Here is a 57,085-nt window from a genome sequence, read left to right as displayed (position 1 = left end):
TCTGGTCGGAGTCGGCGACGAGCGCGACCTGCTCCAGGAACTCGGCGAGCGTGCCGCCCGTGGCGCCGGCCGCCGCTGTCCCGGCGGTGTCGTCGCCCTCGCGGGCCTGCTCGAATTCGAGTGCCACCGCAGCGAGTTCCTGGAGGTTCTCGATCCGCGTCTCGTCCTGCGGGTCGGTCGACGCCTGGAGTTCGGCGAGGTAGCCCGTACGCTCCAGCACCGCTTCCAGCACCACCGCGGGGCCCGCGCCGGACTCGACGATCGTGCGCAGTTCCTCCATCAGCGCGTTGAACCGCTTGACGGCGTTGGTGGAGCGCGCGGCCATGCCGAAGGCCTCGTCCACCCGCCGCAGTGCCTGCGGGAAGGTGATCTTCTCGCGCATCGCGAGGGCGTCGATCATCGCCTCCGCCCGCTCGCCGATGCCGCGCTTGGGGACGTTCAGGATGCGGCGGAGCGGGACGTTGTCCTCGGGGTTGGCCAGCACGCGCAGGTACGCGAGGACGTCGCGGACCTCCTTGCGCTCGTAGAAGCGGACGCCGCCGACGACCTTGTAGGGGAGGCCGACGCGGATGAAGATCTCCTCGAACACACGCGACTGCGCGTTGGTCCGGTAGAAGATCGCGACGTCGCCCGCCTTGGCGTCGCCCGCGTCCGTCAGCCGGTCGATCTCGTCGGCGACGAACTGGGCCTCGTCGTGCTCGGTGTCCGCGACGTAGCCGGTGATGACGGCGCCGGTGCCGGCCTCGGTCCACAGGTTCTTCGCGCGGCGGTTCTCGTTGCGTTCGATGACGGCGTTGGCGGCGGAGAGGATCGTCTGGGTGGAGCGGTAGTTCTGCTCCAGCAGGATCGTCGTCGCGTTCGGGTAGTCCTCTTCGAACTGGAGGATGTTGCGGATGGTCGCGCCGCGGAAGGCGTAGATCGACTGGTCGGCGTCACCCACGACGCACAGCTCGGCGGGCGGCAGGTCCGGGTACCCGGTGCCCACCAGCTCGCGCACCAGCGTGTACTGGGCGTGGTTGGTGTCCTGGTACTCGTCCACCAGCACGTGGCGGAAGCGGCGCCGGTAGTGCTCGGCGACGTCCGGGAAGGCCTGGAGGAGGTGGACGGTGGTCATGATGATGTCGTCGAAGTCGAGCGCGTTCGCCTCGCGCAGCCGCCCCTGGTACATCGCGTACGCCTGGGCGAGGGTCTTCTCGAACCCGTCCACCGCCTGGTCGGCGAAGGCCTCTTCGTCGATCAGTTCGTTCTTGAGGTTCGAGATCTTGGCGTTGAACGCCTTCGGCGGGAACTTCTTCGGGTCGAGGTCCAGGTCCCGGCAGACGAGCGCCATCAGGCGCTTGGAGTCGGCCGCGTCGTAGATCGAGAACGAGGAGGTGAAGCCGAGCCGCTTCGACTCGCGGCGCAGGATGCGGACGCAGGCGCTGTGGAAGGTGGAGACCCACATGGCGTTCGCGCGGGGGCCGACGAGGCCTTCGACGCGCTCCTTCATTTCGCCGGCGGCCTTGTTGGTGAAGGTGATCGCCAGGATCTGACCGGGGTGGACCCCGCGCGCGGCCAGTAGGTGCCCGATGCGGTGGGTCAGGACCCGGGTCTTGCCGGAGCCGGCGCCGGCCACGATGAGCAGCGGCGAGTCGGCGTGCACCACGGCGGCGCGCTGCTCCGTGTTCAGCCCCTCCAGGAGCGCCGCCGGGTCGATGACCGGCTTGGGCGCCCCGTTGCGGTAGTAGGCGTCCCCGGTCATGGGCACGTCGAACCGGCCCCCGAAGAGGTCGTCCGCGCCCGGCTCGGGGGCGGGGTGGTCCTCGGGTGGCGGGGGGACCTCGTCGGAGGGGGTGAGGTCCGCCAGGAAGCTGTCGTCAAAGAGGCTGCTCATCGCTTTCCGAGTCTAGGGGGCGGGACCGACAGCCGGTCCCGCCCCGGGAAATCTCACAGGCCCCGCCCACGGACCACGGGGTGCGGCGCCTCAGCGCAGTACGAGCGCCAGCAGCCCCGGGAAGCGCCGTTCGAGGTCGTCGCGGCGCAGCGTGAGGTACTGCCGCCGGCCCTCGGGGCGCTGGCAGATCACGCCGCTCTCGCGCAGCGTCCGCAGGTGGTGGGTGACGGAGGAGCGGGGCAGGTCCGGGACGACCTCGCCGCAGAACGCCTCCCCGCGGGAGGCGAGCTTGCGGACGATCTCCAGTCGGGCGGGGTGCCCGAGTGCCGCGAGGACCTCGGCCAGGCCGAGGGCGCCGGCGTCACCGGCGCCATCGGTACGGCGATGAGCGTTGCCGGCGTCGGCGTCGCCGACGTCATCGGCGCAGGGACGGGCGTCGGCGTCAGCGGCGCCGACGTCATCGGAGTCGGCGGGGGTGGGTTCGACTGCGGCCATGGCCCCACTGTACGCAAATCCGGTACGGACATTGACCAACCGTACGAAGATCCCGTACGGTCACCGGCGTGCCCATCGTACGAAATTTTCGTACGGATCCGTTCCGACCGGAGGACCCCCCATGCCCACCCCCGCTCCCCTGGACGACGCCGCTCTCGCCGCCTCCCTCGACGGCGGCTTCACCAGCCACCACGCCGACGTCAACGGCACCCGCCTGCACTACGTCGACGGCGGCGCCGGCCTGCCGCTCGTGCTCCTCGGCGGCTGGCCGCAGACCTGGTGGCAGTGGCACAAGGTGATGCCCGCCCTCGCCCGCACCCACCGCGTGATCGCGGTGGACCTGCGCGGCATGGGCGGCTCCGCCAAGCCCGAGGGCGGCTACGACAAGAAGACGATGGCCGCCGACGTCCGCGCCCTGCTCGCCCACCTCGGGATCGAGCGCGCCCACCTGGTGGGCCACGACATCGGCGCGATGGTCGCCTACGCCCACGCCGCCAACCACCCCGGGGCCACCGACCGGATCGCCCTGCTCGACGTCTCCCACCCCGACCCCGGCTGGTACGAGGGCACGCTCCTCCCCCGCCCTGGCCGGTTCCACTTGTGGTGGTTCGCCTTCAACCAGGTGGAGGGCCTGCCGGAACAGCTGCTCGCCGGCCGCTACCACCACCTGCTGGACTGGCTCTTCACCCGCGCCGCCGATCCCGCCGCCGTCGACGCCCACTCCCGCGCGGTCTACGCCCGCGCCTACGACTCCCCCGAGGCGATCCGGGCGTCCAACGACTGGTACCGCGCCTTCCCCCAGGACATAGAGGACCTCGCCGGCTACGCCCCCGTGACCGCACCGCTGCTCGCGCTCGGCGGCGAGTTCAGCAACTACGACTGGCTGACTGAGGCGGTGCCGCCGCTGGGCACCGACACCCGGGTGGTCCGCGTCGACAAGAGCGGCCACTACCTCCCCGAGGAGCAGCCGGAGGTCGTCGTCGAGGAGCTGCTCCGCTTCCTCGGCTGACGGCCGGCCGCCCCCTCGGCCGACGCCCGACCTGGCCACGGGACGCCGGCCGCCGCCCCGTACGCTCGACGCCATGGACGTACTGATCAGCGTTTTCCTCGGCCTGCACATCATCGGTATCGCCTCGCTCCTCGGCGGCTTCCTGACCCAGATGAAGGCGATGGGCGCGGGCACCGCCCGCTTCGTGCCCGCGATGCTGCACGGCGCACTGACGATGCTGGTCACCGGCGTGCTGCTCGTGGGCTTCCGCGAGATGGACGGCGGCACCGTCGACAACATCAAGATAGGTGTGAAGCTGGCCGTCCTGTTCGTCGTCCTGGCGCTGGTCTACGTCAAGCGCGACGAGGAGCGGGTGGACAAGGCGTTGTTCGGCGCGGTCGGCGGTCTGACCATGGCCAATGTCTTTATCGCCGTCCTCTGGCACTGACCGTTCAACAACGGTCAGTTCGGGGCAACCGTCATCTCTCCGTTACCTCCGGGCTTAGCGTCCTCCCCCAAGACCAACGGAAGGACGTGACGCCCTCGTGGCCAGTCATCGAAAGCCCAGGCAGCGCCCGCTCTCCGGCGGCCCCGTACGGACCGCGGCCACCACACTCGCCCTCGCGGGCGCTGCCACCGCCACCGCCTTCGAGGGCACCTCGCAGGCCGACCCCCGCCAGACGCCCACCCAGGTCAAGGCGGAGGTGGACCGGCTCTACCAGGAAGCCGAAGCGGCCACCGAGCACTACAACGGGGCGAAGGAGAAGGCCGACGAGGCCGAGCGCGCGCTGTCCGGCCTGCGCGACGAGGCCGCCCGCAAGGCCGACCGCCTGAACGCGGCCCGCAGCGCCCTCGGAGCGCTCGCCGCCGGCCAGTACCGCACCGGGGGCCTGGGGCCCGCCGTCCAGCTGGCGATGTCCGGGAACCCGCAGGAGTACCTCGACCGGGCCGCGTTCCTCACCCGGACCGGGGACCGCACCGCCGCACAGGTGACCGCCGTTCGCCGGGGGCTGGACGAGGCCGGCCGGGTGCGGGACCAGGCGTCCGGCCGGCTGGCGGACCTGCGGGCGCGCCAGGACGAACTCGCCGCGGCCAAGGCCGCCGTCGAGGGCAAGCTGAACGCCGCCAAGCAGCTGCTCGACAAGCTCACCGCCGAGGAACGGGCCGCGTACGAGGCGCAGTCGGCGCCCGCCGCCGGCCCGCAGGCCCCGTTGTCCGTCCCGGTAGGGGACGGGAGCCGCGCCGCCCGCGCGGTGGCGTACGCGTACGGGGCGATCGGCAAACCGTACGTGTGGGGCGCCACCGGGCCGGGTTCCTTCGACTGCTCGGGCCTGACCCAGGCGGCCTGGGGCGCGGCCGGGGTCTCGCTGCCCCGCACCACCTACACCCAGATCAACGCCGGACAGCGCGTCTCCCGCGACCGGCTGGCACCCGGCGACCTGGTGTTCTTCTACTCCGGCATCACGCACGTGGGGCTGTACATCGGCGACGGCAAGATGATCCACGCCCCGCATCCCGGGGCGCCGGTCCGCGTCGCCCCCATCGACTCGATGCCCTGGGCGGGCGCGGCCCGCCCCGCCTAGGGCGTGTTTCGAAAGTAGCGCCGGCCGCCCGAAGGGCGGGCCCCGCGGCGTCCGGTGCGTGCGATCGCAAGGCGGAGGGTCGCCCTCGTACCGGGCCGTACGCGGGCGATCCCGACAACGCGGCGAGCGTGCGTGCCGGGCGTCGCGGGGCAGGCGGGACTTTCGAAACGCGCCCTAGTGCTCTGGCCGGAGCCTACGGCGCCTTGACCGTCTTGCTCAGCCAGTCGAAGGTCTGCGGCAGCTGCTTGGACCAGGAGTCGAGGTTGTGGCCGCCGGTCACCTTCTCCGCGTGCACCGCGGTCGGGCTCTTCGCGATCGCCTTGAGGTCCAAGCCGGACAGGTAGCCGTCCTGCTCGGCGCCCGACATCCACAGTGAGACCGCCGGCGGTGCGGGCGCGGCCGTCAGCACGTTCTTGAGGTTGTGGGTGCGGCGCAGCTCCGGGTCCTTGGCGACCAGCGACGACGGCTCCTGCCCCGGGTCGTTGTAGCCGGACAGGGAGACGGCCGCGCTGTACCGGTCGGGGTGGTTGATCGCCAGCTTGGCGGCGCAGTACGCGCCGGCCGAGTACCCGGCGACGCCCCAGGTGCGGGCCTCCGCCGAGACCCGGAAGTTGTCGGTGACCATCTTGCGGACGTCGACGCTGAACCAGCTGTCGGCGTTGACCTTGCCCGGGATGTTCGCGCAGCCGGTGTCCGCGTTGCCGAGCAGCATGGCGCGCGGCGAGACCAGGACGAACGGCTTCACCTTGCCGCTCTTCATCAGCGGCTCCAGCACTTCGTGCGCCTTGAGGCCCTGGAACCAGGACTTGCCCGTTCCCGGTATGCCCGGGATCAGCTCGACCACGGGGAACTTCTTGTCCTTGAAGGCGGGGTCGTCGTACTGGGGCGGCAGCCACACCATCACGTCGCCCTTGACCCCGGAGACCTTGCCGTCGAGCTCGGTCTTCCTGACGCGGCCACCGAGCCCCTCGACCGGCTGGAAGTCCTGGCGCACCTTCGGCTCGGTCTCGGCCTTCTTGCCGCCGAGCCCGTCCGGGCCGAGGTCCGGGGCGGCGGTGACGTAGCTGCCGGTGCCCATCAGGTCGCCCCAGGAGGCGTAGAAGTTCATGTCCCGGTTCACCGCGACGAACACCAGCGCTACGGCGGTGACCTGGGCGAAGGCCACCATGAGGCAGCGCGTGGCGACGCGTACGACGACCGGCCCGCGCGCCCTGCCCCACAGCAGCAGCGGCAGCAGTACGGCGAGCACGGTCAGGGCTATCGCCGTGGCGAACAGGGGGGTGCCGGTCAAGCTCATCACGCCTGCCAAGAGGCACGGCGCGCACACCGGGGTTCCCGTCCCCCGGTGCGTCGTGGATCACAACCGCCGCGGCGGGCGGCCCCTCACACCAGGCGGCGGGCCGTCGCCCAGCGGGTCAGCTCGTGCCGGTTGGAGAGCTGGAGCTTGCGCAGGACGGCGGAGACGTGCGATTCGACCGTCTTGACGGAGATGAACAGCTGCTTGGCGATCTCCTTGTACGCGTACCCGCGCGCGATCAGCCGCAGCACCTCGCGCTCGCGCTGGGTGAGCCGGTCCAGGTCCTCGTCCACCGGCGGGGCGTCCGTCGAGGCGAACGCGTCGAGCACGAAGCCCGCCAGGCGCGGCGAGAACACCGCGTCGCCGTCCTGCACGCGGAAGACGGAGTCCACCAGGTCGGTGCCGGTGATGGTCTTGGTGACGTAGCCGCGCGCACCGCCGCGGATGACCCCGATGACGTCCTCGGCCGCGTCCGACACCGACAGCGCCAGGAACCGCACCGGGTTCTCGGCCGCCGCCATCAGCGGGGCGCAGCGCCGCAGCACCTCCACTCCGCCGCCGCCGGGCAGGTGCACGTCGAGGAGCACCACCTCGGGGCGGGTGGCGGTGATGACGGTGACGGCCTGGTCCACGTCGGCCGCCTCGCCGACGACCTCGACGCCGGTCCGGGCGGTGTCGCCGATCTCCGCCTGTACGCCGGTGCGGAACATCCGGTGGTCGTCGACGAGCACCACCCGGACGTTCCTGGTCCGCCGCGCCCCGCTGTCCTCGGTCATGCCGCCCTCTGTCATGCCGCCCTCTCCATCTCCAGCTCGACTTCCGTGCCGCCGTCGGGCGCGGACCGCAGCCGTGCGGTCCCGCCGTTGCGCCGCATCCGGCCGATGATCGATTCTCGTACGCCCATGCGGTCGTCGGGTACCGCGTCGATGTCGAAGCCCGGCCCCCGGTCGCGTACGGACACGAACACCGTGCGGCCCTCGACTTCCGCGTAGACCTGAACGGGCCCGCCGTCGCCACCGTACTTGGCGGCGTTGACCATCGCCTCGCGCGCGGCCTGGACCTGGGCGGCCAGCTTCTCGTCGAGCGGGCAGTCGCCGACGACGACGACCTCGATGGGGACGCCGTGGTGGTCCTCCACGTCGGCGGCGGTCTTCTTCACGGCCTCCGCCAGGGTGGCGGGTTCCTCGGCCTCGTCCTTGCCGGTGCCCTCGGGCTTGTACAGCCAGTTCCGCAGCTCCCGTTCCTGGGCGCGGGCGAGGCGGCGCACCTCGCCCGCGTCATCGGCGCCGCGCTGGATCAGGGTGAGGGTGTGCAGCACGGAGTCGTGGACGTGGGCGGCGACCTCGGCGCGTTCCTGGGCGCGGATGCGCATCAGGCGTTCCTCGGAGAGGTCCTGGGTCATCCGGATCAGCCAGGGCCCGGCGAGCAGGGCCGTGCCCACGAGGACGGCGAGGGCGGCGGTGAGGACGTTGCCCAGCTGCGCGGCGGAGCCCCGTACGACGATGAAGACGGTCAGGCCGACTCCGACCAGCGCGACCCCCGCCAGCGCCCGGCCGACCTGGAGCAGGCGCTTCTGGCGGCCCGCGGCGGCGCTCCAGTGGGCGCGGCGGGCGTTGTCGGCCTGCCGCCACACAAGGACGACTCCGGCGCCGACGAGCAGCGTCGGCCACACGTACCGGCCGTTGGAGCCGCCGACCCGCAGCTGCGAGAAGTAGATGGCGGCGCCGGCGCACAGCGCGACGAGGGCGGTGACCTGGCCCTTGTCGGGCTTGCGCAGGCGCCGGGTGCCGTCCGGGAGGATCTCGAAGTAGGAGCGGTGTCCGGTGCGGCCGCCCACGCCGAGCGGTACGAAGACCCAGAACGCCGCGTACAGCAGCACGCCCAGGCCGTCCCCCCACATGAACATGGCGAGGAACACCAGCCGGACCCAGATCACGGGCAGTCCGAGGTGCCCGGCGAGCCCGCGCGCGACGCCACCGAGCATCCGCCCGTCGGCGCTGCGGTACAGCTTGCGGTGCGGGGTGTCCTCGGGGTCCTTCGGCGCGTTCGGGATGCGGGGGGCGGCGGCTACGGGCATGTCACCGATGGTCACACGCCCGGGGGCCCGGGGTCATCAGGGCGTTCCCCCAGTTCAACCCGGGGGATATCAGGGTTGTCCCAGGGTCGGGCCGGATGTCACGGGCCCGGACGGCCCGTCACCATGGACCCATGACCGAAGTACACGACTCCCCGCCGGCCGCCGCCGGGGCCCCCGCCCCGGACGGACGTCCTGCGCTGCGCCGCAGCAAACGCGACAAGGTCCTCGCGGGCGTGTGCGGCGGGCTCGGCCGGTATTTCGACCTGGACCCGGTGGTGTTCCGCATCGTGCTCGGTGTCCTCGCGGTCACCGGAGGCGTCGGTCTGATCTTCTACGGGTTCGCCTGGCTGTTCCTCCCGCTGGACGAAGAGGAGGACTCCGAGGCGAAGAGGCTGCTCACGGGCCGGGTCGAAGGGGCGACGCTGGCGGCGCTGTTCGCGGCGCTGGTGGGATGCGCGCTGTTCCTGTCGATGCTGGACAACGGCGGCCTCGCGGTCTTCTCGATCCTCGTGGTGCTGGCGCTCGGCGGGGCCGCCTACTGGTCCAGGCGCCACCGCGCCATCGCCCCGCCGGAGCCGGCTTCGCCCGAGGCCCAGCGGTCGGCGGCCGCCCACCGGCCGGTGCCACCGCCGGAGACCCAGGCGCCGCCGGTGCCCGGCAGTCCTTCCTGGTGGCGGGATCCGCTGGTGAAGGACGGCACCACCGGCCCCGTCGGCTCGACGGGCTACCTGTGGGGGCCCGACGACAGCGCCGTCCCGAGCGGTCCGGCCCCGGCGGCCGCCGCGCCCGAAGCCCGGGCGGCGGCCCGGTCGGGCGGGATCGGCGGCCGGGTGTTCGTGCTGGCGCTGCTGGCGGGCGGGAGTTCCTGTGCGGCGGTGTGGCACGGCAGCACCCTCTCGCACGCCCTCCAGGTCGCACTGGCCGCGGCGCTGGCCGTGTTCGGGCTGGGCCTCGCGGTCTCCTCCCTCAAGGGCCGCACGGGCTTCGGCACGATCCTGCTGTCCCTGATCACCGCCGGACTGCTGGCGGGGGCGGCGGTGCTGCCCCGTGACGTGAGTACGGACTGGCACGACGTGCGGTGGCGGCCGGCCGCGGTGGCCGACGTACGGCCGGTGTACTCCTCGGGAACCGGGCTCGCCACCTTGGACCTGAGCCGCCTGGACGTGGCGAAGGGCAGCACCCTGAGCATCCGGGCATCGATCGACGCGGGCCGGCTCAAGGTGGTCGTGCCCCGCGAGGTCACCACGAAGACCGACATCTCGATCCGGGTGGGCGACATCCGGCTGCCCGGCGAGACGAGCCGGGACGTGCGGATCAAGAGCGGTGGCGAGACCCGGCGGGCGACCCTGCCCCCGGCCGCCGGCACCGAGGCCGGCGGGACGATCGAGCTGCACCTGGATGCGGGTGTGGGACAGGTGGAGGTGGCCCGTGCGGCGTCATGAGTTCCAGCCGGGACGGCTGATCGCGGGGCTGGTGCTGCTCGCGGGGGGCGTGCTCTACCTGCTCGACGCGACGGGCGAGACCGACGCGCCGTGGTACGCCGTCGTCCCGCTGACGATCGGCGGTTTCACCCTCGCGGCCCTGGCCGGGCTGGTGAGCTACGCCGTACGCCGCGACCGGCGCGAACGCAGCAGCGCGTCCAGCGACAAGTAGGGCGCCCCGGCGAGGATGAGCGGCAGCCAGGCCATCAGGTAGGCCAGGTCATTGCCGTAGTAGTACGGGGAGACGGCCCAGGAGACCGTGAGCCACAGGCTGAGCGAGATCAGCGCACCGCCGGTCGCCGCGAGGCGCGTCAGCAGGCCCGCGAGGACGCCGAGGCCGACGAGCAGTTCGCCGACGCCGATGGCCACCGCGAAGCCGGCGGGGGCCTTGAGGGCCAGGTCCACCAGGGCGGGGACCGCGGCGGTGTCCCGTACGCCGTGCATCAGCTCGCCGATGGAACCGGGGCCGGAGGCGGACAGGAACGCGGAGTCGGTCAGCTTGTCCAGACCCGCGTAGACGAAGGTCGCGCCGAGGAAGATCCGCAGCGGGAGGAGCGCGTACCGGGCGGCGCGGTCCCGCAGGCCGGAAGGGGCGGCGGAAGGGACGTCAGTTCGGGTCACGTCCCCATGTGTACCCGGTTCACTCGGCCACGTCGATGGTGCAGCGGTTGGATTCCACTCCTGCGGCGGTGACCACTTGGATCTCGACGCGCCCGGGCTCCACTTCCGCGGGGACCGGCACCGTCAGGACGGTGTCCGACGGGTTGGCGAAGCCGCCCGCCACCGGCACCAGCGGGACGTGTACGTGCACGGCCCCGATCCGCACCACCAGCCGGGCCAGCATCCCCGGTGTCTGCGCCCCGGGCGGCACGAATCCCACGCCCCGGATCTCGATGTCGTCGCCGGGGCGGACGGCCGAGTCCAGGTCCCCGGGCTCGCGTCTGCGCACCACCGACAGCACCAGCGGACGGCTGCCCTCCGCGTACTTCGCCGCGAGGTACACCGCCGCCGACAGCGCCACCAGCAGCGTCAGCGCCCACGGGAGCCTCGGCAGCCGGTCGGGGAAGCGGGCCAGCGACACCGCCGCGAAGGCCAGCACCACCGTGGAGACCAGCACGTACTGCGCGTCGGGGAAGCTCCCCCGCCCGGAGTCGTCGGTCAGCAGGTCGGCGCCGCTCGGGTGGTCCGCGGGCAGCTTCTGGAGCCGCTGGCCCATGATGCGTACGCACACCACCCGGCGCACCAGTACCGCCACGCCCGAGGTCAGCGCGAGCACCGCCAGCAGCGGCAGGGCCCGGCCGAGCGCCAGCCCCTCGTACAGGGCCCGGCGTTCGGGCCCGGGCGAGGAAGCGGCCAGGCGCAGCGCGGGCAGCAGTGCGGCGAAGGCGGTCAGCACCAGCCAGGCGATCGGTACCGCCTTCGACGTGGACAGCCGGTTGTCCTCGCCGACCAGCGGGGCCAGCAGCCCGCCGCGCAGCGACTGCGCCCGGGCGGCGAGGGTCAGCAGCCCGGCCAGCACCAGCGCCGCCAGCAGTCCGGCGGTGCGGGCGGTGGACCAGCCGGTGCCGAGCGCGGTGCCGATCTGCACCACCAGCAGCACTCCGGCGGCGATCCACAGGGTGAGGACGGCCCGCCGGGAGAGCAGGTACAGCCAGGAGTGGCCGGCCTCGCGGCTTCGGTCGGCGACGGTGCGCGCGGACAGGGTCAGCTCGTCGGAGACCCACTGCCGCGACGCTCCGGCGGAGCGGGCCACCGCGGCCGGCAGCCCCTGTCCGGCGGCGAACTCCTCCCGCTTCTCCAGGAACGCGGCGACCGCGCGCCGGTGGCCCTCCCGTGCGCCGTGCGGGCAGTCGTCGCAGGTGCAGGTGCCGCCGTGGGTGCTTCGGGGGATCTCTTGGACAGCCACGTGCGTGCCGCCTCTCTGAACTTCGGTGCAATGCCAGCGAATTGTGCACCACTGCGGCAGTGCTCCGGATTGCGCACGATGTCAGAGCAGGTGATTAACCGTTCATGATGTTGACGTCACTCGTCTGGCGGCCCTCCGCTCCGCGCGGCGGGGGCGCGGGCGCCACCGTCTGCCGCAGCGGCTGGTAGCTCACCCAGGCGGCCAGGTCCGTACCGAACCGCTCCCGCGTCGCCACCGCCGCGCGGTGGTCGATGGGCACCGGTTTCCCCGCCGCCCGCGCGATCAGCTGCACCTGCGCCGCCCGCTCGGCGGCGATGAACCACCACAGCGCCGCGTCCACCGAGTCCCCGACCGTCAGCAGGCCCCGGTTGCGCAGGATCAGCGCCTTGTAGGGGCCCAGCGCGCGTCCGATGCGCGCCGGGTCGTCCGCCCCCGCGAAGGCGTCGACCAGCGCGTGGTCCTCGTAAAAGGCGCAGGCCTCCTCCGTGATCGGGGCCAGCAGTTCACCGAGGCTGGCCAGCGCCCGGCCGTACGGGGCCTGCGTGCGCACGACGGCCACCACGCCGGGCCGCTCCCGGTGGACGGCGGCGTGCACGGCGAAGGCCAGCTGGTTCACGCGCTGCTCGCCCCGCAGCACCCGGCCCTCCCCGTCGACCAGCAGCAGGTCGTCGGGGGTGAGCGCACCGAAGGCCCGCCCGAAGGGGTTCACCCAGTAGCAGTCCTCGAACTCCGGGTCCCGTACGGAGACCTGCCCGGCCACCCCGTCCTCGTACCCCAGCCGCCCCAGCAGCCGCAGCCCCTCGGCGAGCCGTTCCCTCCGGTGCGCCCGGGTCTGACCGGCGGTGGCGAAGACGGGCGGCATCGCGAAGCCGAGCCGCTCCGCGGGCACGGGTACGGGTCGCTCGGCCACGGCCCCCTCCTTCGTCTCGGGGTCGCGGCGCAAGGTACCGGCGGCCGCCCGAAGAGGCCATACACGCGGCGGAGCCGCCGCCCCCCGAAGGGAACGGCGGCTTCGTCAGGCGCCTCGGGCGGGCCCGCTCCGACGGGAGAGGGGGCCTACTCCCACTCGATGGTGCCCGGCGGCTTGCTGGTGCAGTCCAGGACCACGCGGTTCACGTCCGGCACCTCGTTGGTGATCCGGGTCGAGATCCGGGCGAGCACCTCGTACGGCATGCGCGTCCAGTCCGCGGTCATCGCGTCCTCGGACGACACGGGGCGCAGCACGATCGGGTGGCCGTAGGTGCGGCCGTCGCCCTGGACGCCCACGCTGCGCACGTCCGCGAGCAGGACGACCGGGCACTGCCAGATCTCCCGGTCCAGGCCGGCCGCGGTGAGCTCCTCGCGGGCGATGGCGTCGGCCTCGCGCAGCAGGTCCAGGCGCTCCTTGGTGACCTCGCCGACGATGCGGATGCCGAGGCCGGGGCCCGGGAAGGGCTGGCGGTGGACGATCTCGTCCGGCAGGCCGAGCTCCTGGCCGACCATCCGGACCTCGTCCTTGAACAGCTGGCGCAGCGGCTCGACGAGCTCGAACTCGATGTCGTCGGGGAGGCCGCCCACGTTGTGGTGGGACTTGATGTTGGCGGTGCCGGTGCCACCGCCGGACTCCACGACGTCCGGGTACAGGGTGCCCTGCACCAGGAACGCGACCGCCGGGCCGTCCTCCTGGAGGATCTCCAGCTGGGCCTGCTCGAAGACGCGGATGAACTCGCGGCCGATGATCTTCCGCTTGGTCTCCGGGTCGGAGACGCCGGCGAGCGCGGTCAGGAAGCGCTCCTGCGCGTCGACGACCTTGAGCTGGACGCCGGTCGCGGCGACGAAGTCCTTCTCGACCTGCTCGGTCTCGCCCTTGCGCATCAGGCCGTGGTCGACGTACACGCAGGTCAGCTGGGAGCCGATGGCCTTCTGCACGAGGGCCGCGGCGACGGCGGAGTCCACGCCGCCGGAGAGGCCGCAGATGGCGCGCTTGTCGCCGACCTGCTCGCGGATGGCCTCGATCTGCTCCTCGACGATGTTGCCGGTGGTCCAGGTGGGCTTGAGGTTCGCGCCGCGGTAGAGGAAGTGCTCCAGCACCTGCTGGCCGTGCGTGGAGTGCATGACCTCGGGGTGGTACTGCACGCCGTACAGCTTCTTCTCGTCGTTCTCGAACGCGGCGACGGGGACGACGTCGGTCGAGGCGGTGACGGAGAAGCCCTCGGGGGCGGCGGAGCAGGCGTCGCCGTGCGACATCCACACCGACTGGTTCTCGGGGGTGCCCTCGAAGAGGGTGGAGCCGGGCTTGGAGACGGCGAGCGGGGTGCGGCCGTACTCGCGGGCGCCGGTGTTGTCGACCTGCCCGCCGAGGGCGGTCGCCATCAGCTGGAAGCCGTAGCACATGCCGAAGACGGGAACACCGGCCTCGAAGATGGCGCTGTCGAGCTGGGGGGCACCCTCTTCGTACACGGACGACGGGCCGCCGGAGAGGATGATCGCCTTGGGGTCCTTGGCCAGCATCTCGGCCACGGGCATGGTGCTGGGCACGATCTCGCTGTAGACCCGTGCCTCGCGGACGCGGCGGGCGATGAGCTGGGCGTACTGCGCGCCGAAGTCGACGACGAGAACGGTGTCCGGGGCGTCGTGGGCGGCGGAGGGTGCTTCTGGCACGGGGGCGGCCTTCCGGCGGAGAAAAGGTGGCTGTTTTGTCGATTCTAACGGGGGCCGCACCCCCTGGTTCGTCGTACCGTCCGAAGGCCCGCAGCGGTGACGCACGGCGATGCCCCGCTCACGGGACGCGCCGCGCGGCCGTCTCACCATCCGGGCCGCTTTGGCCGCGAGGGGTGCGGATGGTAATAATCCGTCCCATGCGCAAGCAGCTGAGCTTCCTCTTTACCTATGGCACCGGCCGGTCCGGTCGCCATGGGTCCTCGTGATGCTCGCTTGAGCCGCTGACTTCCCAGAGCGCCCCGGTCCGACAGGACCGGGGCGCTCCTGCGTTCCCGCTCCTGACGGCACGACCCACAGGAGAACCGCCATGACCACGATCACCACCACCCCCGAGCAGCTGATCGCCGACTCCCGCGAGCGCATCGACGCGATCGACGACCGGATCATCGGCCTGATCCAGGAGCGGATGGCCGTCTCGACGGTCATCCAGGAGGCCCGGATCACCTCCGGCGGCCGACGGGTGCACCTGTCCCGCGAGATGGAGGTCCTCTCGCATTGGAGCGACGCCCTCGGCAAGCCCGGTACCTCGCTCGCCATGACCTTGCTGGAGCTGTGCCGCGGCCGCGTCTGAGCCCGCGGCGGCCGGTCCGGCGGGCGGCCGTTCTTCACCCGTCCGGAGCGTGACCGGCCCCGCGGGCCTTCGTTGATGCCGGTGTCCGCGCCAGCCAGGCGCGGGCCGGCACCACCACGCGTGGCTCCACGGGAGCGATGAGACGTACCGCCCGACGGGCGTGCGTCGTGGGACCTCGCTCCCGCGCGTGACCGGACGGCAGGAGACAGCAGCCCGGTCACCCCGAAAGGACGGCCGGCCCGGGGGACGCCCCGGACCGGCCGTTCTCACATCATGCCGTTCACGCCTTCGCGGCGCTCAGGCCTTCATGGCGCTCAGGCCTTCTCGGCGTTCGCGCCGCAGGGACCGCTAGCCGCGCACGCCCCGTCGGCGGACGGCCACGTACAGCGCGCCGCCCGCCGCGACCAGCGCCGCCGCGCCGACGGCGATCGGCCCGACCGTGCTGCCGGTGGAGGCCAGGTTGCCGCCCTGCGCGGTGGTTCCCGTACCGGCGGTGGACGCCTTCGCCGTGGGCGAGGCGCTCGCCGACGCGCTCACGCTCGCGCTGGGCGTCGGGGACGGGCTGCCGCTCGTCGACGGACTGGGGCTCGGGCCGGTGCCCGTACCGCCCTTGGCGTTGATGACGACGGCCGCGGTGTTGTCGCCCGCGTTCGGGTCGAAGGCGTGCGGCCGGGGCGCGCTCGTGCCCCAGTCGCCGACGGTGACGGAGCCCTTCGCGTCCTCCACCACCTTCTCGATCAACAGGTCGAAGGGGTAGACGACCTTCTCGTTCTCGCTCACCCGGTTGCCGAGCGCGCACTCGTAGCGCGGGGCGCCCAGCTGCTCGGCGCGCTTGGTGCCGTCCGCGTCGACGGCGAGGCACTCCTGCGGCTTGCCGGTGACCTTCGCGCCCTCGGGGACCACGACGACCGTACGGGCCAGCGAATCGGCCGGGTTGGCGGCGTGGATCCAGGCCGGGCCCTTGTTCTCGAACACGAACGCGGTGGAGAGGGTGTCGCCCGCCTTGCCCTTGAGGGACACCGGGCTCGTCGTGAAGTCGGCGGTGTTCTCGGTGTGGAACGCGAACTCGCGCCGGTTGTCCCCCGGGTTCAGGTCCGAGGCACGCAGCCCGGGCGCTGCCGGGGCGCTCTTGGCAGGGCTCACGCCCAGCTTCCGGCCGGCCCGGGCCTTGCCGCTCGACGCCGCGGCCTTCGGCTCGTCGCCGGCCGGGTAGATGCCGTAGCGCAGGACGTCGTCGTAGGCGTGCGCGGTGGCCTTGATGTGGAGCGGGCTGTCACCGGCCAGCTCGTAGGCGGCGCCCGGAACGAAGTCGCCCTCGACGGAGCACAGGACGGTGGTCAGGTCGCCGGCGGTGCGGGTACGGCAGTTGTCGTACGTCTCGACGAGCTCCATGCCGCGCGTGGTGCCCAGCTCCAGGACCACGCCCTTCGCAGCCTGCGTGCCCTCGTTGGCGAACACCAGGGGCATGGGCTGGCTTTCGCCGGGCCTCAGGTCCTTCTTGAGCTTCATCTCCCGCATCACCAGGTCGGGGCCGCCGACGCTGACCTTGGTGGTGAGGGGGGTGACGGTGGCGCCGGGGACCTTGCCCGTCACCGTGATCTCACCCGTCGCGCCCTTCGCGGCCCCCTTGGCGGCGGCGACGTCCAGTTCGAGGCTGACCGGCAGGCCCTTGTAGGCGCAGAGCAGCTCGCCGTCCTTCTCGGTGCACTGGTGCGAGGAGTCACTCGCGTGGTCCCTGACGGTCGCGACCCCGGCCACCTTGCGCAGGTCGACCGTGAACAGGCCGGCGAAGGGTGCGCCGGTCGCGGGGTGGTCCAAGGTGATGCTCAGCCGCTGCTCCCTGGCGCCGGAGCCGTCCACGGGCAGCGGGAGTTCCAGGGCGGAGGGGCCGACGAGGGGGAAGACGGGTTCCGCGGCGTTCGCGGGAACGGCGGCGGTCCCGATGGCCAGCAGGCCGCACGCGGCCAGCAGGGCGATGCGCTTTCTCATGTCCCCCTTGACCCCCGAGTGCGGGGTCCAGTTGCCCGCGCCGCCGTGTGATGGACACCACAGTCGCCTTGCGGGGATTCCGCTACAACCTTCTGCGTCGGCCGCCGGTCACTCATGTGTGATCGGCGGGTACCGCGCTCGGAGGGGGAGCGCGGTGCCCGCCGCTGTCGTACCGCGGGCCTGTGCCGTCAGTGCTCGGGTTCCGTTTGCCGCGGAGGAACCTTCGCGGGGACCTCGGGCACCGCGAGGAACGGCAGCCGCAGCGCACCGAAGGCCTCCTTCGGGACGGCCGGGGCGACCGGTTCCACCGCGGCGAGCCGGACGTATCCGGCGCCCTGCGCGGGGCGCGGGTCGGGCTCGCCCTTGTTGGGCCAGTACGACATCGCCCGCTCCGCCTGCGCCGTGATCGTCAGCGACGGATTGACGCCGAGGTTCGCGGAGACGGCCGCGCCGTCGACCACCGAGATGCCCGGGTGCCCGTACAGCCGGTGGTAGGGGTCCACGACGCCTTCCTCGCGGGAGGCGCCGATCGGGCAGCCACCGAGGAAGTGCGCGGTCAGCGGGGTGCCCATCAGTTCTCCGACGTTGCTGCCGGGGAAGCCGTTGATCTCCTCTGCCAGCAGGGTGGCGGCTTCGGTGGCTTCGGCGATCTGAACCGGGTTGGGGGCTCCGTGGCCCTGGCGGGCGGTCAGCAGGCCCTTGCCCGGGCCGACGGGCCGGCGGTACGTGGTCAGGGAGTTGTCCAGCGACTGCATGACGAGGCCGATGATGGTCCGCTCCGACCAGCGGCGGTTGGAGAGCGAGCGCAGCAGCTGTGCCGGGTGGGTGGCGGTCCGGGCGAACCAGGCCCGTACCCGGTGCTTGTGGTGCGGGACTTGGAGGATGGTCAGGAACCCCATGGCGTTGGAGCCCTTGCCGTAGCGGACGGGTTCGATGTGGGTGTCCGCGTTGGGGTGCACCGACGAGGTGATGGCCACGCCCTTGGTGAAGTCGGCCCGGGCGGCGGCGCCGTGGCGCCTGCGGTAGCGGCGGTCGTCGGTCTGGGCGCCGACCAGTCCCTCGGAGTTGGTACGGGTGAGGTCGCCGAGCCGGTCCGAGATGCGGGGCAGTTCGCCGCGGTCCTTCATCGTGTGCAGCAGGGTCTGGGTTCCGTACGTGCCCGCGGCGACGACCACGTATCGGGCGCGCAGCACCCTGGCCGCGCCCTTGCGCCGGTTGTCGGTGGGGACGGTGCGCACGCGGTGGCCGCCGTCGGGGTGTTCGGAGAGGGCGGTGACGGTGGTCATGGGGTGGATGACGGCGCCCGCGCGTTCCGCGAGGTGGAGGTAGTTCTCGGCGAGGGTGTTCTTGGCGCCGTGGCGGCAGCCGGTCATGCACTCGCCGCATTCGGTGCACGCCTTGCGGGCGGGCCCGGCGCCGCCGAAGTACGGGTCGGGAACCTCCTCGCCGGGGCGGACCTTCCGGTGCCCGTCGGCGTCCTCGCCGTCCCCGAAGAAGACGCCGACCGGGGCCATGTGGAAGGAGTCCCCGACGCCCATCTTCTCCGCGACGGCCTTGAGGTGGACGTCGGAGGGGGTCATCGTCGGGTTCAGCCGTACGCCGAGCATCCGCTTGGCCTGGTCGTAGTACGGGGCGAGTTCCTCGCGCCAGTCGGTGATGGACGCCCACTGCCGGTCCTCGAAGAAGGCGGCGGGCGGCACGTACAGGGTGTTGGCGTAGTTCAGGGAGCCGCCGCCCACCCCCGCGCCCGCGAGCACCATCACGTTGCCGAGCAGGTGGATGCGCTGGATCCCGTACAGCCCGAGCGCCGGGGCCCACAGGTAGTTGCGCAGGTCCCAGCTGGTGCGGGGCAGGCTCTCGCGGGTGAAGCGGCGTCCTGCCTCCAGGACGCCTACCCGGTACCCCTTCTCGGTGAGCCGCAGTGCCGAGACCGACCCTCCGAAGCCCGATCCGATGACGATGACGTCGTAGTCGTACGACACTGCCGTGCCTCCCAATCGGTGCTGCTAGCGCAGGCGGAGAGCCTTCATGATCTTGAGGCTGCGGGTCATGAACTCGGCGTACTTCTCGTCGTCCATGCCGAGGGAGGGCGCCATCGGCAACAGCCGCTGGTGGGCGACGGTCTGCGCCTCGGTGTACTTGAGGATGCCCTCGGAGCCGTGCCTGCGGCCGAGGCCGGATTCCTTCATGCCACCCATGGGCGACTGGGCGCTGCCGTAGGCCGGTGCGTAGCCCTCGTTGATGTTGACGGTGCCGGTGCGCAGGCGGGCGGCGACGGCGTGGCCGCGGCGGGCGTCCTTGGTCCACACGCTGGAGTTGAGCCCGTACGGGGTCGCGTTGGCCAGGGCGACGGCCTCGTCCTCGTCGGTGAACCGGTAGAGGGAGACGACGGGCCCGAAGGTCTCCTCCCCGCACACCGCCATCGGGGCGTCGACGCCGTCGAGGATGGTCGGCTCGTAGAAGAGCGGGCCGATGTCGGGGCGGGCGACGCCGCCCGCGACCAGGGTGGCGCCCTTGGCGACGGCCTCGTCCACGTGCCGCCGTACGGTCTCCAGCTGACGTTCGCCGACGAGGGAACCCATGTCGGCGCCGTACGCGAGGGAGTTGCCGAGCCGCATGGCCTTCGTGCGTGCGGCGAAGCGCTCGACGAACGCGTCCGCGACCGAGGCGTGGACGTAGATCCGCTCGATGGAGATGCACAGCTGGCCCGCGGAGGAGAAGCAGGCTCGGACGGCGCCCGCGGCGGCCTTCTCCACGTCGGCGTCGTGCAGGACGAGCATGGCGTTCTTGCCGCCGAGCTCCAGGCTCACGCCGACCAGGCGGGCGGCCGCGCCCTGGGCGACCTCGCGGCCGGTACGGGTGGATCCGGTGAAGGAGACGTAGTCGGCGTGCCGGACCACCTCGGGGCCGACGACGGGGCCCTCGCCGAGCACGACCTGGAACACCTCGGCGGGCAGTCCCGCCTCGATCAGCAGGTCACGGGCCCACAGGGCGGTCAGCGCGGTCTCCGTGTCCGGCTTCATGACGACCGCGTTGCCGGCGACGAAGGCGGGCAGCGCGTCACCGACGGACAGTTCGAGGGGGTAGTTCCACGGGGCGATCTGGCCGACGACACCGCGCGGCTGGCGCAGCTCGGTGACCTTGGTCAGCGTGGGCATCGCCCCCGTGTGGCCCTTGGGCCGCAGGTAGGAGGCGGCCTTGCGGCCGTAGTGGCGGGCGCCGACGGCGACGGCCTGGACCTCTTCGTGGGCGTGCAGGCGCGCCTTGCCGGTCTCCAGCTGGATCAGGTCGAGCACCTCGGCCTGCCGCGCCAGGACCAGGTCGTGGAAGCGGAGCAGGACGGCCGCGCGCCGGCGCACGGGGACGGCCGCCCAGGCGGCCTGTGCCGCGCGGGCCCGGTCGAAGGCCGTGGCCACGTCCTCGGGGGTGGCCTCGGGCAGGTCCGCGAGCCTGTCCCCGGTGAAGGGCGAGTGGTTGGCGGTACGGCCGGAGCCGATCACCCCGCGGGTCAGCCGGGCGACCAGATCGGGGGTCACCACGTCGGCCGCGGTGCGGGCTCCGGCCGGGGCGGCCGCAACCGGGTTCGTGGGCCGGGGCGCGGAGCGGAGGGGGGCGGCGGGGGCCTGCGAGTCCGTCATGGCGGTGAGCGTATGCCGCCCCGGGGCCTTTGGGTACCCGTGGGTAACCGGATTTTGCCATTTATGCCAGTGCCCGCTGGCAGGGTGACCGGCCGACGCGGGTCCGGCGGCCGGCCGGCTCCGGTTCAGCCCCGGTTCGCGGCGGGCTGCCAGCCGCTGAGGACTGTGTCGAACTGCTGCCGGGTCGTCGCCCAGTCGGCCGCGGGCCCCGACATGTACACCGCGTACTCGGTGTTCTCGGGCGACACGTACATCTGCTCGATGGCCCGGCGCGGCCCGGCCTGGGGGCCCTTCTCGGTCCAGCTGAACTCCCACAGGGCCGCGTGCGTGGTGTTCCGGAAGGTGTTCCCGTGCAGGTCGTGGCGCTTGTAGTCGGTCCGCTGGCTCACCTGCTTCTCCAGTTCGAGCTGGTGCATGTACGGGTTGTCGTAGTCCGGGGTCTTGTCGACGGCGATCCGGATGAAGTGCTTGCCGCCGTCCGGCGTGTAGTCGATCTGGTCGCCGTCCATCCGCCGCGACCAGTCGTTCGGCACGAACAGCGAGAACCCGACCGGGTCGACGACCTTCTTCCAGCCGGACGGCGGCACGACGGCATCGTCGTCGGCGGCCGGCTGCCCGTCGGGGGCGCTCGCGTTCTTGTCCGAGCCGCCGCCCTCGGTATCCCCCGTCAGCTTGAGCACGCCGAAGACCCCGCCGCCGCCGAGCAGCGCCGCCACCAGGGCGACGACCGCGGCCCGCCGGACCCGCCCGCGCGCCGGGTTGCCGGGCAGCGGGCCCGGCCCCGCCGGGGGCTGTTCGGCGAGGTGGGCCGTCCCCGTCTCGGGCGCCCGGTCCTCGCGCGCCTCCTGCGCGGGGGCCAGTTCGTCGGAGGACACCGCGCGGGTGGGTACGAACGCCTGCGCCGCCTTCGGCTCCCGGCCCTCCATCGCCTCCAGCAGCATCCGCTCGGCCTCCTGGGCCGAGGGCCGCTCGGCGGGGTCCTTGCGCAGCAGGGCGGTGATGACCGGGCCCAGCGCACCGGACTGGCGCAGCGCGGGCGGCTCGTCGTTGACGACGGCCTGGAGGCTGGAGATCGGCGACGTACGGCGGAACGGCGAGCGCGCCTCGACGGCCGTGAACAGGGTCGCGCCCAGCGACCACAGGTCGGAGGACGGGTCGGGGGCCCCGCCCGTGACCCGCTCGGGGGCCAGGTAGTCGATGGAGCCGACCAGTTCACCGGTGCGGGTGATCGAGGAGTCCCCCTCGATCGCCGCGATCCCGAAGTCGGTGAGCAGCACCCGGCCGTCCTTGGCGAGCAGCACGTTGCCCGGCTTCACGTCCCGGTGCAGCACGCCGACCGCGTGCGCCGCACGCAGGGCGCCCAGCACGTGCAGCCCGATCCGGGCCGCCTCACGGGGCTCGATCCGGCCCGCCGCCTTCGCGGCCTCGGCCAGCGAGGGGCCGTCGATGTACTCCATGACGATCCACGGCCGGTCGTCGTGCTCCAGCACGTCATGGACGGTGACCACCGCCGGGTGCTGGATCCGGGCGGCCGCCCGGGCCTCCTTCTGCGTCCGGGCGTGCAGGACCTCGCGGTCCGCCTGCGCGACGTACAGACCCGCCGTCAGTTCCTTGACGGCCACCGTCCGGTGCAGCAGCTCGTCATGCGCGCGCCACACCTTGCCCATGCCGCCGCTGCCGATCGGCTCGACGAGCCGGTACCGACTCGCGAGCACCGCGCCCGCACCTGTCTGCTGTTCCACGAAACCCCGCCACTCTGTGCACCTCGGGCCAGATTACGGAGCACCCGGCCGATGCTCCCACCACGCGGGGGCGGTGAGACAGCACTGTGACGCAATCGCCGTACTGACCACCCGTCAATCAGCGTTCAACCGCCGGTACGGTAACTCGCCGTGGCCTTGTCGAAGACCTCGGTCACCTTGCCCTCTTCGTCCTGCGGACCGGTCACCAGCACCACGTGGTAGCTGCCGCCGAGCGCGACGACGAAGTTGCGCGCGACCACGGACCGGCCGGTGCCGTCGATCCACGTGTACCGGCCGGTGGCGCGCAGCTGGTTGCCGACCTTGGTGGTCTTCACGTCACCGCCGCTCGCCCAGGTGGAGGAGCGGTACGGGGACAGTTCCGGCTCCTTGTCCTTCTGGTACGTCGCCGGGTCGGGACTGCCCTCCACCTTGTCCCGGCCCGGCACGACCGTCAGCGTGAACTGGCCGTCGGTGTAGCGGACCTGACCCGCCTCGTTGATGCCGCGCCGCTCCCAGCCCTGGGGGACGGCGATCGCGAAGTGCTCGGGATCCTGCTGCGTCGTGTACCCGGGCGGTGCCGGGACGTCGGTCTGCGGGGCCGGCTTGGACTCGGGGCTGCCCGAGGGCGTGCCGGCGCTCGCCTTGGGCGGTGTCCGGCCCGGGGCGCTCGTCGCGGGCGCGCCCGTGGCGGCCTGCGGGGGCTCCTCCGTCTCCGGGCCGGCCGAGCGGGGCATGAACAGCACCGCGTACGCCACCGCCGCGGCGAGGACCGCGAGGATCCCGACCAGCAGGGTCCGCCCCAGCGAGCGCGGGGCGCGGGCGGTGTCCGCGCTGCGGTGGCGGCCGTGCAGCTCACCGCGTCTGCGCACGACGGGCAGCCGTGCCGGGTCGGGCTCCGCCATCGCCGGCATCCCGAAGCCGGCGTCCGGTTCGGGCGCGGAGCGGACCAGCGAGCGCAGCCAGCCGCGGAGTTCCTCGAAGTCGGGCCGCTCGGTCGGGTCCTGGCGCAGCAGCGACTCCACGACCGGGCGCAGCGGGCCGCACTCCTCGGCGAAGGCGGGCGGCTCCGCGCACACCATCTCGACCAGCTCGCCGACGCTGTCCTCGGGGTACGGGGCGTGGCCCTGCACGGCGCGGTACAGCAGCGCGCCGAGCGCCCACAGGTCGGTGGCCGGGCCTACGGGCGGGGCCAGCTGCCAGTGGCCGTGCACGGGGCCGGCCTGTTCGGGCGCCCACCGTTCGGTGACGGCCCCCACGACGGCCATCCGGGTCTGCCGCGCGCGCTCGGCGTCGAGGCCGGTGCGGGGGCCGCCCCCGGCCCAGCCGGGGGCGGCGGCGGCGGTCTGCGGGGCCGGCCGGGTGTCGGGGCCGGGGTGGGTGTCGGGGCCGTCGACGTCGGGGGCGTCGGCCTGGCGGTAGCCCTGGGGCAGGGCGAGCTGCGCGGGCAGCGCCGCGGGCCGGGCCGGGGGCAGCTCGGCGGGTCCCGGCCGGGGCGCGGTCGCGCGGGGAGTGGCGCCGTGCCAGGACGCGGCGGCGGTGTCCGGGCCGCCGTACGGGTACGAGTACCCCTGCGGCAGGTTCGACCCATCGGGGAGGGCTTCGGGCAGGGCTTCCGGCACGGCTTCCGGCAGGCCCGCGGCCCGGCGTTCCTCGATGACCCGGGCGGCGGCGGCCCGCGCCCCGGCCCGGTAGGCGGCGATGGTCCCGGCGCGCGCGGCGGCCTCCCGGTCGGCCCCGTTCTGGGGCGCCTGGGTACGGGCGTCGGGGCGGACGTGGTCGGAGTACCGCGGTCCGGTGTCGTACCCCGGCGCCACCAGCGGTGCGTAGACGGGCGCGTAGGGCTCGGTCCCGCCCTCGGGGACGGGGACGGGGGCGGGGGCGGGGGCGGGGGCGTACGGCTCGTCGGCGCGCTCACCGCCGGCCGGGGCCTCCCACTCCGTGCCGCCGCCGCCGGGATCCTCCGGGACCGGGTCGTACCCGCACAGGGCCTCTTCGGCGGCGCCCGCCGCCAGACCCGTCAGGACGACCCGCCCGTCCTCGCATATCAACACGGTCCGGACCGTGATGTTCCGGTGGGTCCAGCCGTGGGCGTGCAGCACCCGCAACGCGGTCAGCACGTCGGAGGCCACCTCCGCCGCCCGGTAGGGGCTCAGCGGCTCATCGGCGATCAGCGCGGCCAGCGGCCTCGCCGGGACCAGCTCGCTCACTATCCACAGCGACCCGTCCTCCGCGAACACGTCGAAGACCTGGTCCAGCCGCGGATGGTCCGGCACCGAAGCCGCCGCCTGGGCCGCGGCGATCGCGCGGCGCACCGCGGGGAGTTCCCCCGGAGCGCGCCGTCCGTTCACCGGCCCGCGCGTCCCGTCGAGCAGTTCCGCGTCCACGACCTCCGGCAACGGCACCTGCCGGACCAGGACTTCCTGTCCGCTGCGCGTGTCGAAGGCCCGCGTCTCGACCAGCTCGTACTCGTCCGACGGCGGCAGCGGCAGACGGTAGCGGTCGGCCAGGATCCGCCCCGCGTAGTCCTCCACTCCGCCTCCCCCGAGTGCGCGCCGGGCCCCTTTGGTACCCGTGGACACGATACGTCGCCCGAGGCGCCCGCGTCCCGGGCCTGAAGAGGCCCGCCCCCGCCGGGGGACCACCGGGCTCAGCCCAGGGGCTGGAAGGTCTGGAACGCCGCGTTGCGCAGCTGGGTGCACTCCGGCCCGTCCCACTGGTCCGCGGCGCAGCTGATCATGATGGCGAAGCCGTGGTTGGCGTCGGCCCTGAACCCCCGGTCGAGCACCCGGACCCGGGTGCCCTGCTGCTCGCGTTCGAACTCGTAGTCGGCGACGGTCGGGTAGCCGCGGTAGTCGACGGTTTCGAGGCGCAGCATGCGGTAGCCCTTGCTGCTGGACTTGACGCCCGAGGCCATCTCGACCCAGGCGGCGCGGGCGTCCGTGCCGGGGCTGTTGGTGAAGTCGACCTGGACGCGCGGGAAGCCGCCGTCGCGGCTGTAGATGACACCGGAGTTCTCGCCGGCGATGCCGGTCTGGTGGAAGCCGTCCGGCATGGCCATGGAGAAGTGGAACCGGACGTCCGTCACCTGGGCGTATCCGGCCGGGAGTCCCCCGCCGCCCGGCGATCCGGGGGGCGTCCCCTGACCCTGCCCCTGGCCCTGCCCTTGCCCCTGGCCCTGTCCCTGCCCCTGTCCGGAAGCACTGGTATTGGGAGTCGGGGTCGGAGTGGGCGGCGGGGCCGAATTGGCGGCCGGGGAACCGTTCGAGGACCCGTGGGGCGACGGGGTCCTGGATGCCGACGGCTGCGGGCCGCCCTTGCCCTCGTTCTTGTGCGCGGCCGTGTCGTCACCGCTGAACGCGTAGGCGATCAGGGAACCGACCAGCGCAAGCACCACCACCAGCCCGGCTATCGCCAGGGCTATGGTGCGGCGCGGCATCACATCCGTCAGCGGCGCCACGGCCTTCGCGGGCCGCGCGGGCGGCGCCGCGGCGGCCGCGGCGGCGGCGGCCGCTGCCTTCGCGGCGGCTGCTGCCTTGCGGGCGGACCCCAGCGCGGCGCGGGCCCGCTCCCGCCGCTCCCGCTCGCGTTCCTTCTTCTCCGCCTTCTCGGCCTTCTCGGCCTTCTCCGCCTTCTCCGCCTTGTCCAGCGCGGCCTTGGTGTCGGCGAGGGATATGGCGCGCGTCTGCTCGACGGCCGGGGGCAGCACCTCCGCGACGGGCTCCGGTTCCGGGGCGTCGATGACGGCGGTGAGCATGGCCCGTGCCCGCGCGTCGTCGAGCCGCTGGGCGGGGTCCTTGGCCAGCAGTCCGTAGATCACCTCGGTCAGCGGCCCGGCGTTCTTCGGCGGGTCCACCTGCTCGGTCATCACGGCGGTGAGGGTGGCGAGCGCGGAGCCCTTGTCGTACGGGGGCACTCCCTCGACGGAGGCGTACAGCAGCCCGCCGAGCGACCACATGTCGGCGGGCGGCCCGGGCTTGTAGCCGCGTGCGCGCTCGGGGGAGATGTAGGAAGGGGCGCCGACGAGCATGCCGGTGGAGGTGATGGACGGGTCGCCCTCGACCTGGGCGATGCCGAAGTCCGTGAGCACGACGCGGCCGTTGGCGGCCATGAGCACGTTGGACGGCTTCACGTCGCGGTGCAGGATGCCCTGGCGGTGGGCGGCGCGCAGCACGTCGAGCACGGCGAGTCCGACCTCGGCGGCGCGACGCGGGGTCAGGGTGCCGTGCTCGCGTATGAACTCCGCGAGCGAGGGCCCTTCGATGAGCTCCATGACGATCCACGGCCGGGCGTCCTCGTCCACGACGTCGTAGACGGTGACGGCGCCGCCGCTGCGGATGCGGGCGATGGCTTTGGCCTCGCGGAGGGTACGGGTGATGAGGCGGCGCTTCTCGTCCTCGTCGACGCCGTTGCCGAAGCGGAGTTCCTTGACGGCGACCGTCCGCCCGAGGACCTCGTCCTCGGCACGCCACACGGTCCCCATCCCGCCCTTCCCGAGCACGGCCCCCAACCGGTACCGCCCGGCCAGCAACCGTCCCCGGTCCCCGACCTCCTTCCCGGCCGCAGCCGCGGGCTCCGCCTTGTCCCGCGCTTTCGCCGCACCGTCCGCAGGCGCACCCTGCGCGGCGTCAGCGGACTTCCCGGGCGCGGGCTTACCCACGACGGGGGTCGACTTGTTCAGGTCCGCCTTGGCAGCGCCCCCAGCCCCCCGCGGCTTCGCCGCACCGTCCTGCACGGCCTCGGCACCCGCCGACTCGGCGTCAGCCGACTCCACCGGCACGCGCTTCCCCGCCCCCGGCGCCGCCTTGTGCAGGTCCGCCTCGGCAGCACCCCCGGCGCCCTGCGGCTTCGCCGCACCGACCGGAGCGTCCGCAGGGGTCGCCTGCGCGGGCTCGGCATCCACCGACTCCGCGTCAGCCGACTCCACCGGCACGGGCTTCCCCGCCACCGGGGTCGTCTCGTTCGGGTCCGCGCCCGCGGCCCGCGGCTTCGGGGCCTTCGGCCCGGGCGCGGGCCGACCCGCTGCCGAGTCCGGCTTCGCCGCGGCAGCGGGATCCGCGTCGGCGTGCTCGGACCCCGCCCTACCCCGGGCCGGCTTCGCGGCGCCAGCGCCAGCGACACCGGCAGGCGATTCGGTGTGATCCGGCTTCGACATGCGTCCCCTCTGCGTTCGTGCAGCCTGCCCCGGCTGCCCCGGCAGCCGCCGGGGGGCACGGTAAACCGCCCCGGCAGAACCCTCATTGTTGCTCACTCCGCAACGGACGGACGCCCCGGGTCCGCGGTTCCCCCTCCCGGATCCCGGAGTTACAACGGAACGATGTCGGGCGCCCCCAGCCGCGCCGCGTCCGCCGTCTGGTCGTCCGGCTGGCGCTGCGATTCCCGCTCGGCCTCCACCCGCTTCTCGTAGTGCTCGACCTCCTTCTCGATCTGCTGCTTGTCCCACCCCAGAACCGGAGCCATCAACTCCGCACACTCCCGCGCCGATCGCGTCCCACGGTCGAACGTCTCGATCGAGATCCGCGTCCGCCGCGTCAGTACGTCGTCCAGGTGCCGCGCGCCCTCGTGCGACGCGGCGTACACCACTTCTGCCCGCAGATAGTCGTCCGCACCCGACAACGGCTCCCCCAACCCCGGATCGGTTGCGATCAGGTCGAGCAGTTCCTCCGTCAGGGCCCCGTACCGGTTCAACAGGTGCTCCACCCGCACCACATGCAGACCCGTCCGGCCCGCGATCCGCGCGCGCCCGTTCCACAGCGCCCGGTACCCCTCCGCCCCGACCAGCGGGACGTCCTCCGTCACGCAGTCGGCCACCCGCTGGTCCAGCCCGTGCACCGCTTCGTCCACCGCGTCCTTGGCCATGACCCGGTACGTCGTGTACTTGCCTCCCGCGACCACCACCAGCCCCGGCACGGGGTGCGCGACCGTGTGCTCGCGCGAGAGCTTGCTCGTCGCGTCCGACTCGCCCGCCAGCAGCGGCCGCAGCCCGGCGTACACGCCCTCGACGTCGTCCCGCGTCAGCGGCACCGCCAGCACCGAGTTCACGTGCTCCAGCAGGTAGTCGATGTCGGCGCTCGACGCCGCCGGATGCGCCTTGTCGAGGTCCCAGTCGGTGTCCGTGGTGCCCACGATCCAGTGCCTGCCCCACGGAATGACGAACAGCACGGACTTCTCGGTCCGCAGGATCAGCCCCGTGGACGAGTTGATCCGGTCCTTCGGTACGACCAGATGGATGCCCTTCGACGCCCGGACGTGGAACTGCCCGCGCTCCCCGATCAGCGCCTGTGTGTCGTCCGTCCACACCCCGGTGGCGTTCACGATCTGCTTGGCGCGGATCTCGTACTCGCCGCCGCCCTCGACGTCCCGCACCCGCGCCCCGACCACCCGTTCGCCCTCGCGCAGGAAGCCGATCACCCTCGCCCGGTTGGCGCAGTGCGCCCCGTACACCGCGGCCGTCCGCACCAGCGTGGTCACGTACCGGGCGTCGTCCATCTGGGCGTCGTAGTACTGCAGGGCCCCGACCAGCGCGTCCTTGCGCAGCGCGGGCGCGATCCGCAGCGCGCGCTTGCGCGAGAGGTGCCGGTGGGTCGGCAGGCCCCGCCCGTGCCCGCTGGAGACCGACATCGCGTCGTAGAGGGCCACGCCCGAGCCCGCGTAGATCCGCTCCCAGGCCTTGTGCTGGAGCGGGTAGAGGAACGGCACGGGCTTGACCAGGTGCGGGGCCAGCCGCTCCAGCAGCAGGCCGCGCTCTTTCAGCGCCTCGCGCACGAGTGCGAAGTCGAGCATCTCCAGGTACCTGAGGCCGCCGTGGATCAGCTTGCTCGACCTGCTCGACGTGCCCGACGCCCAGTCCCTGGCCTCCACCAGGCCGGTCGACAGGCCTCTGGTGACGGCGTCGAGCGCGGTTCCGGCGCCGACCACGCCCGCGCCGACCACCAGCACGTCCAGTTCGCGTTCGGCCATTGCGGCGAGCGCCTCGGCGCGTTGCGCCGGTCCCAGTGTCGCTGTCCTCACGGCTGCCTCCCGTTGTGCGGGCGAACCCGCCTGCTGCGGGCGAACCCGCTCGATGCGGGCGTACCCGCCTGCTGCGGGCGAACCCGCACCACTCCCCGTCCTCGATTCTCACCGGCCGCTCCCGACTCGGCCACCGCCTGTGGACAACACAACGGTAGCCATCCCCCCGGAATGCGACATTTCTGTCATATATATGCCTAGTCTGACATTGCGCCGGCCTCGATCATCCACCTCATCCACAGGGCTTGCGCGCCCAGCCCGCTCATGTAAGGGAAGGGAAGGGACGGCTACCCCCATGCCCGCAGATCTCGCCGTCATCGGACTCGGCCACCTCGGCCTCCCCCTCGCCCAGGCGGCCGTCGCCGCCGGAATCGAAACAGTCGGCTACGACAGCGGTCCGGCCACGGACAGCAGCCTCACCGCCGCCGAAATCCGCCGCATGTCGGCGGCCGGCTTCCGGATCACCACCAACCCCGCCGAGCTCGGCCGGGTCCGCACCGCCGTCATCTGCGCCCCCACCCAGCTCGGCGCCGACCGGGCACTCGACCTCTCCGCCATCGGCGAGGCCGGCGACACGCTCGCCGCCCGGCTCCGCCCCCACACCACCGTCATCCTCGAATCCGCGGCCCACCCCGGCGTCACCGAGGACTACCTGCGCCCGATCCTCGAAGCCGGCTCCGGCCTGCGCGCCGGCCGGGACTTCCACCTGGCCTACTCCCCCAGCCGCCTCGACCCCGGCAACCGCACCCACGGCATCGCCAACACCCCCAAGGTCATCGGCGGCCTCACCCCCGCCTGCACCGAGTCGGCGCACGCCTTCTACGCCCGCATCACCGAGAAGGTGGTCCGCGCCCGGGGTCTGCGCGAAGCGGAGACCGTACAGCTGCTGGAGACCAACTACCGGCACGTCAACATCGCCCTCATGAACGAGATGGCGGTCCTGTGCCACGACATCGGCGTCGACCTCTGGGACGTGATCCGCTGCGCCGAGACGAAGCCGTACGGGTTCCAGGCGTTCCGCCCCGGCCCCGGCGTCGGCGGCCACGGCATCCCCCTGGACCCCACGTACCTCCCTCACACCACCCGCACCCCGGGTCACCCGCTGCGCATGGTGGGCCTGGCGCAGGAGATCAACACCCGGATGCCGCAGTACGTCATCCAGCGCTCCGCCACCCTGCTGAACGAGCACGGCAAATCCGCCCGGGGCGCCCGCGTCCTGCTGCTCGGGGTCACGTACAAGCCCGACCTCGCGGACCAGGAAGGCTCCCCGGCCGCGGAGATCGCCAGCCGGCTCATCGACCTCGGCGCCTTGATCAGCTACCACGACCCGTACATCTCGGGCTGGCGCGTCCGCGACCGGCCGGTCCCGCGGGCCGAATCGTTGTACGAGGCCGCCGCCAACGCCGACCTGACGATCCTGCTCCAGCACCACCGCACGTACGACCTCCAGGGCCTCGCGGTGAAGGCCCAGTTGCTCCTCGACACCCGAGGCGCCAGCCCGGCCGGCGCCGCCCACCGGCTCTGACCCGCCGGGAATCCCCCCTCCGGCCGCCGGAGCGGCCTGCTAGCCTGCGGCGTCACTTATCTCGTACTTACGTCCGCCGGACACCCGTGCGGACGCATCCCTGGGGGGACCTTCTTCATGAGCCAGCAGTTCCAGCCGCCCGCGCCCGCGTCCTACACCCCGGCCCCCGCCCCGGCGCCGGCCCGCACGGGCAACGTCGGCCTCGGCATCCTCGCGGCGGTCGTGGCGGCCCTGGTCGCGGCCGGCGCCTACGGCGGCATCATGCACGCCATCGAGCGCCAGATCGGTTACGCCGCCGTCGGCGTCGGCCTCCTCGTCGGCCTCGCGGCCGGCAAGCTCGGCGGCCGCAACCCGGTCCTGCCCGTGGTCAGCGCGGTCCTGTCGATCGGCTCCGTCTACCTCGGCCAGCTGTTCTTCACCGCGCTCGTGGTCGCCGACGTCAACCACGTCGGCCTCGCCGACGTGCTGGACAAGGTCGGCATCGGCGGCCTGAACGACATCTGGAAGGAGTCCGCCGACGTGCTCGACTACGTCTTCCTCGGCATCGGCGGCTTCATCGCCTTCGGCTCGGCCAAGAAGACCGCCGCCTGACCGGCCCGCACACGCCGGAGGGCCGGCACCCCACCCGGGGTGCCGGCCCTCCGGCGTACGTACGGAAAGGAACGACCGGTCAGCGGCTGTGCTGGGAGTCCGCGACCGTGACCTCGACCCGCTGGAACTCCTTGAGCTCGCTGTAGCCGGTGGTGGCCATCGAGCGGCGCAGCGCGCCGAAGAGGTTCATCGAGCCGTCCGGGGAGTGCGACGGGCCGGTCAGGATCTCCTCGGTGGTGCCGACCGTACCGAGGTCGACCTTCTTGCCGCGCGGCACGTCCTCGTGGACGGCCTCCATGCCCCAGTGGTTGCCCTTGCCGGGCGCGTCCGTGGCACGGGCCAGCGGGGAGCCCATCATCACGGCGTCCGCGCCGCAGGCGACGGCCTTGGGGATGTCCCCGGACCAGCCCACGCCGCCGTCGGCGATGACGTGCACGTAGCGGCCGCCGGACTCGTCCATGTAGTCGCGGCGGGCGGCGGCCACGTCCGCGACCGCGGTGGCCATCGGGACCTGGATGCCGAGGACGTTGCGCGTGGTGTGCGCGGCGCCGCCGCCGAAGCCGACCAGGACGCCCGCGGCGCCGGTGCGCATCAGGTGCAGGGCCGCCGTGTAGGTGGCGCAGCCGCCGACGATGACCGGCACGTCGAGCTCGTAGATGAACTGCTTGAGGTTCAGCGGCTCGGCGGCGCCGGAGACGTGCTCCGCCGACACGGTGGTGCCGCGGATCACGAAGATGTCCACGCCCGCCTCGACGACGGCCTTGGAGAACTCGGCGGTGCGCTGCGGGGAGAGCGCGGCGGCGGTGACGACACCGGAGTCGCGCACCTCCTTGATGCGCTGCCGGATCAGGTCCGCCTGGATCGGCGCGGAGTAGATCTCCTGGAGGCGGCGGGTCGCGGTCGCCTCGTCCAGCCCGGCGATCTCGTCCAGCAGCGGCTGCGGGTCCTCGTAGCGGGTCCACAGGCCTTCGAGGTTCAGTACGCCGAGGCCGCCGAGCTCGCCGATGCGGATCGCGGTCTGCGGAGAGACCACCGAGTCCATGGGGGCGGCCAGGAAGGGGAGCTCGAAGCGGTACGCATCGATCTGCCAGGCGATCGAGACCTCCTTCGGGTCCCGCGTACGCCGGCTCGGGACGATGGCGATGTCGTCGAACGCGTACGCCCTGCGGCCGCGCTTGCCGCGCCCGATCTCGATCTCAGTCACGTGTGGTGGCCTTTCCTCTGGGTCTGCCCGTCCAGTATCCCCGAACCCCGGCGGCCCGCGTTCCGGTGACCGCTGTACGGACGCACGACGAAAGGGCGGCCCGCCGTCAGCGGGTCCGCCCCTCCATGGAAACCGGTCAGCCCTTGCGGGAGTAGTTCGGCGCCTCGACCGTCATCTGGATGTCGTGCGGGTGGCTCTCCTTGAGTCCCGCCGAGGTGATCCGGACGAAGCGGCCCCGGTCCTGCAGCTCGGGGACCGTGCGTCCGCCCACGTAGAACATCGACTGGCGCAGGCCGCCGACCAGCTGGTGCACGACCGCGGACAGCGGGCCGCGGTAGGGGACCTGGCCCTCGATGCCCTCGGGGATCAGCTTGTCGTCACCGCCGACGCCCTCCTGGAAGTAGCGGTCCTTGGAGAAGGAGCGCTGGTCACCGCGGGACTGCATCGCGCCGAGCGAGCCCATGCCGCGGTACGACTTGAACTGCTTGCCGTTGATGAAGAGCAGCTCGCCCGGGGACTCCTCACAGCCCGCCAGGAGCGAGCCGAGCATCACGGTGTCGGCGCCGGCGACGAGCGCCTTGGCGATGTCGCCGGAGTACTGGAGGCCGCCGTCGCCGATGACGGGGACGCCCGCGGCCTTCGCGGCGAGCGCGGCCTCGTAGATGGCGGTGACCTGCGGGACGCCGATGCCGGCGACGACGCGGGTGGTGCAGATGGAGCCGGGGCCGACGCCGACCTTGATGCCGTCGCAGCCGGCGTCGATGAGCGCCTGGGCGCCGTCGCGGGTGGCGACGTTGCCGCCGATGACGTCGACGGAGGAGTTCGACTTGATCTTGGCGACCATGTCGCCGACCAGGCGGGAGTGGCCGTGGGCGGTGTCGACCACGATGAAGTCGGCGCCCGCCTCGATGAGGGCCTGGGCGCGCTCGTACGCGTCACCGGCGACGCCGACGGCCGCGCCGACGAGCAGCCGGCCGTCCTTGTCCTTGGCGGCGTTCGGGTACTTCTCGGCCTTGACGAAGTCCTTGACCGTGATGAGGCCCTTGAGGATGCCCGCGTCGTCCACGAGCGGCAGCTTCTCGATCTTGTGGCGGCGCAGCAGCTCCATGGCGTCGACGCCGGAGATGCCGACCTTGCCGGTGACCAGCGGCATCGGGGTCATGACCTCGCGCACCTGGCGGCTGCGGTCCGACTCGAAGGCCATGTCGCGGTTGGTGACGATGCCCAGCAGCTTGCCGGCGGCGTCGGTGACCGGGACACCGGAGATGCGGAACTTCGCGCAGAGCTGGTCGGCCTCGCCGAGCGTGGCGTCGGGGTGGACCGTGATCGGGTCGGTGACCATGCCCGACTCGGAGCGCTTGACCAGGTCGACCTGGTTGGCCTGGTCGGCGATGGAGAGGTTGCGGTGCAGTACGCCGACGCCGCCCTGGCGGGCCATCGCGATGGCCATGCGGGCCTCGGTGACCTTGTCCATGGCCGCGGAGAGCAGCGGGACGTTCACCCGGACGTTGCGGGAGATCAGGGAGGAGGTGTCGATCTGGTCCGGCGCCATGTCCGACGCGCCCGGCAGCAGCAGGACGTCGTCGTAGGTCAGTCCGAGCGTGGCGAATTTGTCGGGCACTCCGTCGGCGGTCATGACACCTTCCCAATGGTCTTGCTCAGCGCGGATGTCCATGCTAACGGGATCCCGGGGCGTCTCATTCCACGAGCAACATCAACCGGCAGATTCGTCTGTTCCTACGACCACGGGCCGTGGCGGGAGGTGCCCTACTGTTCGGCGAGGGCGCGCAGCCGGCTGAGCGCGCGGTGCTGGGCCACCCTTACGGCGCCGGGCGACATGCCGAGCATCTGCCCGGTCTCCTCGGCGGTCAGGCCGACCGCCACCCGCAGCACGAGCAGCTCACGCTGGTTCTCCGGGAGGTTGGCCAGCAGCTTCTTGGCCCATGCGGCGTCACTGCTGAGCAGCGCCCGTTCCTCGGGCCCCAGCGAGTCGTCGGGCCGCTCCGGCATCTCGTCGGACGGGACGGCAGTGCTCCCCGGGTGGCGCATGGCGGCCCGTTGGAGGTCGGCGACCTTGTGCGCGGCGATGGCGAAGACGAACGCCTCGAAGGGGCGGCCGGTGTCCCGGTAGCGGGGCAGCGCCATCAGGACGGCGACGCACACCTCTTGCGCCAGGTCCTCCACGAAGTGACGAGCGTCACCGGGAAGTCGTGACAGCCGGGTGCGGCAGTAGCGGATGGCGAGGGGGTGCACGAAGGCCAGCAGGTCGTGGGTGGCCTGCTCGTCGCCTTCCACCGCGCGCCGTACGAGCGCGCTGACAGGCCCGGCGCCGCCGCCTTTGGCGGCGTCCGTGTGGCTTGTGGCCGTGGGTGACCCCTGGGCCTCGTCGTCGCGCATCGATCCATGGTGCCTTGGCGCCGGACCGTTCGTGGCACCGCGGTCCTGGTTGTGCGTCGAAGCGTTATGAGCGGGTGCGCCGGAACTCATGGTTTGCGCCCTCCCCTCCGCTCGGCCCGAATGGTCCCTGAGGCCACATCTTCGAAAATGCGGCACACCCTCAAGGATGCGGCATCGCGCCCGAAGCGACACGTCCCCCGGATTGTGCCCCGCCAACCCCCGCTTGCGCACCGGGTACGGCGGGACACTCTGGGTGCTCCGCGGTCAGCGGACCAGGCCCCAGCGGAACCCGAGTGCCACGGCGTGCGCCCGGTCCGAGGCGCCGAGCTTCTTGAACAGCCTGCGGGCGTGCGTCTTGACCGTGTCCTCCGAGAGGAAGAGCTCGCGCCCGATCTCCGCGTTCGAACGGCCGTGGCTCATCCCCTCCAGCACCTGGATCTCGCGCGCGGTGAGGGTGGGCGCGGCGCCCATCTCCGCCGAGCGGAGCCGGCGCGGGGCCAGTCGCCAGGTCGGGTCGGCGAGCGCCTGGGTGACCGTGGCCCGCAGTTCGGCGCGCGAGGCGTCCTTGTGCAGGTAGCCCCGGGCGCCGGCGGCGACCGCGAGGGCCACGCCGTCCAGGTCCTCGGCGACCGTCAGCATGATGATGCGGGCACCCGGATCGGCCGAGAGCAGCCGGCGAACCGTCTCCACACCGCCGAGGCCCGGCATCCGGACATCCATAAGAATGAGATCTGACCGGTCGGCACCCCAGCGGCGGAGGACTTCCTCGCCGTTGGCTGCCGTCGTCACACGCTCGACGCCGGGCACGGTGGCAACCGCGCGACGGAGCGCCTCTCGGGCAAGCGGGGAGTCGTCGCAGACGAGGACGGAAGTCATGACCGCCCTCCGCAGCTGATGCGCGTCACCTTGAGCCTCCAGGCTGGTACGTATCGTCACCTGTGCGGTCGATGCCCCCGGACACCTGTCCGAGAACTTCTTGGTTCAACCGCCTTCGCACTCTCAACGATGGTCACTCGAAAGAGTTACGGGTCGGACGGACACCTTCGGCACTCTACGTGAGGATGCGATCACGGCGCAGGAGGCTCGACCCCCCTGTCCTCCATCTGGAGCTATGCCCTATTTGGCGGCTTTCCTTCCGTTCGCCCTGTGTCTGAGGCTAGATTCCCAATGAGTCATATTTACATCTACTAGGACTGTAGATGTGGAGACATGGACCCTATCCGCCTCAGTACCGGCACCAAGAGGACTACCCATGGCAGATTTCTCCCGGCTCCCCGGACCGAACGCCGACCTCTGGGACTGGCAGCTGCTGGCTGCCTGCCGCGGGGTCGACAGTTCCCTCTTCTTCCACCCGGAGGGCGAGCGGGGCGCGGCCAGGAGCGCGCGCGAGGCCTCGGCTAAAGAGGTCTGCATGCGCTGTCCGGTGCGCGCGGAATGCGCCGCGCACGCACTCGCCGTCCGCGAGCCCTACGGGGTGTGGGGCGGTCTCACCGAGGACGAACGCGAAGAGCTGATGGGGCGCGCACGGCACCGACTGGTCCCCGCGTCGAGCGCTACCGGCCCGGCCGCTCCGCACTGACACCCTCGGCCGCAACCGTCCGAAGGAACGTTTCCTCACCTCAAGGGCGGATCATCCGAAGATCACCCCATCCCACCCGGATCCCCTGCGACGACCCTCCGGAGCCCCTCCTACGGAAGTGCCGACGCGGCGCGCGCCCGGGCGTGTCGCACCGCCCCCGGACCGGGACCGTCACGCCCCCATGGACGCGGCGGCCCGCTCCAGTTCCACCAGGGTCGCGGCCACCGCCGGGACCCGCGCGAGGTCGGGCAGGGTCAGCGCCACGACCTCCCGCTCGACGGCCGGTTCGACGACCACCGTGCTGACCCCCTTGGCCCGTACGGACTCCACGGCCAGCTCCGGCAGCACCGCCACCCCCAGACCCGCCCCGACGAGGCCGACCACCGCCGGGTAGTCGTCGGTCGCGAAGTCGATGCGCGGGGTGAACCCCACCTCCTCGCACACCTCGACCAGATGGCGGCGGCAGCGGGGGCAGCCCGCGATCCACGGCTCCCCGGCCAGCTCGGCCATGCCCACCCGTTCGGCTCCGGCCAGCCGGTGCGCCTCGGGGACCAGCCCCACGAGCCGGTCGGTCAGCAGGGGCCGCACCACCAGGTCCTCCCACTCGACGGCGGGTCCGGCCGAGGCCCCGTACCGGAAGGCCAGCGCCACATCGCAGTCGCCCTCGCGCAGCATCTCCACCGAGCGCGGGGGCTCCGCCTCGACCAGCGAGATCCGGGTGCCGGGGTGCTCGCCGCGCATGGCCGCCAGCGCGGTGGGGACCAGCGTGGAACTGCCGCTGGGGAACGACACCAGCCGGACCCGGCCCGCGCGCAGCCCGGCGATCGCCGCGACCTCCTCCTCGGCGGCGGTCAGCCCGGCCAGGATGCCGGCGGCATGCCTGACCAGCGCCTCGCCGGCCTGGGTGAGCCGCATCTCGCGGCCGGTCCGGATCAGCAGCGGGGTGCCGGCCGACTGCTCCAGCGCCTTCATCTGCTGGGAGACGGCCGGCTGGGTGCAGCCCAGTTCCCGGGCGGCGGCGGAGAAGGACCCGGTCCCGGCGACGGCGCGCAGGACCCGTAGATGACGTGCCTCGATCACCATGCGAGCATAAGCCCACCTTTGGCCGAAGCGAGAATGTTCGAGGCTCACTTTGGGGGTGCCGCCTTGCCGGGGCCGGGGGCGAACCGCGCCCGGAATAAAGCTAGGTTGCGCCTATGACGACTGCGTTGATTACGGGATCCACGGCGGGCATCGGCTCCGCCTTCGCCCGGCGGCTCGCCGCCCAGGGCCACAACCTGGTGCTGGTGGCCCGGGACACCGAGCGCCTGGGCGAGCAGGCCACCGAGCTGCACGACCGGCACGGCATCGAGGCCGAGGTGCTGACCGCCGACCTGTCCACGGACAAGGGGATCGCCGCGGTCGAGGCCCGCCTCGGCGACCGCACCCACCCGGTCGACCTGCTGGTCAACAACGCCGGCTTCGGCAACAAGGGCCGCTACCTCGAAGTCTCCATGGCGGACGAGCTGACGATGCTCAAGGTGCACATCGAGGCGGTGCTGCGGCTGACCTCGGCGGCGGCCGAGTCGATGCGCTCCCGCGGGCGCGGCGGTGTCGTCAACGTGGCCTCGGTGGCCGCCTTCGTACCCCGCGGGACCTACGGGGCGAGCAAGGCCTGGGTCGTGCAGTTCACCCAGGGGGCGGCGAAGGACCTGGCCGGGAGCGGTGTGCGGATGATGGCGCTGTGCCCGGGCTTCGTACGGACCGAGTTCCACGAGCGGGCCGGGATGGGCACCGACAACATCCCGGGCTGGATGTGGCTGGACGCCGACAAGTTGGTGGCGGCCGCGCTGGCCGACCTGGCGCGCGGCAAGACCGTCTCCATCCCCGACCCGCGGTACAAGGCGCTGATGGGCGTGGTGAAGCTGACGCCGCGCGGACTCCTGGGCGGGGTGTCGTCGCGTACGGGCCGCAAGTACGGGCCCCAGTAGGTCCCCGGAGCGCGGCGCCGACCGGGGCGAACCTCCCTAAACTGGATGTGTCTCATCCACCCCGGAGGCGACGCGATGACTTTCGTACAGGTAATCGATTACGAAACCAAGCGGTTCGAAGAGATGAACGCGCTCATCGACCGCTGGGCGGAGCAGGCGAGCGGCCGGCGGACGGTCACCCACACGATGATCGGCCGCGACCGCGACGCCAAGACGCACTACGTCGATCTCGTCGAATTCCCCTCGTACGAGGAGGCCATGAGGAACTCTCAGCTGCCCGAGACGGACCGGATGTTCCAGGAAATGGTGTCCCTCTGCGACGGCATGCCGAAGTTCATGAACCTGGACGTGGTCCGCGACGAGTACCTCAACAAGCTGCTCGTGAACCGGATCTTCGAGGACCTGGCGGAGAAGGGGAACTTCGACGTCATGGAGGAGTGCGTCGCGGCCGGCTACATGGACCACGACATGATGCGAATGCCCGGCGCCGCCGACGGCCGCGAGGGGCTGCGCCGGAGCATGACGATGTGGCGGGACGCCTTCGACTTCACGTTCGACCTGCACCGCCAGATCGCCGAAGGCGACTGCGTCAGCACCCTGTGGAACTGGACCGGCAGGCAGAAGGGCGAGTTCATGGGGGTCCCCGCGACGGGACAGGAGGTCGCCATGTCGGGCTGCACCACCTTCCGGATCGAGGACGGCCGGGTCGCGGAGGGCTGGTGGTACTACGACGCCCCCGGGCTGATGCGCCAGCTGGGCATGAACATGCCCATGGGCTCGGGCGGCACCACCCAGGACATGGGCATGTGACGCGCACGGGGTGCGCACGGCGCACCCACCGCACGGGAAAGCCCCGGTCACCACCGCTTCGCAGCGGCGGGGACCGGGGCTTCCTCAGTTCAGCTCAGCCCTGACGGGGTCAGTGGCTGTGGCCGTGACCGTGGCCGTGACCGGCGTCGGCCTCTTCCTCGGCCGGCTTCTCGACGACCAGGGTCTCGGTCGTGAGCAGCAGGGAGGCGATGGAAGCGGCGTTCTCCAGCGCGGAACGGGTGACCTTGACCGGGTCGATGACGCCGGCCTTGACCAGGTCGCCGTACTCGCCGGTCGCGGCGTTGAAGCCCTGGCCCTTGTCGAGCTCGGCGACCTTGGCCGTGATGACGTAGCCCTCGAGGCCGGCGTTCTCGGCGATCCAGCGCAGCGGCTCGACCGCGGCACGGCGGACGACGGAGACACCGGTGGCCTCGTCGCCGGAGAGGCCGAGGTTGCCCTCCAGCACCTTCACGGCGTGGACGAGGGAGGAGCCACCGCCGGAGACGATGCCCTCCTCGACCGCGGCGCGGGTCGCCGAGATGGCGTCCTCGAGGCGGTGCTTCTTCTCCTTGAGCTCCACCTCGGTGGCGGCGCCGACCTTGATGACGCAGACGCCGCCGGCGAGCTTCGCCAGGCGCTCCTGCAGCTTCTCGCGGTCCCAGTCGGAGTCCGTGGACTCGATCTCGGCCTTGATCTGGTTGACGCGGCCGAGGACCTCGTCGGAGCTGCCGCCACCGTCGACGATGGTGGTGTCGTCCTTGGTGATGGTCACGCGGCGCGCGGTACCCAGGACGTCGAGACCGGCCTGGTCGAGCTTGAGGCCGACCTCCTCGGCGATGACGGTGGCACCGGTGAGGGTGGCCATGTCCTGGAGCATCGCCTTGCGGCGGTCACCGAAGCCGGGGGCCTTGACGGCGACGGCGTTGAAGGTGCCACGGATCTTGTTGACGACCAGGGTCGACAGGGCCTCGCCCTCGACGTCCTCGGCGATGATCAGCAGCGGCTTCGAGGCGCCGGCCTGGATGACCTTCTCCAGCAGCGGCAGGAGGTCCTGGATGGAGGAGATCTTGCCCTGGTTGATCAGGATGTACGGGTCGTCGAGGACGGCCTCCATACGCTCCTGGTCGGAGACCATGTACGGCGAGAGGTAGCCCTTGTCGAAGGCCATGCCCTCGGTGAACTCCAGCTCCAGGCCGAAGGTGTTGGACTCCTCGACGGTGATGACACCGTCCTTGCCGACCTTGTCCATCGCCTCGGCGATGAGCTCGCCGACCTGCTGGTCCTGCGCGGAGAGCGCGGCCACGGCGGCGATGTCGGACTTGTCCTCGATCGGGCGGGCGGTCGCGAGGAGCTCCTGCGACACGGCCTTGACGGCGGCGTCGATGCCCTTCTTGAGGGCGGCCGGGGAGGCGCCGGCGGCGACGTTGCGCAGACCCTCGCGGACCAGCGCCTGGGCCAGCACGGTGGCGGTGGTGGTGCCGTCACCCGCGATGTCGTTGGTCTTGGTCGCCACCTCCTTCACGAGCTGGGCGCCCAGGTTCTCGTACGGGTCGTCCAGCTCGACCTCGCGAGCGATGGTGACACCGTCGTTGGTGATGGTGGGCGCGCCGAACTTCTTGTCGATGACGACGTTGCGGCCCTTGGGGCCGATCGTCACCTTCACCGTGTCGGCAAGCTTGTTCACGCCGCGCTCAAGGGCGCGACGGGCGTCCTCATCGAACTTCAGAATCTTCGGCATGGGAGCGGTTCAGTCCTCTCGTTGCGATCCTCGGCCGCTCACCGCGACCGCCACCGCCTAGAACGAACTACGCCCCTCGCCCCCCGGCATCAGCAGGGTGACCAGGGGCGTAGCTCAAAGCAAAACTGGAGAAGTGGCTTACTTCTCGACGATCGCGAGCACGTCGCGGGCCGAGAGGACGAGGTACTCCTCGCCGCTGTACTTCACTTCGGTGCCGCCGTACTTGCTGTACAGCACGATGTCGCCGACGCTGACGTCCAGCGGGAGACGCTGGCCGTCCTCGAAGCGACCCGGACCGACCGCAAGGACGACGCCCTCCTGGGGCTTCTCCTTCGCGGTGTCCGGGATGACCAGGCCGGAGGCCGTGGTCTGCTCGGCGTCGAGCGGCTGGACCACAATGCGGTCCTCAAGCGGCTTGATGGCAACCTTGGAGCTGGCGGTCGTCACGATCCGACCTCCCCCTTCGGAGATCCGGGGTTAACTGTCTGAGGTGGCGACCAGGTCGATCCGTCGTCGCGGGTGCCGGACCTGCCTGTCGCTGTGTTGGCACTCACCAGGGGCGAGTGCCAGGTGCGAGACTATTCCGGCGATTAGCACTCGGTCAAGCGGAGTGCCAACACACCACCCGACGGATTGCGGATCACCCTCTCCCGGTCGGCCCCGGGCGGGCCTCCAGGAACCATCACCAGGGCTTCCTCGTCGTAGTGGATATGAAGATAAAACGCCCTAATACCGGCGGCGAAGGCATCCCGTGCGGGGACTGAGGCCGCTGACGGTGGCCGGCGCGCGCCGTCGTACCGAAGCATTGCTGCTCGTCCTCGTCGTCGGCATCGCCGTTTTCGGTCACGCCGCAGCCGGTCTGGCGATGAACGGCGTACTGCCGCCGAAGCTCACCGGCTTCGCCATCAGCCTGACGCTGCTGTCGCTGGTGGGGCACCTCGGCATCCGCCGGTTCGCGCCGTACGCGGATCCGCTGATCTTCCCGCTCGCCATGCTGCTGACCGGGCTCGGACTCGTCCTCATCAACCGCCTCGACCAGGGGTACATCGAGCGCTACGGGTCCGACGCGAACGCTCCCGGGCAGCTGATGTGGACCGTGGTCGGGGTCGCCGCCTGCCTGCTGGTGGTGGCGCTGCTGCGTGACCACAGACTGCTGCAGCGCTTCATCTACATCACGATGGCCGTCGCGCTGGTGCTGCTCATCGCGCCGGCCTTCTTCGGCGCGGACACCTACGGGGCGAAGCGCTGGATCATCCTGTTCGGATTCTCGCTCCAGCCCGGCGAGTTCGTGAAGATCATGATCGCGGTCTTCTTCGCGGGTTACCTGGTCGTCCACCGGGACTCGCTGGCCCTGACGGGCCGCAGGTTCCTGGGTGTGCGGCTGCCGCCGATGCGGCAGCTCGGGCCGATCGTCACGGTGTGGGTCCTGTCGTTGCTGGTGCTCGTCTTCGAACGGGACCTGGGGACGTCGCTCATCTTCTTCGGCGTGTTCGTGGTGATGCTGTACGTCGCCACGGAGCGCACCAGCTGGATCGTGTGCGGCCTGGTCATGGCGGCGGGCGGCGCCTTCGTGGTGGGCTCGACCGAGCCGCACGTGAAGGCGCGCGTGGCCGCCTGGCTCAACCCCCTGTCCTACTACTGGGCCGACCCGCCCCCGGGCGTCACCTCCGACCAGTCGGCGCAGGCGCTGTTCAGCTTCGGCACGGGCGGCATCACGGGCACCGGGCTCGGCATGGGCCACCCCGAGCTGATCAAGTTCGCGGGGCGGAGCGACTTCATCCTGACCACCGTGGGCGAGGAACTCGGCCTCGCGGGGGTGATGGCGGTCCTGCTGCTCTACGCGCTCCTCGTCCAGCGGGGCCTGCGGATGGCGCTGGCGGCGCGGGACCCGTTCGGCAAGCTCCTGGCGGTGGGCCTGGCGGCAGCGCTGGCGCTCCAGGTGTTCGTGGTCGCCGGCGGTGTGACGGGCCTGATCCCCCTGACGGGCAAGGCCCTGCCCTTCCTGGCGAAGGGCGGCTCGTCCCTCCTGGCCAACTGGCTCATGATCGCCCTGCTCCTGCGCATCAGCGACAGCGCGGAACGCCAACGCGAGGCGGACGCCACCGGCCCGGCGGACACGACGCTGCGGCCGGTGGGGGCGGGGGTCTAGGGCGCGTTTCGAAAGTCCCGCCTGCCCCGCGACGCCCGGCACGCACGCTCGCCGCGTTGTCGGGATCGCCCGCGTACGGCCCGGTACGAGGGCGACCCTCCGCCTTGCGATCGCACGCACCGGACGCCGCGGGGCCCGCCCTTCGGGCGGTCGGCGCTACTTTCGAAACACGCCCTAGCGCTGTGACCGGAAAGGTTCACAGCACTAGACCGTCCGGGTGGCAAAGTCCGTGGACACGGGTGGCGGACCTGATCGATAGTGCGTCAATGTCTTCTCTCATACGACACATCACCATCGACTGCTCCGACGCCTACCGCTTGGCGCAGTTCTGGGCCGCCGTCCTCGACGGCTCGCTCGCCGACGATGACTTCCCCGGCGACCCCGAGGCATTGGTACGGGCACCCGGCGCGACTCTGCTCTTCGTGACGGTGACCGACGCCAAGACGGTGAAGAACCGGGTGCACGTGGACCTGCAGCCGCAGGACCGGTCGCGCGACGAGGAGGTGGACCGCGTCGTCGCCCTGGGTGCAACCGTCGTGGGCGACCACCGCAGGCCCGACGGAACCGGCTGGGTGACCCTGGCCGACCCGGAGGGCAACGAGTTCTGCGTGGAACGCAGCCTCGCCGAACGCGCCGGCTAGCCGCCTGCGACCGGCCCGCGACGGGCGCCGGCCGCCAGGGCCCCGGGCGCCGCGGCCGGCACCGCCCCCGAAGCCCCCGTCCCTACAGGTAGTCCTCCAGGCGGGCGATCTTGAAGCCCTGTTCCTGGATGCGCTGGAGCATGTGGGTGGTCATCTGGGTTTCCGTCTCGCCCTTGAGTTCCGCCGGGCCGCGGAAGTGGGCGAGGATGATGTCGCCCGGGCGGAGCGCGGAGCCTTCGGCGTACTGGAAGCCGGTGATCTGCATCGACACGCGCCACAGGATGACCTGGGAGATGCCGCACTCGGAGGCGGCCTTGAGGGTGTCGTCGTTGTAGTTGCCGAACGGCGGGCGGAAGCGGACCGGTTTGGCGCCGAAGCGCTTCTCCAGGCGTTCCTGCTGACCGCATATCTCCTTCTTCTGCGCCGCGAGGTCCAGCGTGCGCAGGTTGGGGTGGGTCAGCGTGTGGTTGTTTATCGTGCTGCCGCTGCCGTTGTCGCGCAGCGTCTGGAAGTGGCCGTAGTCGGACGAGGCCACGTTGTCCGTCAGGAACATGCTGATCGGCAGCTTGAGGTCGGCCGCCATCTTGAGGAACTGCGGGTCCTTCTCCGCGCCGTCGTCGAAGGTCAGGAAGACGACCTTGTCAGTCGGCGCGACGGGTATTCGGTCTATGACGGCCGGCTTGCCCGGCGCGGCCTTGGGGAGCTGCGGCTTCTGGGCGGGCTTCGGCGCGTACTGGACCGGGGCCGCCAGCCCCCACTTGCGGTACGCGTCGTCCGCCGAGGCCACGGGGGCGGGGGACGAGGCGCCGGCGGACGGGGAGGCCGAGGGCTTCCCCGTCTCCTGCTGGGTCTTGCGCCCCAGTCGTTCGATGGGGTCCACGCTGTTCCCGCACCCCGACAGGGACAGCGCGAGCGCGCCGGCTGCGAGCATCCCGGCTACCAGCCGGCGCGCGTACTTCACAAGTAGTCCTCCAGGCGGGCCACGGCGTATCCCTTGTCCGTGACGGTCTTCATGACATGACGGATCATGTCAGGCATGGTGCCCTTCCAGTCCTCCCGCCCCCGGAAATGCGTGAGGATGATGTCACCAGGATGGAGGTCGCGGTCCCATTCCCGCCAGTCCATCCGGTTCGGGAACGCCTCTGCGTTCCACAGGGGGACGGCCTTGATGCCGCAGGACTTCGCGGCCCGCAGCGTGTCCTGGTTGTAGTTGCCGTAGGGCGGCCGGAAGAGTGTCGGCCGCTTGCCGAACTGCTTCTGGATGGTGTCCTGCTGGCCGCAGATCTCCTCGCGCTGCTGCTCGTAGTCGAGGGCCGGCAGGTAGCGGTGGTTGAGCGTGTGGTTGTTCAGGGTGACGCCCGCGGCCTGCATCTCCTTGAAGTACGGGTAGTTGTCCCGCACCAGGTAGTCGCTGAGGAAGGCCGTGTAGGGGAGGTGGAGCTCCTTCATCATCTTGAGGAACTCGGGGTCCTTCTCCGCACCGTCGTCGATGGTCAGGAAGACGACCTTGTCCTCGGTGGGAACCGTGGTGAAGACCGGCGGGAGGTCCTCCTGGCCCTCGACCTCGAAGCCGTCGCGGGTGGTGATCTCCGGCTTCGTCCTGGGTGCGGGCGGGGCGGTCAGTGGCGGCTTGGCCAGTTTCCACTTCTTCGCCGCGACGGCCCGGGCCTGCTGGGCGGCCTTCTGCTGCTCGGCCGGGTTGGCGAGCGCGCCCGCCGCGCCCGCGCCCTCGGCGCCCTTGGGCTTGGTGGCCGGCGGGTTCGAGGAGCCGCATGCGGTGCCCAGCGCGGCCACCAGCAGCGCGGCGAGGGCCACCCCGTACCGGCCGAGCGGGCGCGCCGCGGGCCGATGACCTTGTTGCGTCTTATTTCCCTTTTGTCGTACAGGCTGCATAGCGCGGATACTCCCAGGACACTCCCCCCGGGCCCCGGCAGACACCGCGAGCGGACCCCGACCTTCCATCGACTGGCCCACACTGGCCGACAATGGACCCCGTGACCCCCGAAGACTTCGCCGCCCTGCTCACCCCCGAGGGACGCGCCCTCCTCGACTCGCTCCACGACTACGACCCCGCCCAGGAGCTGGCCGTGGCGACCCGGCTGCGCCGCGAGCACCCCGCCGCCCTGGTCTCCGCCGCGCTCGGGCAGGCCCGTCTGAGGCAGCGGGCGGTGGCGAAGTTCGGGGCCGAGGACGCCTTCCGGATGTACTTCACCCCTGGCGGCGGGGAGATGGCCACCCGCGCCTCGGTCGCGGAGTACCGCGCGGGCCGGCTCGCGGCCCTCGGCGTGCGCAGCGTCGCGGACCTGTGCTGCGGCATCGGCGGGGACGCCCTGGCCCTGGCCCGGCTGGGCATCCGGGTGCTGGCGGTGGACCGCGACCCGCTGACGGTCGCCGTCGCCCGGGCCAACGCCGAGGCGCTCGGGCTGGCGGACCTGATCGAGGTCCGGGAGGCGGACGTGACCGGCGTCGACACCGCGGGCCACGACGCCGTCTTCATCGACCCGGCGCGGCGTGGCGGCCGGGGCCGGGTCTTCGACCCCGAGAGCTACTCGCCGCCGCTGTCCTGGGCCGTCGCGGCCGCGCGCAGCGCCCCGTACGCCGCCATCAAGATCGCCCCCGGGATCCCGCACGAGGCCGTCCCGGCGGACGCCGAGGCCGAATGGATCTCCGACCAGGGGGACGTGAAGGAGGCCGTGCTGTGGTTCGGGACGGAGCCCGGCAGCGTACGGGCCACCCTGTTGCCGGGCCCGCGCGCGCTGCGCACCGCCGAACCGCTGCCCGACCCGGAGGCGGGGCCGGTGGGCCGGTACCTCTACGAGCCCGACGGCGCCGTGATCCGGGCCCACCTCGTCGCGGAGGTCGCCGAGCAGCTGGGCGGCCGGCTGATCGACCCGACCATCGCCTACATCACCGCGGACGAGCTGCGCGCGACCCCGTACGCGACCGCGTACGAAATCACCGATGTGCTGCCCTTCGGCTTGAAGAAGCTCAAGGCCCTGCTGCGCGAGCGCGGCGTCGGCGTCCTGACGGTGAAGAAGCGCGGTTCGGCGATCGAGCCGGAGGAGCTGCGCAAGAAGGTCAAGCCCCAGGGGCCGCACTCGGCGACCGTGATCCTGACCCGCGTGGACGGTGCCCCCTCGATGCTGATCGGGGCGCCCGTGAGCGGGCCGTAGAGCCGCCGCCGGCCGACCCCCCGGCGGCCTGGCCGGACACGCCCCTGTCGCCCGTCCCGAAGGCGCGTACGGACCAGCGGTGGTGGGCGCCGGCCTTGCCGAGGCCGAGGAGGGCGGTGATCCACAGGATCAGGCCGAGGCCCATGAAGTACGTGACCTCGCCGTACGTCACCTCGCCCGGCCGGGCCTCCGCCGCCGCCGCGAAGGTCACCCACAGCCCGAGCGCGCCGAGGGCGACGGAGGTGAGCAGCCAGGTCAGGCTCCGCCAGGGCGCGCGTACCAGGGCCGCCGCGGCCGGGTCCCGGTCGGACTCGGCCCACGCGCACAGCAGGTGGCGCAGCTGCCGGTCCCGTTCGGCGGCCTTGGCGAACCAGATCACGGCGGGGACCAGCACGCCCGCGCCGAGCGCGGCGTAGACGAGCCCGAAGAGGTACGAGAGCGGGTCGTGGCCCTCGACCGCCCTCAGGGCCATGCCGATGAGGCTCCAGCCGAGGGCGAAGACGGCGGCCACCGCCCAGAGCGTCAGCAGCCGGCCCGGGCCGAGGATGCACCGGCCCAGTTCCTGGAGGAAGCGCGCCCGGTCGGCGCGTACGACGGACTCGTCCAGCCACTCCCGCAGGTGCGCGGGCGGCGGCGGAGGCGGCAGGTCACGACGGGGCATGCACATGACCGTACGGGGACCTGATACAGGGTCACTCGACCGGCGCTCAGCCGCCCGTGACCTCCACCGACTCGAACCGCCAGCGGTGCACCGCCCGGGTGATCAGGTCCGCGGCCGGCTCGGGAAGCTCGGGCAGCTGCGCCGCCACACCCTCGGCGGCCTCCCACCAGGTGACCACCAGCACCCGGTCCTGCGGGGCCCGCAGCACCTCGCGGCGCACCGGCTCCCGGGACAGGACCTGGGCACGGGCCCACTCCAGCAGCTCGTCGCCCCGGCCGGGCACCGCCCGGGCCTCCCACATCAGCGCGACCGTGCTCATGAGTAGAGGTTGTCCTTGCTCAGCTCGTGCACGTGGTCGTGGTCGTGCGTGTGCCCGTGGCCGTGCCCGTGGCCGCCACCGGTCCCCGGCACGTGCGGGTCGGTCACCGGCAGCGAGGAGTCCGCCGACAGGTCCCAGTCCGAGGCCGGACGGTTCCGCTTGACCATCTCCGCGCCGAGGGCGGCCACCATCGCGCCGTTGTCCGTGCACAGCTTGGGCCGCGGCACGCGCAGGATGATCCCCGCGTCGTCGCACCGCTCCTGGGCGAGTGCCCGCAGCCGGGAGTTGGCCGCGACACCGCCACCGATCATCAGGTGGTCGACGCCTTCGTCCTTGCAGGCGCGGATCGCCTTGCGGGTCAGCACGTCCACCACGGCCTCCTGGAAGGACGCCGCCACATCGCGCACCGGCACCTCCTCGCCCGCCTTCCGCTTCGCCTCGATCCAGCGGGCCACCGCCGTCTTGAGGCCGGAGAAGGAGAAGTCGTACGCCGCGTCGCGCGGCCCCGTCAGCCCGCGCGGGAAGTTGATCGCCTTCGGGTCGCCCTCCCGCGCGAGCCGGTCGATGACCGGACCGCCGGGGAAGCCCAGCTGGAGCACCCGGGCGATCTTGTCGAAGGCTTCGCCGGCCGCGTCGTCGATGGTCGCGCCCAGCGGCCGTACGTCGGCGGTGATGTCCGGCGCCAGCAGCAGCGAGGAGTGCCCGCCCGACACCAGGAGCGCCATCGTCGGCTCGGGCAGCGGCCCGTGCTCCAGCTGGTCGACGCAGATGTGCGAGGCGAGGTGGTTGACCCCGTACAGCGGCTTGCCGAGCGCGTACGCGTACGCCTTGGCCGCCGAGACGCCCACCAGCAGCGCCCCCGCCAGGCCCGGACCCGCGGTGACGGCGATGCCGTCGAGGTCGCGGGCGCTGACGCCGGCTTCCTTGAGGGCGCGGTCGATGGTCGGGACCATGGCCTCCAGGTGCGCGCGGGAGGCGACCTCGGGCACGACCCCGCCGAAGCGGGCGTGCTCGTCGACGCTGGAGGCGACCGCGTCGGCCAGCAGGGTGGTGCCGCGGACGACGCCGACGCCGGTCTCGTCGCAGGAGGTCTCGATGCCGAGGACGAGGGGTTCGTCAGCCATGGGTCTCACCTTGTACGGGTCCGTCCGCGAGGACGGAGTGTGCGGGATCGGAAAGGCGCATCACGAGCGCGTCGACGTTGCCGGGCTGGTAGTAGCCCCGGCGGAAGCCGATCGGCTCGAAGCCGAAGCGCTCGTAGAGCTTCTGTGCGCGGGTGTTGTCCACCCGTACCTCCAGCAGTACCTCGGCGCACTCGAAGGCGGTCGCGGCGCGCAGCAGGTCGTCGAGCAGCCGGGCGCCGAGGCCCGTGCCCCACTGGTCGCGGGCCGCGGCGATGGTCTGTACGTCGCCCAGGTCCCCGGCGGCGGCCAGTCCGGCGTAGCCGACGATGCGGCCGGTGTCCGGCTCCTGGGCGACGACGTAGCGCCGGGTGGCGTGCGGGCCGCGCGCGTGGGCGAGCTCCGACCAGAACATTCCCGCGGACCAGGCGTCCTCGGGGAACAGCTCGTGTTCCAGTTCCAGCACGGGCCCCAGGTCCCACCAGCGCATCTCGCGCAGTACCGCGGTCACTTCGGGGTGACCACCTTGTAGTTCTTGGGCACCTGGGCGTCGGGGCGGCGCAGGTACAGCGGGGTCGGAGGCAGGAACTCCAGACCGGCGGCGATTCGTTCCGCCGCCAGGGCCGCGAGGGCGGCGGCGCTCTGGTGCTCGGGCGGGCGGGCATCGGTGAAGACGTCCGGGTACAGCAGCGCGCCCTGCCCGACCGCGGGCAGCCCCGCGACCTGCTCGGCGATGTCGGCGGGGCGGTCCACGGCGGGCTCGCCGACGCGCGTGCGCGGGTCCTCGTACCGGGCCCAGTAGACCTCCTTGCGCCTGGCGTCGGTGGCGACGGTGAAGGGGCCCTCGATCCCGGCTGCGCCGGCCGCGTATGCCAGGCCGTCCAGGGTGCACAGGCCGTGCACCGGGACGCCGAGGACGGCGGCGAAGGTGGAGGCGGTGACGAGGCCGACGCGCAGCCCGGTGTAAGGACCGGGGCCGACGCCGACGACGATGCCGGTGACGGCTTCGAGTTTCACCCCGGCCTCGGCGAGGACCTTGTCGACGGAGGGCAGCAGCAGCTCCCCGTGACGGCGCGCGTCGACCTGGTTCGACTCGGCGAGGACTGACTCGCCGTCGTGCAGGGCGACGGTGACGGCGGGCGTGGCGGTATCTACAGCGAGCAAGAGCACGCGAACAGCCTACGACTCCCGGGGCCCCGGCCCTTGCGGCCGGTCGCGGGCCACCCCGGCTGCTACCTTTCGACCGAGGCCGTCGGTGCGGTGTTCGACCGGGCATTGGGGTGCCGGGCCGGGACCGGGGCCCTACGACGCAAGCCCGATGAGGACGTACACGCGGGAGACCGCGGGAAGGCGGAGCAAGGTGGCACGCAGCAGCTCGGGAATCGTGGCCGGGCTCACCGTCGCGGCGCTGGCCGCCGTCGGTTTCCTCGGCTACCAGGCCTCGGCCACGGCGCCCGCGCGCCCCGCGAAGGCGGCCCCGCAGGCGCCCGCGCCCGCACCGGGCCCCGCCAGGCCGGACCCGTCGAAGCCCGCCGCGGTGCCGGCCGACTCCGGGACCGGGGTGCGGGTCGTCTACTCGGTGTCCCAAAAGCGCGTGTGGCTGGTCGGCGAGGACGGCCAGGAGCCGAAGTCCTTCGCGGTCGTGCCGAGCACGGTCCATCCGGTGCCGGGCAGCTACCCGGTGGGCTCGCGCTCGGGCACGGTCACCGGTTCGGACGGCGTGCCGATCGAGCACGTCGTACGTTTCGCCACCACCGACGGCATCGCGATCGGTTTCAGCGCCCGCGTGGACGGCGCGCTCCCGCAGCCGGACCAGACGAAGAAGACGGGCGGCATCCGCATGTCGCGGGCGGACGGCGACGCGATGTGGGCCTTCGCGACGATCAACACCAAGGTGGTCGTCGTTCCCTGACGGGCCCCTTCGGGTTTCCCTGACGGGCCCCCTTCATGTCTCACCCGTACGGGCGATGCCCGTAGAGGGCGTCAGGCCGCTTCGGAGTCCGCAGCGGCCTGTTCGTCTTCCCGGGCACCGGCGGCCATGGCGGTCCCGGCGGCCCCTGCGGCCTCCTCCTGGGACGCGGGCCGTACGGGGACGCGCGCGGGCGGCGTGGACACGGCGCTGGCGGCCGCGCAGGAGGCGAGCAGCGCCCCCACGGACACGACCGCACCCGGCGCTCGCCCTGCTCCCGCTGCTGCGCGTGCTGCTCCTGCTGCCGACATGGCTGCCTCCTGGACCGGCCCGGGGCGCCGAACTTAGGTACACCTAACCAGCGCTCGGTACCATGTGACCACGAGCATCCGCACTCGCGCAACGTTTTCCCGACGTGATGTCGGGACGTTCGGCCCCGGCCGACGGTCGGCTACCGGGCGACGCGCTCCGCCAGTGCGGCCAGGGCGTCGGCCGCGCCGGCCCAGCGCGCACCGATCCCGCGCACCGAGACCTCCCGTACGTCGTCCAGGACCTCCTCGTGGCCGACCGCGCGGGCGATCACCACGTGCAGCCGGTCGTCGGAGAGCTCCTCGACCTTGCCGTCTCCCCATTCGACGACGACCACGGACTCGGGCAGCGAGACGTCGAGGTCCAGGTCCTCCATCTCCTCCAGCCCGCCGCCGAGCCGGTACGCGTCCACGTGCACCAGCGCCGGCCCGTCGCCCAGCGGCGGGTGCACGCGGGCGATGACGAAGGTCGGGGAGGTGACGGCCCCGCGCACGCCGAGGCCCTCGCCGAGGCCGCGCGTCAGGGTGGTCTTGCCCGCGCCGAGCTCGCCCGTCAGCAGGACGAGGTCGCCCGGCCGCAGCAGGCCGGCGATGCGACGGCCCAGCTCGCTCATGGAGTCGGGCGAGTCGACGGTGATCAGGGTCTGGGCGGCGGCGCCTTCGGCCGTCCCGGAGGCGAAGGCCTCAGGAGCCGGGCTGCGCGGCGCTTCTCGCGGTACTTCTTCCATGCGCGCCAACGTTAGTCGCTCCGGCGCCCCCGGCGGATACGGCGCCGGGCGCGTCCCCGGGCAGCGCCTGCGGCACGGCGCCGGTGCGCGCCAGCAGCCCGGTCAGCAGCGCCGTCACCGCGTCCGGGCGCTCCAGCATCATCAGGTGCCCGGTGTTCTCCAGGACCACCAGTTCGGCGGCCGGCAGCACGTCCTTGATGGCGGCGCTGTGTTCGGGCGGGGTGATCATGTCGTGGTCCCCGGCGATGACGGTGACCGGGATGTCCGTGAACCGCTGGAGCGCGATGGTCTTGTCGTGGATCTGGAAGGCCGGGTAGAACTCGGCGACCACGTCGATCGGGGTCGCCTCGATCAGCCGCTCGGCGAAGCGGGCGACACCCGGGTCGACGTCCCCGGAGCCGAACGAGTACTGCTTGATCATGCCCGCGAAGAGGTCGGCGGTGGCCCGGCGGCCGCGTTCCACCAGCTCCACCTGCGAGCCGAGCACCTTGAGCACCCCGGGCAGGAGACGGCGTACGGCGCCCATGCCGAGGGCCGGGAGGCCGTACGTGACCTCGGCCAGCCGGCCGCTGGAGGTGCCGACCAGGGCCACGCCGACCACCCGCTCCCGCACCAGCTCCGGGAACTGCTCGGCCAGCGCCATGATGGTCATACCGCCCATGGAGTGGCCGACCAGCACCAACGGCCCCTCGGGGGCGGTGGCGTCGATCACCGCCTTGAGGTCGCGGCCGAGCAACTCGATGGTCACCGGTTCGCCGTCTGCCTGGGAGAGGCCGCGCATGCTGCGGCCGTGGCTGCGCTGGTCCCAGTAGACCGATCGGACGGTTCCGCGCAGGGCGGCGCGCTGGAAGTGCCAGGAGTCCTGGCCGAGGCAGTAGCCGTGGCAGAAGACGACGGTCGCGGCGGGCGGCTTCTTGCGCCGCAGCCGTCCGCGCCGGGCCGGTTCCTCGGGCAGTTCGTCGGCCTCGTAGTACAGCTCGGTGCCGTCCTCGGCGCGGCACACGCCCGCCGTCCCGCGCAGGGAGCCGTAGTCGCCGGCGGCGTCGAGCGCGAGCCGCGCCTTCCGGCGGATGCCGCGTCCGACGGTGATCCGTTCGACCGCGACACCGGCGGCCGCGCCGGCGGCTATGACACCGATGGCCGCGCCGGCCCAGCCGGCCTTGCGCCAGTTCTCGCTCACGCGGTCGCCGTCCTCACTCAGCCGTACGCAGCCGTACGCAGCCGTATTCAGCCGTTGCGGTACACCCTGGGCACTCTGCCCCCGATACGGGTGACGATCTCATACGCGATGGTGCCCGCCGCCCCGGCCCAGTCCTCGGCGGTCGGTTCTCCCAGGTCACCCGGCCCGAAGAGGACCGCCGGATCCCCGGCGCTGACGTCGGCGCCGTCGATGTCGACGACGAACTGGTCCATGGCCACCCGGCCCGCGACCCGGCGGATCGCGCCGCCGACCAGGACCGGGCCGCTTCCGGAGGCGTGACGCGGAATGCCGTCCGCGTACCCGACGGGGATGAGGGCCAGCCGGGTCTCACGTTCCGTCACGTAGTGGTGGCCGTAGCTGACTCCGTGACCGGCGGGCACGGTCTTGACCAGCGCGACGGAGGCCTTGAGGGTCATGGCGGGGCGCAGCCCGAGTTCCTCGGGCGTGCCCAACTCGGGCGCGGGCGAGACGCCGTAGACGGCGATGCCGCAGCGCACGAGGTCGAAGTGGCTCTCCGGGAGGGTGAGCGTGGCCGGGGAGTTGGCGATGTGCCGTACCTCGGGCTCGATGCCCTCCTTCTCGGCGTAGGCGAGCATCTCGTGGAAGGCGGTGAGCTGGAGGGCGATGGAGGGGTGGCCGGGCTCGTCGGCGCAGGCGAAGTGCGACCACACACCGGTGACGAGGACGGTCCCCTCGGCCTGCGCGGCGACGGCGGCGCCCACCAGTTCCGCCCAGTCGGCGGGCTGGCAGCCGGCCCGGCCGAGGCCGGTGTCGGCCTTGAGCTGGACGCGTGCGACCCGCCCGGCCTCGCGGGCGGCGGCCCGCACCTCGTCCAGGGCCCACGTCCCGCTGACGGACACGTCCAGATCGGCCTCGACGGCCTCGCGCCAGGGGCCGCCGGGCGTCCACAGCCAGCACATGATCCGGGAGCGGATCCCCGCGGCGCGCAGCGCGAGCGCTTCCTCGGGGGTCGCGGTGCCGAGCCAGGTCGCCCCGGCGTCGAGGGCGGCGCGGGCGCAGGGGACGGCCCCGTGCCCGTACGCGTCCGACTTGACGACGGCCATGAGCTCGGCCCTGGGCGCCCGCTCGCGCAAAGCGCGCACGTTGCTCCGCACGGCGGCTAGGTCGATCTCGGCGTACGCGCGCGTCGGTGTCTCGTTCATCGAGCACAGTCTCTCAGAACCCCCCGCCGCGCCCGCGCCGGTGCGGGCGGGGCTGCGGTCCGGTCCCGTCCGGTCAGGGCGTGCGGACGTCGCGCCAGGCGGCCGGGAGGGCTTCGGCCACCTCGTGGGCGTGCAGCGGGGCGCCCGACGCCGCGCGGCGGGCCGCCAGGCCGTGGAGGTACGCCGCCACGGAAGCGGCGTCCGGGCCGGACAGACCCGCCGCCAGCAGGGAGCCCGCCAGGCCCGACAGCACGTCACCGCTGCCGGCCGTGGCCAGCCACGGGGTCCCGGTCGGGTTGACCCGGACGGGGGCCGTGCCGTCGCAGACCAGCGTCGTCGAGCCTTTCAGCAGCACCGTCGCCCCGTACCGCTGTGCCAGCGCCCGTACGGAGGCCAGCCTGCCCGCCTCCACCTCCTCGCGCCCGACGCCCAGCAGTGCCGCGGCCTCGCCCGCGTGCGGGGTCAGCAACGTCGGCGCCGTCCGGGCCCGCAGCGCCTGCGGGTCCAGCCCGCGCAGCCCGTCGGCGTCCACCAGTACCGGCACCGGGTCCTCCAGCACCTGCGCGCGCCGCTCGTCCCCGAGCCCCGGCCCGACCACCCAGGCCTGCACCCGGCCCCGCCCGATCAGCGTCTCCGGGTACCGGGCCAGCACCGCCTCCCCGACCGCCGCCGGGCCCACGTACCGCACCGCGCCGGCGCCTCCGCGCAGCGCTCCCGCGACGGCCAGCACCGCCGCTCCCGGGTACCGGGCCGACCCGGCGACGATCCCGACCACGCCCCGGCGGTACTTGTCGCTGGCCGCGCCCGGCTCCGGCAGCAGCCCCGCCACATCGGCGTGCTGCAGCGCCTGCGCGTCCGGCGCGGGGAGGGTGAGCCCGATGTCCACCAGCCGTACCGCGCCGGCCCGCGAAGCCCCCGGGTCGATCAGCAGCCCCGGCTTGTACGCCCCGAACGTCACCGTGACGTCGGCCCGTACCGCCGCCCCGACCACCTCGCCCGTGTCCGCGTCCACCCCGCTCGGCAGGTCCGCGGCCACCACCACCGCGCCCGGCGGGATCCGCTCCACCAAGGCCGCGGCGGCGGGCCGCAGTCCACCGCGGCCGCCGATCCCGAGCAGTCCGTCCACCACCAGGTCCGCCCGCCCGGGCACCGCCGACGCCACCCGGCCGCCCGCGCCCAGCAGGGCGGCCAGCCCGCCCGGGTGCATCCGCCCGGGGTCCATCGGCACGGCCGTCACCCCGGCGCCGCGCCGGGCCAGCCGCGCGCCCGCGTACAGGGCGTCGCCGCCGTTGTCCCCCGGGCCGACCAGCAACACGATCCGCGCGCCGTACACCCTGCGCAGCAGCCCGGCGCACGAGGCGGCCAGCCCGGCCGCCGCCCGCCGCATCAAAGTGCCCTCCGGCAGCCGCGCCATCAGCTCGCGCTCGGCGGCCCGTACGGTCTCCACGCTGTAAGCAGTACGCATGCCACCACCCTGCCCGATAACCGGGGCTACCCCTCGGCGATGACCACGGCGGAGGCCACGCCCGCGTCGTGACTGAGCGAGATGTGCCACGACTTCACGCCGAGCGCCGACGCCCGTGCCTCGACCGTCCCGGACACCCGCACCCGTGGCTGCCCGGTCTCCTCGACGTACACCTCGGCGTCGGTCCACAGCATCCCGCCGGGCGCGCCGAGCGCCTTGGCGAGTGCCTCCTTGGCCGCGAACCGGGCGGCGAGCGAGGCGGTCCCGCGTCGCTCGCCGCTCGGCAGGGTCAACTCGGCGTCGACGAAGAGCCGTTGCGCGAGGTGCGGCGTCCGCTCCAGGGCGGCGCCGAACCGCTCGATCTCGGCAACGTCAATGCCCACACCGATAATCACAACACCATGCCCCTATTCGACCGTGACGGATTTGGCGAGGTTACGCGGCTGGTCCACCTCGTTGCCCCGCGCGGTCGCCAGCTCGCACGCGAACACCTGCAACGGCACCGCCGCCACCAGCGGCTGGAGCAGTGTCGGGGTGGCCGGGATGCGGATCAGGTGGTCCGCGTACGGGACCACCGCCTCGTCACCCTCCTCCGCGATCACGATCGTACGAGCCCCGCGGGCCCGGATCTCCTGGATGTTCGACACGATCTTGTCGTGCAGCACCGAGCGCCCGCGCGGCGACGGCACCACGACCACCACCGGCAGGTCCTCCTCGATCAGCGCGATCGGTCCGTGCTTGAGCTCGCCGGCCGCGAAGCCCTCCGCGTGCATGTACGCCAGCTCCTTGAGCTTGAGCGCACCCTCCAGCGCCACCGGGTACCCGACGTGGCGCCCGAGGAACAGCACCGTGTTCTTGTCGGCCAGCGAACGCGCCAGCGCCCGTACCGGCTCCATCGTCTCCAGCACCGTGTCCACCGCCGCGGCGATGTCCGACAGCTCCCGGATCACCGCGCGGATCTCGTCGCCCCACTTCGTGCCCCGTACCTGCCCGAGGTAGAGCGCGACCAGATAGCAGGCCACCAGCTGCGTCAGGAACGCCTTGGTCGAGGCGACGGCCACCTCCGGACCGGCGTGCGTGTACAG

Annotated in this window: 51 protein-coding genes and 1 pseudogene (2 of these 52 running past the window's edge); 15 read left to right on the top strand and 37 right to left on the bottom strand. The window is 72.4% G+C overall.

The window, feature by feature from the left end; translation table 11 throughout:
• Both pcrA and IE207_RS33935 read right to left on the bottom strand, forming a co-directional pair.
• A protein-coding gene (pcrA, locus tag IE207_RS06505; protein ID WP_190183057.1) for a DNA helicase PcrA crosses the window boundary here: on the bottom strand, positions 1-1,873 show its 5' portion. Its footprint begins 623 nt before the window's first position; only the first 1,873 of its 2,496 coding nucleotides appear in the window; it begins with the start codon at positions 1,871-1,873; the stop codon falls past the left edge of the window.
• A 90-nt stretch (positions 1,874-1,963) separates the two neighbouring features.
• Positions 1,964-2,368 carry an ArsR/SmtB family transcription factor gene (locus IE207_RS33935; protein ID WP_190183056.1) on the bottom strand — a complete coding sequence of 135 codons (405 nt, stop codon included), beginning with the start codon at positions 2,366-2,368 and terminating at the stop codon, positions 1,964-1,966.
• Between the two features lie 121 nt (positions 2,369-2,489).
• Between IE207_RS33935 and IE207_RS06495 the strand changes: the two genes are divergently transcribed.
• From IE207_RS06495 to IE207_RS06485, 3 genes are all read left to right on the top strand, one after another.
• Positions 2,490-3,377, top strand: a complete 888-nt coding sequence (locus IE207_RS06495; protein ID WP_190183055.1) for an alpha/beta hydrolase — start codon at positions 2,490-2,492, stop codon at positions 3,375-3,377.
• 73 nt (positions 3,378-3,450) lie between these two features.
• Complete coding sequence (locus tag IE207_RS06490) at positions 3,451-3,804, top strand: hypothetical protein (protein WP_190183054.1); 354 nt, start codon at positions 3,451-3,453, stop codon at positions 3,802-3,804.
• 97 nt (positions 3,805-3,901) lie between these two features.
• A complete protein-coding gene (locus tag IE207_RS06485; RefSeq protein ID WP_190183053.1) occupies positions 3,902-4,939 on the top strand; it encodes a C40 family peptidase in 1,038 nt (345 codons plus the stop codon).
• A 193-nt stretch (positions 4,940-5,132) separates the two neighbouring features.
• On the opposite strand, the gene IE207_RS06480 is transcribed toward IE207_RS06485, so the two are convergent.
• The 3 genes from IE207_RS06480 to IE207_RS06470 all read right to left on the bottom strand — a co-directional run bounded on the left by IE207_RS06480 (position 5,133) and on the right by IE207_RS06470 (position 8,313).
• The gene (locus tag IE207_RS06480; RefSeq protein WP_229873405.1) at positions 5,133-6,236 is read right to left on the bottom strand and encodes an alpha/beta hydrolase; all 1,104 of its coding nucleotides are present in this window, start codon (positions 6,234-6,236) and stop codon (positions 5,133-5,135) included.
• An 86-nt stretch (positions 6,237-6,322) separates the two neighbouring features.
• The gene (locus IE207_RS06475; protein WP_190183595.1) at positions 6,323-7,012 is read right to left on the bottom strand and encodes a LuxR C-terminal-related transcriptional regulator; all 690 of its coding nucleotides are present in this window, start codon (positions 7,010-7,012) and stop codon (positions 6,323-6,325) included.
• A gap of 11 nt (positions 7,013-7,023) precedes the next feature.
• Complete coding sequence (locus tag IE207_RS06470; protein WP_190183051.1) at positions 7,024-8,313, bottom strand: ATP-binding protein; 1,290 nt, start codon at positions 8,311-8,313, stop codon at positions 7,024-7,026.
• Between the two features lie 131 nt (positions 8,314-8,444).
• Here IE207_RS06470 and IE207_RS06465 point away from each other — a divergent pair, with 131 nt between their 5' ends.
• Together IE207_RS06465 and IE207_RS06460 are read left to right on the top strand one after the other, a co-directional pair.
• Positions 8,445-9,755, top strand: a complete 1,311-nt coding sequence (locus IE207_RS06465; RefSeq protein ID WP_229873404.1) for a PspC domain-containing protein — start codon at positions 8,445-8,447, stop codon at positions 9,753-9,755.
• Positions 9,742-9,966 carry a hypothetical protein gene (locus IE207_RS06460; RefSeq protein WP_190183049.1) on the top strand — a complete coding sequence of 75 codons (225 nt, stop codon included), beginning with the start codon at positions 9,742-9,744 and terminating at the stop codon, positions 9,964-9,966. Before IE207_RS06465 ends, IE207_RS06460 begins: the two co-directional genes overlap by 14 nt.
• Here the strand turns inward: IE207_RS06460 and IE207_RS06455 are convergent.
• The 4 genes from IE207_RS06455 to guaA form a co-directional block, all read right to left on the bottom strand.
• Positions 9,912-10,415, bottom strand: coding sequence for a DoxX family protein (locus tag IE207_RS06455; RefSeq protein ID WP_190183048.1), 504 nt, complete (start codon positions 10,413-10,415; stop codon positions 9,912-9,914). The two genes, IE207_RS06460 and IE207_RS06455, sit on opposite strands and share 55 nt — an antisense overlap.
• 19 nt (positions 10,416-10,434) lie before the next feature.
• On the bottom strand, positions 10,435-11,700 hold the full coding sequence (locus IE207_RS06450) for a hypothetical protein (RefSeq protein ID WP_190183047.1): 1,266 nt from the start codon (positions 11,698-11,700) through the stop codon (positions 10,435-10,437).
• Between the two features lie 94 nt (positions 11,701-11,794).
• Entirely contained in the window at positions 11,795-12,610 is an 816-nt protein-coding gene (locus tag IE207_RS06445; protein WP_190183046.1) for a class II aldolase/adducin family protein, read from the bottom strand.
• A gap of 146 nt (positions 12,611-12,756) precedes the next feature.
• Positions 12,757-14,340: a glutamine-hydrolyzing GMP synthase gene (guaA, locus tag IE207_RS06440; protein ID WP_190183045.1), complete on the bottom strand. Its 1,584-nt coding sequence runs from the start codon at positions 14,338-14,340 to the stop codon at positions 12,757-12,759.
• Between the two features lie 358 nt (positions 14,341-14,698).
• On the opposite strand from guaA, the pseudogene IE207_RS06435 reads away from it, so the two are divergent.
• Positions 14,699-14,971, top strand: a pseudogene (locus IE207_RS06435) (chorismate mutase); the annotation flags it as partial.
• 348 nt (positions 14,972-15,319) lie between these two features.
• Here IE207_RS06435 and IE207_RS06430 read toward each other — a convergent pair.
• The 7 genes from IE207_RS06430 to IE207_RS06400 form a co-directional block, all read right to left on the bottom strand.
• A complete protein-coding gene (locus IE207_RS06430; protein WP_190183043.1) occupies positions 15,320-16,960 on the bottom strand; it encodes a peptidase in 1,641 nt (546 codons plus the stop codon).
• Positions 16,961-17,148: 188 nt separating this feature from the next.
• On the bottom strand, positions 17,149-18,942 hold the full coding sequence (locus IE207_RS06425; protein ID WP_190183042.1) for a GMC oxidoreductase: 1,794 nt from the start codon (positions 18,940-18,942) through the stop codon (positions 17,149-17,151).
• Positions 18,943-18,966: 24 nt separating this feature from the next.
• Positions 18,967-20,598, bottom strand: coding sequence for a succinic semialdehyde dehydrogenase (locus tag IE207_RS06420; protein WP_190183041.1), 1,632 nt, complete (start codon positions 20,596-20,598; stop codon positions 18,967-18,969).
• A 125-nt stretch (positions 20,599-20,723) separates the two neighbouring features.
• Positions 20,724-22,340, bottom strand: coding sequence for a serine/threonine-protein kinase (locus tag IE207_RS06415; protein WP_190183040.1), 1,617 nt, complete (start codon positions 22,338-22,340; stop codon positions 20,724-20,726).
• 125 nt (positions 22,341-22,465) lie between these two features.
• On the bottom strand, positions 22,466-24,871 hold the full coding sequence (locus IE207_RS06410; RefSeq protein WP_190183039.1) for a serine/threonine kinase C-terminal domain-containing protein: 2,406 nt from the start codon (positions 24,869-24,871) through the stop codon (positions 22,466-22,468).
• A 116-nt stretch (positions 24,872-24,987) separates the two neighbouring features.
• A complete protein-coding gene (locus IE207_RS06405) occupies positions 24,988-27,492 on the bottom strand; it encodes a protein kinase domain-containing protein (RefSeq protein ID WP_190183038.1) in 2,505 nt (834 codons plus the stop codon).
• 149 nt (positions 27,493-27,641) lie between these two features.
• Positions 27,642-29,348 carry a glycerol-3-phosphate dehydrogenase/oxidase gene (locus IE207_RS06400; protein ID WP_190183037.1) on the bottom strand — a complete coding sequence of 569 codons (1,707 nt, stop codon included), beginning with the start codon at positions 29,346-29,348 and terminating at the stop codon, positions 27,642-27,644.
• 295 nt (positions 29,349-29,643) lie between these two features.
• Here IE207_RS06400 and IE207_RS06395 point away from each other — a divergent pair, with 295 nt between their 5' ends.
• Together IE207_RS06395 and IE207_RS06390 are read left to right on the top strand one after the other, a co-directional pair.
• A complete protein-coding gene (locus tag IE207_RS06395; protein WP_190183036.1) occupies positions 29,644-30,873 on the top strand; it encodes a nucleotide sugar dehydrogenase in 1,230 nt (409 codons plus the stop codon).
• Positions 30,874-30,990: 117 nt separating this feature from the next.
• The gene (locus tag IE207_RS06390; protein ID WP_190183035.1) at positions 30,991-31,464 is read left to right on the top strand and encodes a hypothetical protein; all 474 of its coding nucleotides are present in this window, start codon (positions 30,991-30,993) and stop codon (positions 31,462-31,464) included.
• A 79-nt stretch (positions 31,465-31,543) separates the two neighbouring features.
• On the opposite strand, the gene IE207_RS06385 is transcribed toward IE207_RS06390, so the two are convergent.
• The 4 genes from IE207_RS06385 to IE207_RS06370 all read right to left on the bottom strand — a co-directional run bounded on the left by IE207_RS06385 (position 31,544) and on the right by IE207_RS06370 (position 35,941).
• Complete coding sequence (locus IE207_RS06385) at positions 31,544-32,668, bottom strand: GuaB3 family IMP dehydrogenase-related protein (protein ID WP_190183034.1); 1,125 nt, start codon at positions 32,666-32,668, stop codon at positions 31,544-31,546.
• Positions 32,669-32,804: 136 nt separating this feature from the next.
• Complete coding sequence (guaB, locus tag IE207_RS06380) at positions 32,805-34,304, bottom strand: IMP dehydrogenase (RefSeq protein ID WP_190183033.1); 1,500 nt, start codon at positions 34,302-34,304, stop codon at positions 32,805-32,807.
• A 131-nt stretch (positions 34,305-34,435) separates the two neighbouring features.
• Positions 34,436-35,065: a sigma-70 family RNA polymerase sigma factor gene (locus tag IE207_RS06375; RefSeq protein ID WP_190183032.1), complete on the bottom strand. Its 630-nt coding sequence runs from the start codon at positions 35,063-35,065 to the stop codon at positions 34,436-34,438.
• Between the two features lie 264 nt (positions 35,066-35,329).
• A complete protein-coding gene (locus IE207_RS06370; RefSeq protein WP_003948568.1) occupies positions 35,330-35,941 on the bottom strand; it encodes a response regulator transcription factor in 612 nt (203 codons plus the stop codon).
• Between the two features lie 376 nt (positions 35,942-36,317).
• On the opposite strand from IE207_RS06370, the gene IE207_RS06365 reads away from it, so the two are divergent.
• Positions 36,318-36,644: a WhiB family transcriptional regulator gene (locus tag IE207_RS06365; protein ID WP_190183031.1), complete on the top strand. Its 327-nt coding sequence runs from the start codon at positions 36,318-36,320 to the stop codon at positions 36,642-36,644.
• 171 nt (positions 36,645-36,815) lie between these two features.
• On the opposite strand, the gene IE207_RS06360 is transcribed toward IE207_RS06365, so the two are convergent.
• Entirely contained in the window at positions 36,816-37,724 is a 909-nt protein-coding gene (locus IE207_RS06360) for a LysR family transcriptional regulator (protein WP_190183594.1), read from the bottom strand.
• 116 nt (positions 37,725-37,840) lie between these two features.
• Here IE207_RS06360 and IE207_RS06355 point away from each other — a divergent pair, with 116 nt between their 5' ends.
• Positions 37,841-38,614, top strand: a complete 774-nt coding sequence (locus IE207_RS06355) for an SDR family NAD(P)-dependent oxidoreductase (protein ID WP_190183030.1) — start codon at positions 37,841-37,843, stop codon at positions 38,612-38,614.
• Positions 38,615-38,689: 75 nt separating this feature from the next.
• Positions 38,690-39,424, top strand: coding sequence for an ester cyclase (locus IE207_RS06350; protein WP_190183029.1), 735 nt, complete (start codon positions 38,690-38,692; stop codon positions 39,422-39,424).
• Positions 39,425-39,533: 109 nt separating this feature from the next.
• Here the strand turns inward: IE207_RS06350 and groL are convergent, their stop codons facing one another.
• Together groL and groES are read right to left on the bottom strand one after the other, a co-directional pair.
• Positions 39,534-41,162, bottom strand: a complete 1,629-nt coding sequence (gene groL / locus IE207_RS06345) for a chaperonin GroEL (protein ID WP_190183028.1) — start codon at positions 41,160-41,162, stop codon at positions 39,534-39,536.
• A gap of 138 nt (positions 41,163-41,300) precedes the next feature.
• Positions 41,301-41,609 carry a co-chaperone GroES gene (gene groES, locus IE207_RS06340; protein WP_030230757.1) on the bottom strand — a complete coding sequence of 103 codons (309 nt, stop codon included), beginning with the start codon at positions 41,607-41,609 and terminating at the stop codon, positions 41,301-41,303.
• Between the two features lie 304 nt (positions 41,610-41,913).
• On the opposite strand from groES, the gene IE207_RS06335 reads away from it, so the two are divergent.
• Positions 41,914-43,311, top strand: coding sequence for an FtsW/RodA/SpoVE family cell cycle protein (locus tag IE207_RS06335; protein WP_190183027.1), 1,398 nt, complete (start codon positions 41,914-41,916; stop codon positions 43,309-43,311).
• A gap of 266 nt (positions 43,312-43,577) precedes the next feature.
• Positions 43,578-43,952, top strand: coding sequence for a VOC family protein (locus IE207_RS06330; protein ID WP_190183026.1), 375 nt, complete (start codon positions 43,578-43,580; stop codon positions 43,950-43,952).
• 82 nt (positions 43,953-44,034) lie between these two features.
• On the opposite strand, the gene IE207_RS06325 is transcribed toward IE207_RS06330, so the two are convergent.
• Both IE207_RS06325 and IE207_RS06320 read right to left on the bottom strand, forming a co-directional pair.
• On the bottom strand, positions 44,035-44,913 hold the full coding sequence (locus tag IE207_RS06325; protein ID WP_308433553.1) for a polysaccharide deacetylase family protein: 879 nt from the start codon (positions 44,911-44,913) through the stop codon (positions 44,035-44,037).
• On the bottom strand, positions 44,910-45,845 hold the full coding sequence (locus IE207_RS06320; protein WP_190183025.1) for a polysaccharide deacetylase family protein: 936 nt from the start codon (positions 45,843-45,845) through the stop codon (positions 44,910-44,912). The genes IE207_RS06325 and IE207_RS06320 overlap by 4 nt, the downstream gene beginning before the upstream one ends.
• A 92-nt stretch (positions 45,846-45,937) precedes the next feature.
• Between IE207_RS06320 and IE207_RS06315 the strand changes: the two genes are divergently transcribed.
• Positions 45,938-47,125: a THUMP-like domain-containing protein gene (locus tag IE207_RS06315; protein WP_190183024.1), complete on the top strand. Its 1,188-nt coding sequence runs from the start codon at positions 45,938-45,940 to the stop codon at positions 47,123-47,125.
• Here IE207_RS06315 and IE207_RS06310 read toward each other — a convergent pair.
• From IE207_RS06310 to tsaB, 5 genes are read right to left on the bottom strand one after another with little or no spacing between them, the layout of a single operon-like run.
• On the bottom strand, positions 47,031-47,786 hold the full coding sequence (locus tag IE207_RS06310) for a hypothetical protein (RefSeq protein WP_190183023.1): 756 nt from the start codon (positions 47,784-47,786) through the stop codon (positions 47,031-47,033). The genes IE207_RS06315 and IE207_RS06310 overlap by 95 nt on opposite strands.
• Positions 47,787-47,832: 46 nt before the next feature.
• Complete coding sequence (locus tag IE207_RS06305; RefSeq protein WP_190183022.1) at positions 47,833-48,105, bottom strand: hypothetical protein; 273 nt, start codon at positions 48,103-48,105, stop codon at positions 47,833-47,835.
• Entirely contained in the window at positions 48,102-49,229 is a 1,128-nt protein-coding gene (tsaD, locus tag IE207_RS06300; protein WP_190183021.1) for a tRNA (adenosine(37)-N6)-threonylcarbamoyltransferase complex transferase subunit TsaD, read from the bottom strand. The genes IE207_RS06305 and tsaD overlap by 4 nt, the downstream gene beginning before the upstream one ends.
• Complete coding sequence (gene rimI / locus IE207_RS06295; protein ID WP_190183592.1) at positions 49,222-49,716, bottom strand: ribosomal protein S18-alanine N-acetyltransferase; 495 nt, start codon at positions 49,714-49,716, stop codon at positions 49,222-49,224. Before rimI ends, tsaD begins: the two co-directional genes overlap by 8 nt.
• A gap of 17 nt (positions 49,717-49,733) precedes the next feature.
• Positions 49,734-50,396, bottom strand: coding sequence for a tRNA (adenosine(37)-N6)-threonylcarbamoyltransferase complex dimerization subunit type 1 TsaB (gene tsaB / locus IE207_RS06290; protein ID WP_190183020.1), 663 nt, complete (start codon positions 50,394-50,396; stop codon positions 49,734-49,736).
• Between the two features lie 190 nt (positions 50,397-50,586).
• Between tsaB and IE207_RS06285 the strand changes: the two genes are divergently transcribed.
• Positions 50,587-51,138 (top strand): L,D-transpeptidase, encoded by a 552-nt coding sequence (locus tag IE207_RS06285; protein ID WP_190183019.1) that lies wholly within the window; start codon positions 50,587-50,589, stop codon positions 51,136-51,138.
• Between the two features lie 71 nt (positions 51,139-51,209).
• Here the strand turns inward: IE207_RS06285 and IE207_RS06280 are convergent, their stop codons facing one another.
• The 7 genes from IE207_RS06280 to glmS all read right to left on the bottom strand — a co-directional run.
• Positions 51,210-51,386, bottom strand: coding sequence for a hypothetical protein (locus IE207_RS06280; protein ID WP_190183018.1), 177 nt, complete (start codon positions 51,384-51,386; stop codon positions 51,210-51,212).
• Positions 51,387-51,586: 200 nt separating this feature from the next.
• A complete protein-coding gene (gene tsaE, locus IE207_RS06275) occupies positions 51,587-52,171 on the bottom strand; it encodes a tRNA (adenosine(37)-N6)-threonylcarbamoyltransferase complex ATPase subunit type 1 TsaE (protein WP_373304673.1) in 585 nt (194 codons plus the stop codon).
• On the bottom strand, positions 52,128-53,372 hold the full coding sequence (locus IE207_RS06270; protein WP_373304687.1) for an alpha/beta fold hydrolase: 1,245 nt from the start codon (positions 53,370-53,372) through the stop codon (positions 52,128-52,130). Before IE207_RS06270 ends, tsaE begins: the two co-directional genes overlap by 44 nt.
• Positions 53,373-53,398: 26 nt before the next feature.
• Positions 53,399-54,535, bottom strand: a complete 1,137-nt coding sequence (gene alr / locus IE207_RS06265) for an alanine racemase (RefSeq protein WP_190183016.1) — start codon at positions 54,533-54,535, stop codon at positions 53,399-53,401.
• 73 nt (positions 54,536-54,608) lie between these two features.
• On the bottom strand, positions 54,609-56,000 hold the full coding sequence (locus IE207_RS06260) for an NAD(P)H-hydrate dehydratase (RefSeq protein WP_190183015.1): 1,392 nt from the start codon (positions 55,998-56,000) through the stop codon (positions 54,609-54,611).
• A 26-nt stretch (positions 56,001-56,026) separates the two neighbouring features.
• Positions 56,027-56,395: a holo-ACP synthase gene (locus IE207_RS06255; RefSeq protein ID WP_190183014.1), complete on the bottom strand. Its 369-nt coding sequence runs from the start codon at positions 56,393-56,395 to the stop codon at positions 56,027-56,029.
• Between the two features lie 12 nt (positions 56,396-56,407).
• Positions 56,408-57,085 carry the end of a glutamine--fructose-6-phosphate transaminase (isomerizing) gene (gene glmS, locus IE207_RS06250; RefSeq protein ID WP_190183013.1) on the bottom strand. The gene runs 1,173 nt beyond the window's last position, so 678 of the gene's 1,851 nt are visible here — the last part of the coding sequence; its start codon lies beyond the right edge, outside the window; the stop codon is at positions 56,408-56,410.

Origin of the sequence: Streptomyces cirratus (assembly GCF_014650775.1) — a bacterium.
GTDB lineage: Bacteria > Actinomycetota > Actinomycetes > Streptomycetales > Streptomycetaceae > Streptomyces > Streptomyces cirratus.
The sequence above is the reverse complement of the archived record's forward strand: the minus strand, read 5'-3'. Positions and strand labels throughout refer to the sequence as shown.

Bases quoted from the DNA above. Each gene is read 5' to 3' on its own strand.
- IE207_RS33935 (WP_190183056.1), bottom strand. From the start codon at position 2,368: ATGGCCGCAGTCGAACCCACCCCCGCCGACTCCGATGACGTCGGCGCC.
- IE207_RS06495 (WP_190183055.1), top strand. From the start codon at position 2,490: ATGCCCACCCCCGCTCCCCTGGACGACGCCGCTCTCGCCGCCTCCCTC.
- IE207_RS06490 (WP_190183054.1), top strand. From the start codon at position 3,451: ATGGACGTACTGATCAGCGTTTTCCTCGGCCTGCACATCATCGGTATC.
- IE207_RS06480 (WP_229873405.1), bottom strand. From the start codon at position 6,236: ATGAGCTTGACCGGCACCCCCCTGTTCGCCACGGCGATAGCCCTGACC.
- IE207_RS06475 (WP_190183595.1), bottom strand. From the start codon at position 7,012: ATGACCGAGGACAGCGGGGCGCGGCGGACCAGGAACGTCCGGGTGGTG.
- IE207_RS06470 (WP_190183051.1), bottom strand. From the start codon at position 8,313: ATGCCCGTAGCCGCCGCCCCCCGCATCCCGAACGCGCCGAAGGACCCC.
- IE207_RS06465 (WP_229873404.1), top strand. From the start codon at position 8,445: ATGACCGAAGTACACGACTCCCCGCCGGCCGCCGCCGGGGCCCCCGCC.
- IE207_RS06430 (WP_190183043.1), bottom strand. From the start codon at position 16,960: ATGAGAAAGCGCATCGCCCTGCTGGCCGCGTGCGGCCTGCTGGCCATC.
- IE207_RS06420 (WP_190183041.1), bottom strand. From the start codon at position 20,598: ATGACGGACTCGCAGGCCCCCGCCGCCCCCCTCCGCTCCGCGCCCCGG.
- IE207_RS06405 (WP_190183038.1), bottom strand. From the start codon at position 27,492: ATGTCGAAGCCGGATCACACCGAATCGCCTGCCGGTGTCGCTGGCGCT.
- IE207_RS06395 (WP_190183036.1), top strand. From the start codon at position 29,644: ATGCCCGCAGATCTCGCCGTCATCGGACTCGGCCACCTCGGCCTCCCC.
- IE207_RS06390 (WP_190183035.1), top strand. From the start codon at position 30,991: ATGAGCCAGCAGTTCCAGCCGCCCGCGCCCGCGTCCTACACCCCGGCC.
- guaB (WP_190183033.1), bottom strand. From the start codon at position 34,304: ATGACCGCCGACGGAGTGCCCGACAAATTCGCCACGCTCGGACTGACC.
- IE207_RS06375 (WP_190183032.1), bottom strand. From the start codon at position 35,065: ATGCGCGACGACGAGGCCCAGGGGTCACCCACGGCCACAAGCCACACG.
- IE207_RS06370 (WP_003948568.1), bottom strand. From the start codon at position 35,941: ATGACTTCCGTCCTCGTCTGCGACGACTCCCCGCTTGCCCGAGAGGCG.
- IE207_RS06365 (WP_190183031.1), top strand. From the start codon at position 36,318: ATGGCAGATTTCTCCCGGCTCCCCGGACCGAACGCCGACCTCTGGGAC.
- IE207_RS06355 (WP_190183030.1), top strand. From the start codon at position 37,841: ATGACGACTGCGTTGATTACGGGATCCACGGCGGGCATCGGCTCCGCC.
- IE207_RS06350 (WP_190183029.1), top strand. From the start codon at position 38,690: ATGACTTTCGTACAGGTAATCGATTACGAAACCAAGCGGTTCGAAGAG.
- groL (WP_190183028.1), bottom strand. From the start codon at position 41,162: ATGCCGAAGATTCTGAAGTTCGATGAGGACGCCCGTCGCGCCCTTGAG.
- IE207_RS06330 (WP_190183026.1), top strand. From the start codon at position 43,578: ATGTCTTCTCTCATACGACACATCACCATCGACTGCTCCGACGCCTAC.
- IE207_RS06320 (WP_190183025.1), bottom strand. From the start codon at position 45,845: ATGCAGCCTGTACGACAAAAGGGAAATAAGACGCAACAAGGTCATCGG.
- IE207_RS06315 (WP_190183024.1), top strand. From the start codon at position 45,938: ATGGACCCCGTGACCCCCGAAGACTTCGCCGCCCTGCTCACCCCCGAG.
- IE207_RS06310 (WP_190183023.1), bottom strand. From the start codon at position 47,786: ATGCCCCGTCGTGACCTGCCGCCTCCGCCGCCGCCCGCGCACCTGCGG.
- IE207_RS06305 (WP_190183022.1), bottom strand. From the start codon at position 48,105: ATGAGCACGGTCGCGCTGATGTGGGAGGCCCGGGCGGTGCCCGGCCGG.
- tsaD (WP_190183021.1), bottom strand. From the start codon at position 49,229: ATGGCTGACGAACCCCTCGTCCTCGGCATCGAGACCTCCTGCGACGAG.
- rimI (WP_190183592.1), bottom strand. From the start codon at position 49,716: ATGCGCTGGTGGGACCTGGGGCCCGTGCTGGAACTGGAACACGAGCTG.
- tsaE (WP_373304673.1), bottom strand. From the start codon at position 52,171: ATGGAAGAAGTACCGCGAGAAGCGCCGCGCAGCCCGGCTCCTGAGGCC.
- alr (WP_190183016.1), bottom strand. From the start codon at position 54,535: ATGAACGAGACACCGACGCGCGCGTACGCCGAGATCGACCTAGCCGCC.
- IE207_RS06260 (WP_190183015.1), bottom strand. From the start codon at position 56,000: ATGCGTACTGCTTACAGCGTGGAGACCGTACGGGCCGCCGAGCGCGAG.